Source organism: Nostoc sp. DedQUE12b, from assembly GCF_034530835.1.
In the GTDB taxonomy this organism is placed as follows: Bacteria; Cyanobacteriota; Cyanobacteriia; order Cyanobacteriales; family Nostocaceae; genus Nostoc.
Map to the genome: position 1 here is coordinate 1 of NZ_JAVRCI010000002.1, position 57,671 is coordinate 57,671.

Consider the following 57,671-nt stretch of genomic DNA (forward strand, 5'->3'; position numbering starts at 1 on the left):
GCTATCTGTCTCGCCCATCACTGCTTCTTAAATATTAGACCTGAATCCTTACAAATTCACGGTGTTCGGCAAGAACGAATCGAAACAATTTTACGGGATAGTTTTACCTCTGGGTTTCAACGGTGGGAACAACTTTTTACAAACTCGATGGGGCTTTCAGTGCGAGCAGTCACAAGTGAGGAAGTATGGTCAATTCTTTGGAGTCAATTTAACCGTAGCGATGCACCCAAAGTTCCCAATCCCCTCATATTAGATGAAGAAGGGCTTCGAGAAGTTCAAACCAGCGATTTCCATATTCGCCACCTGATGCTGGAGAATGAGAAATCTGTCCCGTTTCTCGATCGCAGCTGGGTAAGACTGCAAGACAAGTATATCGGCGTTCTTCAGTTTAGCGAAAAGCCCCAAGGGTGGGTAGACGAATACGCCCAGCTTCGATACCTCTGGGAGGTAATATCCAAAGAAAAAATCTCCGACACTGAGATTATCTGCCAGCTATCTAAAGCTAACCAGGGACTCGCCAAAACTGCCCTTCAACGGATTACCAAACAGTCAATTACTTCCAGCGCCATGTCTTCTGAGAAGGGATCAATTGACGTAAAAGCCAATATGAACATCGAGGAGGCAGTTAAGGCACAAGAAACTATCCTCAGAGGCAGTCTCCCGATCCATACTGCTGTTGTTTTTTGTGTTCATCGTCACAGTCGTCAAAAACTTGATGAGGCTTGCCAATACCTTTCTAGCTGTTTCTTACGACCTGCCGTAGTTGATAGAGAAATCGAGTATGCCTGGAAAACATGGTTACAATGTGTACCTGTTGTTTGGGAAAATCTACTTACAAGACCCTTTAACCGTCGCCTCCCCTATTTCTCATCAGAAGTTCCCGGACTCATGCCGATAGTTAGAACGGCTACCGGAGATAAATCTGGATTTGAGCTAATAGCTGAAGAGGGAGGAACTCCAGTACATCTCGACTTGTACAAGCAGCACAAAAATCTCGCCATTTTCGGTACTACCCGTGCTGGTAAATCTGTCTTAGTAGCAGGTCTATTAACACCTGCCTTGGCTCAAGACATTCCCGTAATTGCACTTGATTATCCCAAACCCGATGGTACTAGCACATTTACCGACTATACCAAATTTATGGGAGAAGAAGGGGCATATTTCGATATTAGTAAAGAATCGAACAATCTATTTGAATTACCTGATTTAAGGGGGTATGAACCTGAACTTATTAAGGAGAGGATGACCGATTTCAAGGAATTCTTGAAATCCACATTAATGATAATGGTACTTGGGACAAATCCTGTCGGGGTAAGTCCGACAATGATATCAAATATCGAGAGCATCATTACAATCACAATTGAAACTTTTTACAACGATGAGGATATAAAACTGCGGTACAAGCTAGCACTAGAAAATGGAGTAGGAACAAGTGAATGGGCAGATATTCCCACACTTAAAGATTTCTATAGTTATTGTTCGCCTGGGTTTATCAAACTTGATTCAATCACCAATAATAGTAAAGAAATTCTTGATGCTCTTGACCAAATCAGATTGCGATTAAAGTTTTGGCTGAACTCACGAGTTGGACAATCAATCGCCAATCCATCTAGCTTTAAAACTGATGCCCGACTACTGGTATTCGCACTGCGATCGCTTGGGAGTGAAGCTGATGCAGCAGTCCTTGCCCTTAGCGCCTATTCCGCAGCATTACGTAGAGCTTTATCATCCAAAGTATCAATATTTTTCTTAGATGAAGCGCCGATTTTATTTAGTTTTGACAGCATAGCCGAGCTAATTGGTAGACTCTGCGCCAACGGTGCAAAAGCAGGTATACGTGTAATTTTATCTGCTCAAGAACCAGAAAGTATTTTCCAAAGTAAGTCTGCTTCCAAGATATTTGCTAACATCACAACCCGCCTTATCGGTCGGATTCAAACATCAGCCGTTGACCCATTTGTTAACAGGTTTAAATATCCTTATGAAATCATCTCACGCAATAGTACCGAAGCATTCTTCCCAAAACGCGAAAGTATCTACTCACAGTGGTTACTTGACGATAATGGCAAGCTTACCTTCTGTAGATATTACCCTGCTTATTGTTTACTTGCAGCAGTAGCAAATAACCCGAACGAGCAAGAATTACGCACTCTATTTCTCAATAAATATGTCGATAATCCAATGCTGGGTATGGTGAGATTTTCAGAAAGCTACATACAGACACTTCGCGGAGATGAGTTAAGCCAAGAAGCACAACAATTACTGGATAACAATAACAATAAGCAATTAAAGCCGACATAAATTATATAAGAAAAGCTAAGAATAATCTGGATTTATAACAAGAAGAATCAATAAATCATAAAAAAGTGGCTTAACTTTATTTAATTGCCACATTAGTTATTTTATCCACCAAAAGTATGAAACCAAAGTTCAAGTTTAGTAAGAAAGGGGCAATAATCGGGTCAATCATTGGTCTGGTTACTTTACTCAGTACAGCACCCAGTTATGCCTTTTCAATTGAGGATTTCTTCAAGGTTTTAGGCAAATTCAATAACTATTTTGAGGAAACTAAAAACGAACTCACCGCAGCAGCTAATGAATGGGGTGGGATGAAAGGCGAAGCTAAAACAGCTATTAAGACTGGCAGTATGGATATGCCAGACCCAGTAAATTCAGCCGAAAAGCTCAAAGAGCAACTCAAGGGAAAGGGTAACTGGAATGAAAGTAACACAGTTGAAGGTGCTGTAGGTGCAGCTAACGAGCTGGAGAGAGAAACCACCCGCGCCACGATCGCAAGCGTCTTAGGGGAAGTCGGTCAGGAACGTACCAAAAATGAAATAGAAGCAACTGAACAAACTGTAGCTGAGGCCAAAGAACTTGCGGAATCTGCACAATCAATGGATGCTTCACAAAACATTCTTAAGGTAATTGCTGCCCAAAACTCGCAAATTGTCTCAATGTTGGGGCAATCCCGCACCGACGGACTGCAAGCGCGGCACGATGTCCAGCAAACTAACCTGATGCTATCTCAACTTGCCGAACAGGGGGCAAGCGATCGCCGTCGTCAAAACCTGATGATGGACGGTATTAGCGCCCAGTACATCGAAATCAGCGGGTTTAGTAGTCTCAAAACTACAGCAGGTGAATAATTCACCCTAATCAATTGGTCATCTCAATTGCAGAGATGACCACACCTTCACGCCTGTTAACCAAGTGCTATGTTAGAACACCTCATAATTGCAACCGACCCATTTTTTGGACAAGACATTTTAGAAAATGCCGCCGCTGGAGCGCAATTAGTAGCTGAAGGTTTCAATGAACTTTGGCAAGAAACCCTCAACGGTAGCTTGTATGGCTCGATGTGCAAAGTTGGTCAGTTTTTTGCGATCGCCACGCTCACCCTTTTTATGGTTGAGTTAGGCAAAAACTGGATAAATCAAGAGGATATGAAAGCTCTCTCCAGTTGGATATGGCCCATCCTGGTTATCGGGCTACTAGCTAACAATGGCACTTTACTCAGAAGTGGAACACTCGCCATACGAGGATACATTAATACTGTCAATAATGACATTCTTGAGTTTACTGCTGCCGGAGCCAACCTAGAAGTAGCATTCAACCGAGCAGTCGGCAATATTGCCCTCCAGCAGCAAGTAGGGGCGGCAATGGAAAGATGCCGCTCAATCCCTGGTAACACGCAAGATTCAATCACCTGCTTGCAACAAGCAGAAGCAGAACTCAAAACCTCTGCGCCCGATCTATTCAAAGGAGAAGCCCCCGATAGCGGGAGTTGGGAGTTTAACCCACTTCAGGCTTTATCTGATGCCAAAGATGCGCTTGACGACCTCTCCCCCGGTCAAATTGCCGAAAAGATTGGTAATTCTATCACCAGTACAATCGGCTCGATGATTACCGGATTTGTCGCAGTCATCCTCCTCGCCCTAAATAACGCTTACCAGTGGGGTATCGAATTCACGATGCTTTTAACTGCCTTACTTGGCCCGTTGGCAATAGGCGGTTCACTACTCCCCTTTGGCGCGAAACCTATTTTCGCTTGGCTAACGGGTTATTTCACCGTTGGAATGGCAAAACTTTGCTTCAACATGATTATTGGTTTGTGCGGACAACTTATTGCTAATTCCGAACAAAATCAACCGATGATATTTCTCCTTTTTGTCGGATTGGTTTCTCCTATCCTTTCATCTGCATTAGCCGCAGGTGGTGGAATAGCCGTTTGGACAGGATTAGGTAAAACAGTAGCATTTGGCTCTGAAATTGCAGCAGGAATCGCTACTGGTGGAGCAAGTACAACTGCAACGGTTGCTGTCAATGCCACCAAATTTGTTAGTTCCAAAATTAAAGTTAAAAAGTAATTACTCAGAATTCAGGAGTCAGAATTCAGGAGTCAGCCAAGACATTTCAATATTTGATATTTTGGCAAAAAACACATCATTTTGTTTTATTAGTATATCAATTTACTAGTAAGTTCCCTAAATCGGAAATATATGCTTAAAGCTAAGTCTAAATCTCAACCAGCCCGCCTTCTCAGTTATGGTCAATCTACCTCTACACCTATTGCAATGGCAATCACCATAACAGCAGGAGGAACTATCTTATCTATCCTATTGCAAATTGTAAATATTGGTATGAGTTCTAGTACAAATCGTCATGTCAAAGGCATGACGGTTGTTCAACTCCAAGATGGCTCTATTTCACCTGGTAAATTTGCTGCCCCCAACGAACGTGAAGACGAAACTATCAAACGCTTTATCTCAGATAGCATGATTAAAATGTTCGGTTGGAACGGAATAATCGAAGCAACAGAGAATGGCGAAAACGTTACCAAACCTGATAAAGGAATAGATGTCCAAACAACAAAAAATAGTAGAAAAAGAATTCCGACTAGAGCTTGGGAAGCTGCATTTGCACTATCTGAAAATCAAGATTTTCGGGCAAACTTCCTCAAAAAATTAGCAGAGATAGTTCCAAATGGCGTATTTAATGGTGAAGTTCAAGTCTCACTCGTCACCCGCCATATCTCTGAACCCAGAAAAATCAATGATGGAAAGTGGGAGGTTGATTATATCGGTACGCTCGTAAGCTTTGATAGAAATGAAAACCAAGGCAAAGGAATCGCCTTTAACAAAACAATTACTGTCGAAGCTATCAATACTCCCAAGTTACCAGCCAAGCCAACTGAACTTGATAAAAAAATTTATTTAGTACGAGAGCCAGGTTTAGAAATTACTCAAATTGTTGATTATAATCTCGGCAAAAAAGAAAATAATTAGTAATTAGATACCAAAATATGTTACAGCTACAAGATGAGGCTTCAAATAAGCATGAATTATCTTCCGTAGATAGTCTTTTACCAATTGAGAGTAAAGATATAAAACCTGTAGAAGATGAACTGGAGGGTTCACAATATGAGGTAGCTGAAGAATATGAACTGGAAGTAGAAGACCCCGCATTAATACAAACTAAACACGATTTTGTCACATCCCCCTGGTCAAGATTAGGAATTATTGGTGGTGCATTCGGTGCTGGGTTCCTAGTTATATTTGTTGTCCTCAACGGCATGATGAATGGGGGTGGTAAAAATGCAAAAAAACCAGAAGTAACCCCTACCCCCACTCCCACAGTTGCGGCATCTGAGAAAAAAGATGGGGATGTTTATGCCAAGCTTGCCCTTGCCAAGCAACAGGAAGAACTTGATGCACTAAATGGTAAAGGCAAGACGGAAGACAAAGAAGAGAAAAAGGAAGCTACTGAAGAAGAACAATCTAAAAACAAAGAGAAAACACGTTCTACTCGACAACGAAGGGTAGTCGCTCAACAAACTCCCCCTACTTCCAGAAGACGTGTATACCGAGAAGAAGCACCCGAAACTGTTAGACCAAGACGTAGAGAAGTCGCCTCACAGCCAATAGCACCCCTGCGTCCTAGCGCTCCTCTGCCAAAATTTGCCAAACAAATAGTTGCCAGCAACCAGAGTGTCGCCAAAGACCCAATAGCCGAACTCGAACGCCTACGTAGCCTGGGTTCGGTTGGTCGGGTTGATTATATGTTAGCCAGTACCACTGTAAGTGAACCTACAAACACAACAGTACAAGAAGTTACAGCTAAAACTGAAGAAACATTACGCCCAGCAGAACAAAATACCAGTCGCTCCCGTCGTCGCCGTAACCGCCGCAGCGAGAATACCGAAACAGTTGCCAACACTCCTAACCAAATTGAAGAACTGCGCCCGCGCTGGGAACCTGTGACCACAAACGACAGTACTCCAGAGTATAGCAATACTGGTGACGAAGAGAACAATCAAGCCGTACCAGTTATTTATAGCTTCTTGGTAGAAAAACCACAAACTAGCTCAGAACTTGGCAAAGAAAAAACCGTAGAATCCAGTTTTGCTGGTAATAAAGAAAACAATCTCCCTCGGCAAGTCGAACGGGTTGCAAATAACTACCTGCCAGAAGAAGCACAGATACTTCAAGAAACACAACCACAGTATCTAGTTGTCGGTTCGTTTGCAAGTGCAACCCTCGTAACTCCGCTCGTTATGCCCCAAATCAGCAATAACCGTCGTTCCCAGGAGCAGACAAATACGTTACGGTTTGTCGCCCGGTTGAACGAGCCGCTTTATAGCAATACTGGCGAAATAGCCATTCCAGCAGGAACACAGGTAACTATCGCCATGATTTCGGTTGATAGCACATCAGGCGTGCGTGCCGAAGTCACGGCCATCCTCAAAGACGGAACCGAATACCCCCTATCACCCGGAACGATATCAGTCCTGGGAGAAGCAGGTTCCCCCCTAGCCGCCAGACCCTACGACGACAAGGGATCTGAAATAGCCAAATACGATACCACTTTAGGAACAATAGCTGGTCTTGCCAAAGTAGGGGAAATTATCAACCAGCCAGATGAAGAAGTCACAGAAGATTTGCCTTTAGGTGGGACAAGAACCCGCAGCCGCAATAACAACCGCAACCTGGGAGCTGCTTTCCTTGAAGGTGCCTTTGGCAAACTTGGCGAAACAGTCAGCAAGCGGACAGAACGTGCTACTGACGAAATCAACCGCCGTCCCAATGTCTGGTATGTGCCTAAAGACACCAAAATTACAATCAAAGTCGATAGGTCAATCAAACTGTGAAATTTAGATATCTAGCCGACTTTAGTTTAATTATCCCTTGCGCGATCGCCTTTGGCGGGTGCCTTACCATCGCCTCTGTGCTTGCACCAAACCAACTTGTACTGGCAAATACTATCCGTCAAGTTGCAGCGTCCCAGGTGTCAGGGGAAAATGCCCAATTGCAGACAGTTAAGGTCTGGCCTGGACATGGGGTATCAATATCGTTCTACAACACCCGAGAAGTCATCAAGAAAATCTGGCTGGATGACCCATCTAGGTTTGTTTTTGATGTAGACGGATGTCTTGAAGGCTTGGGTAAGTGTTCTAGTAACAGTACGGGCGCTGGACTAATTCATATTCGCCGCATCGAGACAGTAAAAATCCCCGGTTTACCACAAGCTTCTTACGGGGCGCACATGACGGTGATTACCGAATCTGGGTCAACAAGGAAAAGCTATCACTTTCGGATTGTAACGGGCAGTGGCACACCAGAGTACAGCCAAATTGAAATTATTGGCGATACTCCCAGCAAACCTGAAGAAGTAAAACCAAAAGTCAGTTACACCGCATTATCTGATAGCAGACATATCGCTAAAGGAATGCAAGTTGCCCTAAAAAACCAGTGGGTTACTACAGATAGCAAGCTTTGGAAGCGTCTGAACCAACTTGTGGAGTTGCGATCGCAAGGAGAGGAACTTGTTGTCGCCGCCAGCACCACCGGAGTATCAATGCAGTTGGTTGAAAAACTCATGCTGCTAGGCGGAAAGCGCTTCTTAGAAATACCGCCACAGCGCAATAACCCTCCCATAACACCAAATACAGGTAAAACAAACTTTCTCTTAAATCATTAATTTTTAAAGAACCAGTGATGTATAACGAAAATCTGACCTCCAACAACCAAATTTTAGATATCACAGCAGAGGTAACTGCGATCGCCTACGGCGGGGCTTCGCCCATCGTACCAGTGAGAGCTGCAAGTCAGGAAACTACTCACAACAAAACCAACCGAGCGCTTGAGTATCGGATGGAAAAGTTTAATAATTTACGCTACCTGATGGTAGCAGGACTTATTGCAGGACTTGCCCTACACGGGTTAATCCGGTTTGGAGGTAGCTACAATATCGGCAGTCTCCTATTCGGTGAGAAAGCAGTAGCTCAAACAGTTCCATCGAAGTATTCAAATTTGAACACTTCGATAGATAAAACAAAACAAACCAAACAGCCACAGCCCGTTGCAACTAAATACGTCAACGGCGCACCTACTCCTGACTGGAGCAGTATCACGTTCAAAAATATGAAATTTGGCGGTGCTGGCAGCGTCGAATTTCCTAATATCAAAAACCCTGGTATGAAGGAGACGCGCACCTGGAGTACCGGACAAAGCCTTGCCGAAGTCATGGAATTAGGTGATTTTGAAGCAACTGAGTTCAATATTGAAGATTTCACGCTTGAAGATATCGCCAGCATCACAGGAATTAACCTCAAAAATCTCAAACTGTCAGATTTTGAGACACTCAATTGGCAAACACTCGAAGACCTCGCCGAAGCAATTCCCAAGCTTGAAGATTCAGAAGTCGGAGCCATCCCACCAATTCAAGAACTAGTGACCAAAGTTACAGGCAGCACCGCAAGCTACCAAACTGTTGGTGAAGTGCTGGACAATTATCCCGAACTGCGAGAAGTGGAACTTGGTAAGTATGTCAAACTTGATAAGTATAAACTAACCAGCATCCCCGACATTCAGGATGCACAGCTAAAGAACTTTACTAACTGGCAAAACACAACAATTAGTAAGGTTCCGGGATTAGCAGATGTACCGTTTGATCAGTTCCCCAGTGTTCCCATCCCCGATGTTAGCTTTATCGGCAAAGTAGACTTACCCCTCGGTTCGCTTGAAAGCGGACGCTGGAAGTCAATAAGCGGTAGCTATCAAGCTGGGTTTAATGTCCCGTGCGAGAAAAAGTGTGGTCATATCGAAGTTTCGGGTAGCGATATTGTGACTGGCGCACAGTGGATGTCCGGCAAAGACCAAAACGTTAAAGGCGGATTCGGCATCTTGGGCAGCCTCAACGGTGGGAAAGAACCCACAGGTCGTCATCCCTTTGGAAAATCATTTAAACAAGTCATCTGGGATATTAACGAAGCTGACGGCACTATCACCACCGCGATGTTCTTCCGTATTTGCAAGCGGGGATGGGTTGACTTGGGCTGCTCGCCCTACTTCATTGGCCCAGTTCCTTTCTTCACCTACCGCGAGATAGACCCAATTATCCTTGGTACACCCCTCACAGTCCCTAAAAAGTAAAAAGGCAATCATAGAAGAATTTATCCTCTTAAATTTTTGACTTGGAGAGGACATACCAGATAACTAATGAAGAAATATGCAACTTCACTTCATCGCATATTTCTTCGATTTCCTCATGCAAAATCAGCACAGATTAATATGAATAATTATCTGTTTGTAACTACTAAAACTAAGACAGTTAAAGAAGTAAAAACTACTCATAAAAATAGCAATCCTGACTTTAGTAAATATACAGATAAGCTCATGTCACCTCAAGGTTTGGCACTTGCGGGTGGAATTGGCTTAATGTTGCTTTTACAGCTTTTTAGTAATGGTAAAAAAGGCAAGCTTGCTACTAGCTATTGGGGTGGAGCAAAGGAAACCGCCCAAGCTAAGAAAAAAGCCTTGAAGCAAATCGTCGCTCCTAAATGTGATAGTGCCAGTTTATATATTGGAGTACACAAATACAAGGGTCAAAAATCACCCAAGAAGAGTGGGGGAGTACCAGTTTATGTACCCGATGTCCAACGCGGAACTGCTGTAATTGGCGCACCTGGTAGCGGTAAATCATTCTCGGCTATCAACCCGATGATTTATTCAGCAATTGACCAAGGCTTTGGTATAGTACTATACGACTTCAAGTATGCAAGTCTTGCCAAAATCGCCAGTTATGCCAAATCAAAGGGGTATGATGTACACGTCTTTGCACCGGGATTCCCCGAATCGGAGGTATGTAACCCAATCGATTTTTTACGCGACAGTAGCGATGCTGAAACCGCAAGGCAGTTAGCTACAGTAATTAACAAGAACTTCCGCTTGTTGGGTAATGCGTCTGAGGATGCATTCTTCGGCCCTGCGGGCGATCAGTTGACGCAGGCTATCTTAATGTTAACCAAAGAGTTTGGCGATCGCGCTGATATTATGACGGCTGCGGCAATACTTTCCAGCGAGAAGATGGTCGAACGCTTGATGGCAGCAGCACTAAACCCCTGGATTAAGATAGCTTTTGGTCAATTATTTAGTTCGGCTGGCTCCGAAAAAACCATAGCGGGTATCGCTGGTAGTGCTTCATTGATGTTCACCCGGTTCATGGCAAGGGGTACATTGGGATGCTTTGTCGGTAAAACAACCCTCCCCCTGGAGGTAAAACGCAAACAGATAATTATCTTCGGGTTAGACCGCGAGCGCCGCGATGCTGTCAGCCCCCTGATGACCAGCATTCTCCACATGGTAGTTTCCCGCAGTATCGCCAAAAAACGCAAGGAAGATGGCCCATTAGTAGTGTGTCTTGACGAGTTGCCAAGTATCTTCCTTCCAGATTTATTTAAATGGCTTAACGAATCTCGTTCCGAAGGATTCTGCGGTATCCTGGGTTGGCAAAATATGGGTCAGCTTGAAAAGATTTATGGTAGGCAAATCTCTAAAGCCATCCTCGGTGCGTGCGGCACAAAATTTGTTTTTAATCCTGGTGAAGAAGAATCTGCTAGATTATTTTCTGCATATTTAGGTGAAGAGGAAATTAAATATAAACAAAAATCTCGCTCAACTGGAGGGGGTAGGGCTAGCACATCTATCAGCGAACAAGAACGGACTCGGAAGCTGTTCGAGCCTGCCCAATTCCTCAAATTACCACCGGGGAAATGTCTATTTATTAACCCAGCTTATAGTAATAAAAATGAGGGTTCAGTACCAATATTAAAAAATATCAAAATCCCGAAATATATTATCGGACTCGAACAAGAAAACGATACTAAGTGGGATAAAGTCATTAAGGAGCTTGCTAGGAAAAGTACCCAGAAAAAGCCCACACAGGAAGATTTAGATTTGCGAGTCAAGGAAGTAGCTCGGAAGTTTCCTATCCCACAAGCACCCGTACAAGCAGGCAATGCACCGTTGCCTGTTGATGCATACAAGAGCTTTTTCTAAAAATGATACAATGTAGCGTCAAAGACGAAAATATCACTCAGACAAAAATAATTAAGCTAATAAATAATTATCACCAAAAAGGTCAATTAATTAGTTCACATCAAGTAAATAGCAAGAATGCACATTCAATTATTAGCTCTTTTGAGGAACAGTTTATCCTCCGACCAAGAGTGAAACTTCATGGGCTACATAGACAGATTGTAATCGATAAAATTGAAATTGAAATAAATGCTAACAACTATGGTGAATTAATCAAACATCATGTAAATTTAATTGGTTTTGAACAACAACAATATGTTGCATATCTACTTCCTTATCCAAGAGTAAACATACATATTATTTTCAACCGTGCCACAGGAAGCCAAGGAAACTTAATTGACATTAGTTTCCCTCAATATAGTATGTGGAATTCAGAATATAAAGTTAAACTCTCTTACGAGGCAATTATCAATGAATATTACAGAGCAGAAAAACAACAACTTGAGTATAGAAGAGATATTGAACGGAAAGTTAGACGACTTATTGAATATTCTGAAAAAGTCACAAACTACGACCTACAACTCGACAACGCTATTAATAGAATTAACCAAATTCTTAGAAAAATGGCATAAAACTTGTGAGGATATTAATGTACAGCACCAACAAATCAATCAAGAAATATTTATAGCAAAAGAAAAACTAACATCAATGGAAGTTAAAATATCCAGACTAGATGACAAGCTAGAAGCAATGTTAAAAATTATTGCTAACCAAAGCGAACAACTAAGCGAAATAAATCAAAATTTCAAAAATTGCCAAATAGAACTAAGTCAAAACAAACATCAAAATGGAAATTCAACCTCTCTATCACTTGAAGAGGTTAAATTTTTTATTTAATAAAACTACCTCAGCTTCAGTCTGATTTCATAGAAAATTACCCATTTCAAAGTAAGATATGTTTGACCCTAGACAAACTCAAATTAATGAATCATATTTAAATACAGCTGATACTGCAATTAAAACAAGTCGGGAATTAAGTAAAACGCTCATCAATGCACTTACTAAGATAACTAAAGTAATTCTCGAAAAACTCAAAGAAGCTCAAGAAGCAAGTAAAATTGCAGTTGAAGTTGGCAAAGACATTTACAATCTTGTATCTGATGAATCTACCCCTGGTGCATATAAATGGGAAAAGGTAGATTTAACCAGCCAAAGTATAAAAAGCAATCAAGAAACTAATATTGGGTTCATGCCAGATGTATTAATAGAAGGTCAATACACAATAGAAACTGAACCTTTTACAGACTATCAAGCACAAAGAATTGCTGCCAGATTAGTAGAAGATGTACCCAATTTAAATAGTGATTATCAGCAAACAGGTGAGATCGCTCTGAAAATTACAGCTTATCTGGAGTCAGAGGGTTCAGAAAAACAAATCGTTATCTATGAACAAGATAGCGAAGGTAAATGTACAACTAATCTCGTCACTGAAATACTTACCCCAGATGAAATAATAAATGTAGCAAGTGAACCACTGATTAAGCTACTACCTCCATCTGCTGAAATTATTGAAAATTCTGAAGATACAAAAGAGTTATTATCTGATAATGAAAATTTCACTGCTATAGAAGTAAATCCACTGTTAGATGAGAGTCAGCTGACTATAAATAAGTTACTACAAGATGAAAACAGCGAAAATAGTTCGCTTATAACTCAAGAAATAAACTCATCTGTTGAAATAGAAGCAGATGAAAGTTTTGGAGATGATGTGGTCAATAATCTTCAAGAAGAAATAGCACAGTCCAAAGAAACTCTTCAAATCAGAGAGATAGTTGTTAGTAACTACCAACCTCAAGATAAAACTGAAGGAGAGGTAAACGAAAATGCAACTCGCAATCAGTTTTTTGCACAAGAGCCAGAGGAGCTAAAAACTAATAATCGAAACAAATATACACCTGAATTTATCTATCAAGAAGTAGCTAACTCCCAAGGTGTAGAGTCAGCAGCGCAGCAGTGGGCGCGTCAAGTTGAAGTACCTATCTATCAAATTAATAATAAACAAGCGCGGGAGGAACGCTACAACGGGGAAAATAAAGACATTGCTGAAACCGCGATCGCAATGTTAAAAAAATACGGCACTCTTGAACAAGATGGGTCACGTATTTACCGTAGCGATACATTTGTGATTCGCCAAGAGGGAGACACTGTTAGCATTCACCGTCGCAGTGATGAACTCTTTGGGTGGGAAAACTCCTTAATAGATTTTAAACTCAACAAAAAAGAGGAACCCAAAATCACGAAAAAACCTACAGAGATGTTACCTGTTGAACGTCAGGAGTTTCTGATAGTGGCAGAGTACTTGGGCGACAATGGCAAGCTCCCTGACCTCAACAATGACGATATCCGTGATGTAGCAAATAGCTTGGGAAGTCTTGCACCCGCTGGCACGATTAAAACCCTGGAAGTATTTAAACAAAACGAGATGTTGCACACTCTCAATAATGTCCTCATCCAGGCTGATAAGGAAGAACTTACAGTAGGTGAATTTACCATCAAGCGTACTCGTGAACCCGAAAATAATCGAGCCAGCCTGCAATTATTTAAAACTACTCAAGAGAAAGGTACTCAGGAACTTGTCCGGTTTGACCTAACTAAAACCGAAGCTGGGATTACTAAAGAGGTCAGCAAGATGAACATCTCTGACTACGACATCAACCAAGTCAAGTTTATTGCCCAGAACGCCAGCAAACTCAACTTGGAACAAATCTTTGGTAACGAACAATCTACCCCCGCAGCCGCACCCAAAGAACGAGTCATACAAGCAGCTGGTGATATGCCTGTGAAAGTTCACCCATATATCGCTGAGGAATGGGCGAACATGGTCAAGTATGGTAGCCCTGACTGGGGAAAGGCAATGAACCAGGGTAATGAAGAGATTCTTCAACGGATAAATGAGAATGACGGCAAGTTACCAATTGCCGACCAGAGGGAAATGTACTTCAAGATTTTAAACCATAAGACAAATGAAGCTGAAAAGAAAGGAGAAACAGTCGTCGATTTTGTTCCCCTCAAAGACATTATGAGCGACTTACAACAATGGCGAGGGGAAGAAATTCGGCAGCAATATACCCCAACTGAACACATAGCCTCCCCTCAACGGCAAACTGTCACTGCTGCACCTAAAAACAAGTCGAGAGAAGTTGAATTGTAAATTACCCATCACCAAGTTTGCAAAGTCGCATTGAAAATATAAAAACTTGAATTGAGAATTTATCCAAATTTGTACGAGTTACGAAATTTAAAAAGCTTACTTTATAAACTTTTCACTGATTTTGAATAATTAGTCTCTTTACTTAAATCAGTAACGCGATTAAAACAAAAATTACTACGTAAAGCTCACGCAGATACTCAATGTAGTATCTCAAACAAAAAACTAAAAAGTGAGCTTAACATCCGAATTAAAAAATAGAAACTCACCTATCAGGAGATGGTTTGACTCTAGACTCAACAAGACAGTCATCAAGATGATTACTAACCATAACCAGCTATTAGAAAATCAAGAAATTATCAGACCGATTGATGGGGTAGATTTCCCCTTAGTAGGAAGTGCGATCGCCAAAGCACTTGCTAAGTATTTAGGAAGCATCTATGAAGATAAAACATGGTTTACTAATTGTCTTGCCCAGGTTGGAGCCAAAGCCCTCAAAATAGAATATGCCTTCGATTATTCCATTACAAATTCAAATTCACTTGAAGAAGAAGCTCTAAAGAGTATGCTACTGGGTGCATTAGAAAATTATGCTCGTAGCCGTAATATTCATGAGATTATTCAACCTTTTCTACAAGGAGAAAAATCCCTTCAGCTTGAAGCAGAATACTTCAAAAAATGGCTTCCTAGTATCCAAGATACATCTCAAATCATCGGTATTGTACCCCGTACCTGGCAAACAGTAGCTAATCAAGTAAGTGGGAATATTACCTGCAATGCTTCATACCCTTTAAGTCAATATCTTGGAGGTGCTGATTGCCAGATAATTGCTGGAAATACTCTCATCGATGTACGAACAACCGCCAAAAAGCGTCCCTTCTCTCTAGAAAATTTTTACCAACAAATTAGTTACGTCCTGCTTGATAGCAATGATACCTATAGTATCAATCAACTGGTCTGGTTTTACAGCCGCCAACAGTCGGTATTCTTCTATCCTACTGACAAAATATTCCGCAACTTGCAAGCAACAAGAGAAGAATTTAAGAAAATGATTCTTGATAACTATCACACAAATAGGCTAGCAGAACAAAACAAGTGTTTATATCTTCCCCAGTAAGGATAAAAATATGATTCAAGACTTTCAACTCAATCCTAGCTTCAATATCCACTTCGATGGTATGAAGTATCACGCCAAGATTCACTTTGATATACTTTTGAAACTGAAGCAGAAGAAATTCCAGCAAGTGATATTAGCACTCTTGCTACAAAAATATCTAACCGTTGGCAGCAGTATCTTCTGAATATTGCAAATAAATACAGACATCTACTAGTTAGCCTTCTCCAAGCAGAAGGTTAACTTAACGAATGTAAATAAACTTTTGCTCGTTTAAATACTATGAAATTAGGTTTCTATCCAGTATTGGGTAAGAGCGATTTTGTTAGAAGCAAGGGTAAAAAAATCCCAATCTGGCAGTTGCTTGAGTATCAGCCGGTGGGCTGGCTATACTCACTCGCAATTAAGGCAGAAATTGTTCCAGATAGTCCTATTATTCATGACTGTGGGGCATTTAACTACCGTGACCAAGATATCCCCACTCTAAACGGTAAATATGTTGATGCCCACTGGTCTATTCATAGATATCGAGAACGCTCAAAGGTCGGCGATATTATTGTTTGTCCCGACCATTTACTTGTTGGAGAAAATATCAGGGAACGGCAAGAATACAACCTTAAACAAGCAGAAACATTTATCCAACTTGCTAAAAGTTATCTTCCCAATAGAATACCCCTAGCAGTCATCCACGGGCAGTCTCTCAGTGAACGCCTCGAAGTAGCAAAATATCTTTTGGGACTGGGATACCGCCATCTCGGCATCGGTGGGCTTGTTTCCCAGGCGAGAGAGTATTCGATTAACTTACACATTATCAAAACAATCACTCAAGTTGTGCGATCGCTAATTAACTCGGAACGAGTATTGCCGAAAGCGGATGCAATGCCTGCGGCGGACGTAGCCATCGCACCATTGCACGAACCAAATGCTCACCTGCACGTTTTTGGATTATGCTCGCCCCAGTATGCCAAAGCTTTTATTCAGATGGGACTATCCTTTGATGGTTCAACTTTTATCCGGGAAGGACTAGGCGGTGGGATGTTCGTCAGCCACGAGGAAAAATTAATTCGGATACCACCAACCCACTGCGTACCAAAGTGCAACTGTCATGTTTGCAGGGTTCTCAACCGACATAGGATTGACCCTCGGCTGACAAACAAAGGACGGACGCATACTATGGGAAGAATCGCCCACAACCTCAATCTGGTGATCGGCACCTACAGAAAGTTCACTCCCAAGGAAAAAGTCTACCTGGTTGCTGGATGTGGCAAGCAGCTTACCTACCCTGCTGCCGCCAAAGACTTATATTATTCCCAGCACTTTCAAGCGTGCCGTCGCTACGTAGAAGAACAAGAGTCAAAATGGTATATCCTCTCACCTTTACATCAAGTTATTAACCCAGAAGCAATCATCAAGCCCTACGACAAATCCCCCTATTCCTTATCTCATCAGGAACGCATATTATGGGCGCGACAAGTAGCAGAAAGCCTCATACAAGTTGCGTCCCCGGAAATAGAGTTTGTATTCTTGACGGGCAAGCTTTACAGACAGGAGGTAACGCCCATTTTACAAGCAAACGGATACGAGACAAAAATACCAATGCAGCACCTAGCCATTGGACAGCAACTTGCCTGGATAAAGAAGGAACTGGAGCAAGAAAAACAGCTTGTTTTAGATATATAAACCAGCAGTAATAGCAGCAAAATGATTTATGGATACTACAAAACGAGTAATTAATATAAGTGAAAAATTCGGTAGCTGGATTGTACTAAATAAACAAGGAAAGCAAGTATTATGCCAGTGTGATTGTGGAACCCAAAAACTTGTCTACAGTCACACCCTTAGCAATGGTCGGTCAACTAATTGCGGTTGTAAAAAAAGAAAAGAATCCATCCCACTTGGGGCAAACTTTGGGAGACTTAAAGTTATATCAGATGTAGAAGTTAAGGGGAAAAGGGGTGAATTACTACTCCTTACCCTATGCAGCTGCGGAACCCAAAAGTATATCAGTAAAAATAGCCTAAAAAGGGGGCTTACACAAAGCTGCGGATGCTTGCAGCGCGAAACCCTCAAGAACGATAAAACTGTCCACGGTCACTGCAAAAGCCACGAGTATAACTCCTGGTTACACATCAAGCGCATCTGCTATAACAAGAACCATCATCAGTACAAGTATCATGGCGGGTGCGGAATTGAAGTTGATGCATCCTGGCGCGATAACTTTACCCAGTTCTTAAAAGATATGGGAGTAGCACCCGAAGGAACAGTCATAGCACGTATTGATCTAGAGAGTGACTTTGCTCCCGGAAATTGTCAATGGATACCTAGAAAAGAGCATTACCGTCAAATACATTTCTTAAGAAGAAAAGAATTCTTCATTTCTCAAACTTTACCCAAACCAGTTGTTACAAATTATGAGATTAATGTTTCACCAAATATTATTCGCGCAATTGTAAAAGCTCATGCAAATGGTGAAGCTAATATGAATAAACTTGCTACACAATATCAAATTAGCGCTCAAGACGCAATAAATATTATCCTTAACCACGCTTAATCATAATTTTTTTTAATAAAAGTGCGTCATCTTAATCGATAACGCACTTTTATTTTCAATAAATCATTGAATATTTTAAATAAAAATTAATCTGTTCATAGATTAATCACCACAGTTATTACACATCTTGTAAAGGTGGTTATTAGGAGTAATTCAGCAATCAATAAAATAAAATCCAAAGTATTTTACCTGAGCATGAAGTTGACTGCACATGGCTAAATAATGGCGATTTTTAACTAAGTGTTCATACAAATACGAATCATTCTCTAGCTAGAAAATGGAGCTAGATTTTCTACCACAGACGAAATTATCAACTAGCTAGGCAAGCAAAACCTCAAGTCAAAATCATAAAAATTGTACATGATAATACACAACGGCTCTTACATCTGGTTTCACGCAGGACAAACTGCAAGATGGGGAACTATAAATGCGATTAAAGCATTGCCATACCTAATGATTGCATACCAAATCGACGGACAGTGGTACAGTGACCCCGATTTTTTACCACCCAAAAATCTAGAAGTAAAACCAACAATTCCTATAAGTTCAGCAATTATTCACATACCAAAAACAATAGTTGAGCTACAACCAATTGTTCAATTATGTGCGGGATTTAGGAACAAAAAAATTCACAGTCTTTGGGTGGTTAATGCTCCAGAGCAGGTATTGAAACATATCTTAAAGTGCAAGCAATGGGACAGTATATCACCCAAGCAACTATTAGAAACTCTGTATGAATTAATTCTTTATGGCTACGAAGTCAAAATACTTCCCGCCAAAAAGGAAACCATATCCCCAATCGAATGGATGGAATAGTAATGACTAATAGCAACCAACAACTCACACTTTACTATCCTTGTGTAGTCCAAATTCTAGATCAGTTTGTACAGACAATATCAGTTGAGTTTTGGATACAGAATCCAATAAACGAAAAATGGAATTTAGTAGCATTGAAAGACGGTGATAGCAGCAGCATATCGGGTTATAAATATGCGACAGCACCACGGAAAATGGCATACCTCAATGAAGAATATCAATCAATAGAAGCCTTTTTGCAAGCCAAAAAAGAAGAAGGTGTAGACTATCCTATTCGACATAAAAGAACTTATCTGACAGTTAAGGGTGCTGCATCTCACAAACTATTCTGGACATGGACAAATCCTCAGACCAATAAAATTGAACGCATCCATTGGCATCCTTTAGCTATAAAAGCAAAGGCAAGTGAAGATGACCGAACTGATTACTCAAATATAACTCCAGTCAAGATTGTAAATGGCAAATTAATTACACTTGAAAAGGAGAATTTACCATCAAATAGAGCAGCTTTTTCGGAGTTTCTTGCAGACAGGGAAGAAAACCTCCGCCTTGCACTCGAAGCCCTAAAATCACCCAATCCTGATGCCGCACTCGAACTGCTAGCCATCATGGAAGAAATATCCAAAGACTGCTTCTATGCCAGTTGGATTATGGGCAATGGATACAATTTAGAATCAATTCTTAAATCATGGGATGGCACTAGCGACGTCAGCTACGGCGGTGGAGAAATCACACAGCAACAGTTAGCACTAATGCGCGTTCTTTCTGAACTATCCCAAGGCTGGTGGTTTTGGGATGAAGATCAGGACACTGGGGTAATTTTCCAAAGTTAAACTTACAGGGGAATCGCCTGATTATTTGGGCTGGGAGTATTGCGATCGCTGTACATAATCGGGAATGCGCTTACGATTAACAGTAGCGCATTTTTACACTCAGTATGTCGAAGGTTAATTTTGAGGAAAGATGGCGATGTTTGAGGAAGACCGTTGAGACACTTACTTCGAGCTAAGAGTAAGTGTCTACCCCTGTGTAGCAACTGGTTAATTTCTATTTTCAGTCGTTTTAGAGAATAACAATCTCATACCCACTACAGATGATTATTTAGTAGTGGGTTATACTTACAACTCCATATCGCAATTCCGAGTTGGAGAAAATTGATATTGCCTTTGTCTTGCAGCCGCTATTTCAAAAGAGGTATCAAATTCCGTAACCTTTGTTCCAAGTTTTAATTCCTCGTATAAAGGCACACCATCGCCGTCATTATCACTCTTGAGAATCTTAGTCATGATATGAGCAGGGGCAACTTGCGCGAGGCGGTTGACTATATTAGCAACAAACTCGTTAGATGCTTCGCAGCCATTAAGGTATCTAATCAAAGCATCAGCAATAGCCTCAGTCATCTTGGCTGGGTTTTTTACCCCCGCTTCCAGAATAAAGTCATCGTAAATAGCTTTCTCGCTATCAGTAAAATTTTCCTTGCAAGCTTGTTGGATAATTAATTCAGCCTGCTGTTGTTGATTTAAAATTGTCATAGTGGTTTTTAGATATTGTTAAAGGAATAACAGATATGACACATTATGTTTGCGATTTGTATGGCAATACAAACTGGAAGATTCCAGTAGAAGAAGTCGCCGCTAGAACATTCAATACAGAACAAGAAGCACAACAATGGTTCCAAGAGAAGTGTTCTGATAACAGTATTGAATTTAGTGGCTTCCATGACACTGAACGCTACGTCACTAACTGGGTTTCCTGCAACGGTCAAGAAGTTGGTGAAATCACCAAACGCCCTACCTAATTCCAACAAATCCTATTATAAATTCAGAAAATTGTTTGTACCAGACAATTTTCTTCATCAAATTTAACGCCATATTAAATGACGCTCATAGACGGACAGTTAATACGAGAACACATAAAGCAAGAATGTCAAAAATACAAATCCATATTTCAAGCATCTCAAAAAGAAGTAGCAATCATCAGATTTGAAGCTTCAGAAAATACCAGCAATGAATTAAGAGCTAGATAAGAAGCAGCCAGAATCTCAGCAGAACAAAAAGTAGCTATTTTCAACGCTATTGGCATTACTCCCAATTATATTGTGCTGTCACCCAATATCGCAGTAGAGCAATTTGACGGCATCGTTCAATCCATTAACGAAAACACTCAAGTCACTGCTGCTATTGTTCAATATCCAATTCCAGCTAAGTTTACAAGCTCAATTGGGCTATTAGAGCCACAAAAAGATATAGATATTTACCTCCACCATTACAACCTAAGATAACGGGGAACCGCCAATGGGCAATGTTTCTTTCTGTTTTGGGGAAATCTCACCACCAATATACAATTCATACGGTGTTAAATCTCGATAACTACACAGTTGAGGGTTATCGTTCTTTCATCACTCTGGTCAAAGAAAAATTTCAGCCAACTTCTAAACAAGGGACAGAAACTGGGTTGGGAGCTTTATCTCGGCTCAATGTCGATAAACATTAAAAATATACGATAAAGATTAGCGAATAGTAACGTTTTGTAAAATTTTGTATAGCAAGATTTATCTACAGCTTTGCATATCAGCAGATGAATAACGCTATGATTCCAGACGAGGTAATAGTTATAAATTTGGAGGAATAATTAGTGTTGAAAGCAGATATTTGTCTAGGAATAGTCATAGGTACTTTAGTCACCTGTATAGTCGTTCCTGACTTCAGATGTGACTTTCGTCTGGTAGCACCAGTTGCTATTAATGCAGTGGTGCTGCTGGCTAAATCTGATGATAATGACAAGAAACGACACCGCTACTAACAGTGTCGCTTCTGATTAACAATTAGGTTGTTTAAACTAGGTTCTTTTGCGAGAGGAACCTAGTTTGAAAATAGAATGTTTCAAATGAATGTTATCTCAGATAGTTGCGACGGTCAAGGTAATCCTGAAGACTTAATAACTAGTTATTGAACAAATCCAAATCTGTCACAGCACCAAGACTGCTAGAAGATACCAAAAAGGCATATTTCGCCAACACGCCTTTAGTGTAACGTGGAGCGGGAGGTTGCCAATTGACACGACGACGGGCCAATTCTGATTCAGATATATTCAACTGCAATAGACGAGCGGGTGCATCAATAGTAATACTATCGCCTTCTTCTACAAGCGCGATCGCACCACCAACTGCTGCTTCTGGGGCCACATGACCAACCACCATGCCATAAGTACCACCAGAAAAGCGCCCATCGGTAATTAATCCCACTGCATCACCCAAACCAGCCCCGATAATTGCTGAGGTGGGAGCCAACATTTCTCGCATTCCAGGGCCACCCTTGGGCCCTTCGTAGCGGATGACGAGAATATTACCAGCTTGAATTTTACCCGCCAAAATTGCATCTAAAGAAGCTTCTTCCGATTCAAATACTCGTGCAGGCCCGGTAATTACTGGTTTTTTCACGCCAGTAATTTTAGCGACAGCCCCTTCCGTTGCCAAATTACCTCTGAGAATGGCTAAGTGTCCTTGAGGATACATCGGGTTATTCCAAGTCCGAATCACATCTTGATTGGCAGATGGTTCTTCTGGTATATCTGCTAATATCTCTGCAATGGTTTGACCGCTGATGGTGAGGCTATCACCGTGTAATAAATCATGCACAAGTAGCATTTTCATTACTTGCGGAATGCCACCAGCTTTGTGCAAATCTGTAGCGACATATTTACCACTTGGTTTTAAATCACACAAAACGGGAACACGGGCGCGGATTGTTTCAAAGTCATCCAGGGTTAACTCTACATTAGCGGCGCGGGCGATCGCTAAGAAATGCAATACAGCATTGGTCGAACCACCCACTGCCATAATTACAGAAATGGCATTTTCTATAGATTTGCGGGTGATAATTTGGCTGGGTAAGATTTGTTTCCGAATGGCTTCGACTAACGCATAAGCCGATTTTTCCGTGCTGTCGCCTTTTTCGGCATCTTCGGCTGCCATTGTCGAAGAATAGGGTAAACTCATCCCCATCGCTTCAAATGCTGAAGACATGGTGTTAGCTGTGAACATTCCTCCACAGGAACCAGCCCCAGGACAAGCGCGACTTTCGACTTCTAATAATTCCTTGTCGTCAATTTTTCCAGCACTGTATTGACCAACGGCTTCAAATGAACTGACAACAGTTAAATCGCGTCCGTTGTAGTGACCGGGTTTAATTGTACCACCGTAAACGAATATTGCAGGGATATTCATCCGAGCGATCGCCAGCATTGCCCCAGGCATATTTTTATCACAACCGCCAATCGCTAGCACACCATCCATACTTTGTCCAGTACAGGCGGTTTCAATGGAATCTGCAATGACTTCCCGCGACACTAGGGAATATTTCATCCCTTCAGTTCCCATCGAAATCCCGTCGCTGATGGTAATTGTGCCAAACATTTGCGGCATCGCCCCAGCAGATTTAATCCCAATCTCTGCCCTTTGTGCCAGTTGATTTATCCCCATATTGCAGGGAGTAATCGTACTGTAACCGTTGGCAATGCCCACAATCGCTTTATTGAAATCTTCATCTTTAAAACCAACTGCCCGCAGCATAGCTCGATTTGGCGATCGCTGCACCCCTTGCGTCACAATTTGGCTTCTTAAATTCTCCGACATCGTTACATCATCCTCTGACTTCCATGTATGAGTATGATAGATAGCAATTTTTGAGATGTCCAATATATATTTATGAATATTTGAGACTTATAAAATATCAAAACTATGGAACTGCGACACCTGCGCTACTTCATTGCTGTAGCTGAGGAACTACACTTTAGTAAAGCCGCAGAGCGACTTCACATCGCTCAACCTCCCTTAAGCCAGCAAATTCAGCAGCTAGAAGCAGAATTAGGGGTAGAACTTTTTCAACGCAAAACCAAACGACAGGTGCAGCTAACGGAAGCCGGACAAGTATTTTTGCAAGAAGCTTATCAATTGTTCGCTCAACTGTCCAAGGCAATTGATCTGACTCAACGGACAGGTAGGGGTGAGAAAGGACAACTACGAGTAGGTTTCACCAGCTTGGTAACTTACGATTTGCTGCCTGTGATTTTGCGGCGGTTTCGAGAACAGTTTCTAGAGGTAGAGTTAGTATTGCAGGAATTAACGACAACTGAGCAAGAACAAGCGCTATTCAATCACCGCATCCATGTAGGTTTTGCCCATCCACCTTTAGAAGACAACACTTTCAATCAAGAATGCATTCAGCAAGAAGGACTAATTGTAGCTATGTTGGAAACTCATTTCTTAGCTAGACAAGAAAATATTTCAGTGCGATCGCTCTTGAACGAAAATTTTATTATGTTCCCCCGCCATTTGGGTCCCGGACTTTACGATCAAATCCTGAGTCTTTGCCAGCAAGGAAATTTCAGCCCAAAAGTGACTCAGGAAGCAATTCAAATGCAGACAATTATCGGGCTAGTGTCAGCGGGAATGGGGATTGCGATCGTACCGTCTTCTTTGCAAAATCTTCAAAGGGGTGGTGTAGTTTATCGCACTTTAGAAGAAAAAACACCATTAGTCGAAACGGCTGTAGTGTGGCGACAAGAGGATATGACACCTGTTTTACGGGAGTTTCTACAAATTGTGAGAAGTGTCTGTGGTTAATTAATCAGTTAAAAAGGCGATCGCCTCCATTAGCTAAATATGCTAGGTTCTAATACGCTTGGGTTAAGCATTTCTTTCTTCTCTTTGTATCCTACCCTGCGGCTACTCCTGCGGAGAACTCGTAAGAGTAGCCACTCCGTGTCTATGCGTTCTTCTGGTGCGTCCGCTTTGCGAATGCGGTAGCCTGCGGTAAGCCGCTTCTATACGAGACCTGCGCGTAGCAAGATCCCCTCAAGGTACGCCAACGCGTCTACGTTCAGAAAATTGACCTTGACAAAGAGTTTTAGCCTTAACCCAAGCGTATTGCACCATAACTTAGCAATACTCAAGTCGGGTTCTATAGCTAATATGGCAATAACAAAAACCACTACTTTTGACTAACGCCTACTTGCTAAAACAGCAAGTAGGTAACTTTTTATGACCCAGCTTGAATGGTTACAAGCAAATAAACAGGTTTATTCTAAAGAACATGGTGTTATCCATATCGCTGCTATCATCGAGAGAAATCTTTACTTCAAAAAGGGAAGTGTAAATCAAATTATTTTTGACTGGGAGCAGGAGGTAAATAGCGGTAATTTATTACCTCTTAATCAAGCACCAACAGGTAAAAGTATTCTTTACCAAGAGATAGCAGCTATTCTTGATGGCTCAGGAAAACTACAGAGTTGTGATATAATTCCTGCTCAAGAAGCTAAACTTTGTCCCATACCAGATGATATTCACTCTCTAGTTAAATATGCCCTGAGTCAGTCAGGAATTACGCAACTATACTCTCATCAAGTCGAGGCATGGGAGGCTTACAAAAAAGGGGAAGATATCATTCTCCAAACTCCTACCAGTAGTGGTAAAAGTATCTCCTTTTTAATTCCAATCATTCACGAGTGCCTAAAAGGTAAATCAGCTTTAGTATTTTTTAACTTGAAAGCACTTGCATTTGATCAGGTAGAGAAAATTCGCTCGTTTGTTAGCCACCTAGATGAAGAAATTCGCCCCCAAGTTCTCAATATTAATGGTGATATTCCTCCCCAGGAGCGCAAACAACTTTACAGTCATCAACCCTCGATTTTATGCGTGACACCCGATGTATGGAACCATGAACTGAACAACTATCAGTTTGACTCAAACTGGGGATTTAGAGAAACAATCAGAAAAATTTCAATCCTCGTCTGTGATGAAGCGCATTTCTATCAAGGCATCTTTGGCTCTCACTTTGCCCTACTTAATCGGCGAACTCAATTAATGATAGAATCTGCTGGCAATAATATTTCTAAATTACAGTACATCTTTGCTTCTGCAACAATTAGTAACAGCAGCGAAATTGCCCAGAAGATATCCAATCGAATAGAACAAAGCAACCTTGCTATTATCGACCAAAGTGGAGCAAAACGCTCGGAGATTACTTTCCTTAGCCTCAAAGCACGAAACAATACTCTTTACCAAACTGCCCAAGTTGCAGCGATGCTCGTAAGTAAAGGAATAGTCGGGATTTGTTTCTGCGATAGTAGAGAACTGGTAAAGGTTTTAACTAATGCCATTCGTAAAGCTTTAGTGGAGATGCAACTGCCCCACATGGGAGAAACCATCTCAGCATTTTATGGCAGCATGAAGGCAAATCAGCGGAACAAAATTATTGCAGATATACAAAGCGGGAAGGTCAAGTTCATTATATCCACGAGTGCTTTAGAAGCGGGTCTGGATATAGGGTCTATCGATGCAACTATCGTACATAGTTACCCAGGCTCAATTCTTGCCTTTCGCCAAAGGGCGGGGCGTGCAGGCAAGAAGCAGGGCTATTGGTGTTTATCCCGTCGAAAAGGTCGATTATGGATTCTTACTACGCCAATCACCCGGAACGTCTCTTATCTGATCCTCCAGAAATTATCAACTTTAACCACAATTATGAAACAATCTTGGAGCAGCACATTCTCGCCTGTTGCAAAGAAAGTAAACCGACACAAGCTCAAATTGCTCGACATTTTAGTACTTCTGGCGATGCGATCGCCCGACAGCTAATCGGTAATAATCAACTGATTTTCAGTTATAACCAAAGACTGACAACTAATCGAAACCTCGGTTATGTCCACTCAAAAATTAAATTCAGAGGCAACACTGACCAAAATATTAGTTATATCAACCAAGATAGCGCGGAAGAGTTTGAGGAAAGTTCGGCATCATCTGCGCTACGAGAAGTTTACCCTGGTGCTATATATCTTGCTCAAGACTTTGATGGCAACCCCGTACAGTATAAATCACAAGAGCTAAATTTAACCGAAGGTAAAGCAATTCTCAAGCCAATTGAGGCAACCAATCTATTTAGTCGTCCCGAAGGAAGCCTAAATTTCGAGGAAATTAAAATTGCAGGGGAAGCCAAAATTATCAATCTTTCCCAAGGCGCAGCTAGATTTACACCTGTTTCAGCCAAAATCAAAGAAGAAATTTACGGGTACAACTTGTACAGGCTGGAACAAAAATGGACTTGCACTAATAACAGATGTCGCAACTTCAATTTAAATTTACCCGGACACATACAAACTTGTCCTGCTTGCAATACCCAACTTATTGAACGAGAATTTGTCGAACTCTTGGAAGAAAATAAATACAAGGAAGCATTTGCTCTTAACTACAATACATTCTGCGTTAGGGTTGAAATTAACGCTGATGCGAGAAAATATTTTTCAGCCGTCGTCAAAAATCTCCGAAAAGAGATACTCAACAAACAGAAATATATTTCCAATGAAGAGAAACAACTATTTGAAAGCAATGAAACTCAGATTTGCGTTCATACTCTCGCGCACCAACTCATGCTCAGTTTACCACTTGTCGAACATGGAGCAAACAGTCGAGATATCGATTTCATGTTAATCGAAGTACCATCAAATTATAAGATAGTAGGCTATTTCTTCGATACATGCGAACACGGTACAGGTATGTGCGATACTCTCATCAAGTATTTAGAAACTGCTTTTATGAAGGCAAAGTTTCTAGGAGATAATTGCCCTTGCAAATACGGTTGCTCATCTTGTACAACAATTCAACGCTGCCCTGATGATAACAAAGCACTGTTTAAATCAGTTGGGCTATCTCTACTGGAGGAAATAATCAATCTTACAAAAACAAGAACCATTAATCAATAATTAAGATAATCCTACCCAAGATGGGTAGGATTATTTTTTCAGTAATTAAACCACATACATCGCTTACGCACAAGATTTATGAAAATTTGTGAGAATAAGCAATGTATATCGAACTATTAGCCGATTCAAGTCAAAACCCCAAACGGTTTCAAATTCTCCATGCACCAACATATCTCCTCCTAGAAACAGATTTTAAGTTAGGAGATTTTGTTGAGTCTAATAGCATCAATTTTATTATCACTCATGCTGTCAATCTAGGATATGAAGTAAAAATATCCCATCCCAAAGGGCAAGACAATGAAAAATATACTCTCCCTCAAATCAGTGACGAGCTTACTGATTTGATGATTAATTATCCATCAGACTTAAAATTACGAACTAATGGGATGGTTTTTGAACAAAGGGCATATTTAATGTCTAAAGTTTACGATGAAGTGTGCCAAAATCTCGAATCAAAAGCTCTCTTAAAAGAAGCCGAGTATTGGCTAATAAATTACGCACGAGAGGTAATTGCCAAACAATGCCATTACTTACCAGATATCCTGATTAAAGTAGATAACCCGGTTATTAGAGCAATGGCAATAGATACATTCATGCTCTGGCAGCCAGACTGGAAAAAGGCTATCTCCCAACATGCAGGAAGCAGATTTGAAGCTGGTAATAATGAGTTTGAGGTTATCAGCTACTACCACAATCAAGAAAAAAAGGGTAGGGACGGGATAATGGTACTGTGCAAGGTAACAAAAACCATGAATAATTATCTTGAATTTCCTACGTTCCCCTTCAATACAAACTGTACTATTGGGACTTATCAAGTCGAAAATGCCCTGAACCAAAGGTTGGCTTAAAACATAAATCATCAGATCAAATATTATTCATGAGCAACCAAGAAATCAATTATTTAATAACAGGCATTTGTACGTTTCATTGGAATACTGACTTTCATAAATTCTGTGAAGTCTGCAACTTTGATCCCAATCATGCTTACTCAAAGGAGAAATGGCAGCAGTGGCAACAATTTGTATCCAGTATCAAAGCGTTTGACCAAAATACCCTTGCCAAGCTAGTTGAAGCAGGCCATCAGTTAGCACCGTAATCATAATATCAAACCACCACAGTCACTAACGCACCCGTGCATGAATTATCGAAATAATTAGCCACATGAATTCATGCACGCCCAAATCCGTCATTTGGTATCTTCGCTTGACAACTTACCCGAAGAATGGCGAATCGTCCCTACCTTTGGTAAACGTCCTCTAGGGAAAGAATGGGAAAAAAATACCTACTCTCCCAGAGAACTACAAGCCGAACTCGTCCGCCGCCGCCTAAAAGTTTGGACAAATAACAGATTGATCACCCCCACTGGTGTAGCCTTGGTATGCGGTTCCAATCATCCTCAAGGGTACTTAGTAGCTATTGACTGCGACGGGGAAACCTCTTGGCGACAAATTATCCAAATTAACGAACATACAGAACCAGAAGAACTCAACCAGATAATACCCGCCGAAGCAACCGATGTTCCTATGGAGTCGTTACACGATACTCCTACGGAGTCGTTACACGAACGCGCTCAAAAATACCTTCCTCCCACAATTGCATTTACCTCTGGAAGGAAATATCGGAGCCAGCGCTTATACCTCATCCCAAATTCAAAAGCTTGGGAAGTAAAATCTCGCAAAATCAAAACTGGGAAGGACGAACACCTGGAGTTTCGAGGCAAAAACCTAGCCTCGATCCTTCCCCCCTCCTTTCACCCAGAGGGCAGAAATTACAGATGGCTTCCTGGCTGTAGTCCATCTGAGCGCCAAATAGAAATAGCCCCCGACTGGGTAATTGCTCAGATGCTTGCCAAGCAGGAGAAAGCAAGAAAGTTTAACCTACCCCAAGAAAAATATAACCGCAGATATGGGGTAGACAGATACGCTCATTTAATTCCCTCAATCGAGACAAATATCCAGACTGCACTTGTACTACTTGAAGTCATACACCCTCGATTTGCAGATGATTACCACTCGTGGATTCAAGTCGGGATGGCACTTCATAGTGTTAGTCCCATTTTATTTAAAGCATGGGACACTTGGAGCCAACTTTCTCCTAAGTACAAATCAGGCGAATGCGCCTACAAATGGCAGTCTTTTAACAAGACAGGTATTACTATCCGCACCTTATTTAGATTAGCCAATCTCTCTTAATCATGAGCAGTCAAATATCACCTGACGAAAATGTAACTAACCTTGAAGACAGTTATAGCAGTAGAGATTTTAATCCTGATATTCAGGAGAATAGCGATTTAGAAGAAACATTAGATGAATTAGTAAACACTGAAGTTATAAACCAAGATTCATCTACCGAGATAGATTTAGGCAATTCTGACACAAAAACCACCTTAATAACCATTCAACTAATACCAAACTCTGAAACAGTAATTGTCTCAATTGGAATCAAAGGCGCACCTCCAATTATCAAGACGATGAACCTTGCTGAGATAACATCTCATCCTGTCATAAATAACTTGCTACAGGATTTAGAAAAATCTCTCCCAGAGATGTTAGATATCTGCAAGCAAAGGATGGAAAAGCAGACTATACATCAGAATCGACAGGAACAATCAAAACAAGTACAAAAGCGTAACCTGTCTGAAGATAAAGACAAAACACCCGCGCCTAACAACCAACTGTCACTATTTTAATTACCATGAAGTACATTGCGATTATCGAAGGACAAGAAATTCCTCTTGATGAGGCGATCGCCCAAGATGACAACACTCTCAAAACAGCCATTAGCGTCTACTTTCCAGAATATGCTAATGCCGAAATTGAACGACAAACAACTGATGATACAGTTTCAATTCGTTTGGTAAAAAAAGCAGGTACTAAGGGAAGTCAATTCAGAGAATTGAAAAATAGTTCTGAAGAAATAAATCCTGCACTAAAGTTAGGGTGGCAGATAAAGCTTCTGGAGATAAAAAATCAAATTAGTCTCGAAAATTTAATTACCCTACAACCTGAGATAGAAAAAGCTATCAAGCTCGGTCATAATTGGGAAACTTACATCGAAAAAGTAACTCGAAGCCTTAAGCATCAATCTGCTGCCACGAGTAAATATCCCGTACTGTAATAACAAATTTATAGCCGCTAAAAGTTATAGCGGCTGATTAATTATGCTTGCGAACATACAATCATTCAAAATACCCATTACTTGTTTAGCAGCAATTATCTACCTAGAAAATCTCTCCGAACGAGTAAATCTCTTAAGCCTGTATCAAAAAATATTCCCAGAACAATGGTTAGAATCAACCATTCATATTGATAAACAATCACATCCAACAAGTGCTTACATGGATAGAGAAATTGAATTTATTCAACTGGTGAATGATAATCTATTCCCGATAGAATATATCGATGAGATTGAGTTTAGTCCTGAACATAATAGTATTCCTGTATCACCACAAAAAGTTGAATGGTGGTATGAAGATTTCGAGGAACTAGAATACTCAGAAAAGTTCCTGCTGTCGTTGATGGGGCAAGGGTACAATATAAGCCAATGGGAAGTAAATTTTGGTTTTACTCCTGATTACATTGCTCTAGCAGAAGAAATTTACTTCGAGACACTTGTCAAGCTATGCCGTCGTTACAAAAGTCCTCTTCAATATTTAGATACAGGCATACGAATTATAGATTACTCGACTGAAAATATCTGGCTAGATGTTACGTGTGAAACAAGCGATTGGCTGGAATGGACTTATGAAAATATCATGTTTCTCAGTCAAAAGTGGAAAGAAGCCGTCTCGATGATGGAAAAATCAAATAAGCTTACGCACTTGCTAGAAACATCTCTTCCTGCTCGGAAAGCAGCAGTCAAAATTTGGAATAGAGCATCAAAATCATGAATGTAGATACAAACATATTACCAATAATTAACTTAGAACATATCTCTCAAATTCTGCTTGGGAATATTCCCCAAGATGATTTAATAGCACAGTTAATTATCCTCAAAGGACAATTTATTTTAGTCGAAAACGAAGGCAAAAAATCTAAGTACAAATTTCTTTCCCCTGAAGCAGTAGAGAAAGCCTTCACAAGTAAAACTGCCGCATCTGGATGGCTTTCTAGCAACACGATTTGGTGGGGTAAAAATCCAGAGGGAGAGGCAATTATTCAGTTTTACTCTCCCCAAAAATATCAAATTCAAATTATGGGACAGGAAACTAAAGTAATTACTGTCCCCATGCCTGCATTCCTCTTTGCTGGATGCGGTAGTAGATATTACCTCTGGGCAGTTAAAGGGAGGGTATTTAAACCAGACGCGCAACTGTACAAGCCACCTCTACCTAACGTCTGGGACGACTCTAGTATTTGCTTTGGGGGAAATTCTCCCGGTATGTGCAGTGCTGCAACTATAAACCAAACTTGGGAGTTGTTCTGGAAATCACCCTTTAATAAGGACTTGTCCCAAGGCAAATCAAAAACTCATCCCGACAATATCTGCAACCAGCTAATCAAATTGCACGAGTCTAAACCCAAATCCTACCCTTCAAGTGACCTTGTTTCCGTTCATAGCTGGAAAGTCACAACCCCAGAAGACATTATCAATCATTTGTTCAATTAGCCATGAATCCCTTTATCGGTTATCACTTCGCTACAAGTAATAATTTTCCTCCCTACAGCCAAAAACTTCAGGAATATTGGCTGGCAGCAAATGGGCTTTTCTTGCGATCGCACCGCCGCGAGTTAGAGGTTTGTTTGCAAGTGACTCAAACTCAAGTTGCTGGACTCCAACCCCTTGAACCCTACTTTCGCCTGAAAGTCCCAAAAGTCCCAAGCCTTGTAATTGCTGATATTATCAATGCTGCCAGCATCAACCCCCAACAGGAAATCCTATTCTACTTGGGAGTGACAAACAACCAATGGTGGTGTCACACGCCACTGCAAACTGCGTCTTCTACTCACGTCCTATCTTTAGAAAGCGCACTCGATAAAAGCTATACAGATGGGGTAGTGGAAATACACAGTCATGGAACTCTAGCTGCTTACCCTTCAAGTGCGGACAATCTAGAAGAAAAAGGCAAATTTCGAGTGTTCGCTATCATCGGCACACTGAATACAATTCCCACAATCTATACCCGCATCGGGATATACAATCACTTTTTCGACATCAACCCCAATCAAATATTTGAACTGCCGCCACAGGTAAAATGCTCGAATTAACTGCTTACCAACAAGCTTTACCCGTCTTACCTCGCAATCATACCCGTATCAACTTCGTCTTAGTGGGAGCAGGAGGAACAGGGGGGTTTCTTGCAGAAGACTTATGTCGAATTATCCTGCAACTCCAGCGCACGGGGAAAGAAATCAACTTTACGATCGTCGATGGCGATACTGTCGAGCTTAAGAATATCACCCGCCAAAATTATCAACAAGCTGAAATTGGGCTACCAAAGGTACAAACACTGGCTGCAAGATGCAGCGCCAAGTATGGAATTGAGATTACAGCCATTTGCGACTGGTTTGAAGAAGACATGATTCGCACCACCAATTCATGGAACACCCTAACAGTAATTATTGGTTGTGTGGATAACAGCGCCGCCAGGAGCAAAATTCACTCAGTTCTCAAACTGAACAGTGCAAATGAGCCAGCATCGCTATTTTGGCTGGATTGTGGAAACAGCAACCACTCCGGCCAAGTAGTAGTTGGAACGCACTCTAATTTTGATATAGTTCAAGCTGCCAATAACCCAGACAAACCTAAATTCTGGTTGCATCTTCCCTCTCCGGCGCTGGTTCACCCGGAATTGTTAGTTCCTCAACTGGAAGAACTCACTGACAACAACCTCTCATGTGCAGAAATTCAAGCACGAAATTATCAGTCGCTATTTGTCAATAAAATGACGAGTGCGATCGCAGCCCAGTACTTACTAGAATTAACCCTCACTGGGGGGTTGAAAAAGTTTGCCAGTTATTTTGACCTCAAAGCAATGTCAACTCGAAGTTTATACGCAAGTATCGACAATCTGAAAAAATACTATATGCCGTAGACAAATCACCACAACTAGCTCACGCATATTTATCCCAAAAATCAAATTTGGGATAGATTTTTATGAATCGATTCAATCACAAAACACTTGAGTTAGCCGAACATCATCCAGAGTGTTTATCGACGAAAAATTATTCTAATCTCACTGTAAAAAGTGAATCCGAAGTTGCTGGAGGTCAGTTTCACCTCGTCATGCAACAAATTGGGTTAGGGCTACCAGTCGAACCTTTCTTAAAGGAATATCCCCAAATTAATAACTGGGTTGATAAGGTAAAACCTTTTATAAACATCCTTGGAAACAAACAATGGAGCGCTCAAATTCAATATTTATATCACGATATCCTTCTCTATAGCGAGTGTGACCTTATTATCTATGGTGAAAATCAAGTAGTTGGGTTTGACTGGACAATTCAAAAACCTCTTAAATTTGAAATTCTTGAGAGCAAGTGGCAAACCCAATTGAGATTATTTCTCCTTCACGAACAAACTGGAATGCCATTAGAACAAATAAGCCTAGTTTACTTGTTCATAAATACTGATAGTATCTACCAGTTTAGTTACTCTGATAAAAAACATTTGGCTTTCAAAGAACGGTTAGAAGAAACACTGGCTCCTTTTATAGGAGACAACAATAAAAAGAAACATTTAGCCGATAAAATAACTCCTCAAGAAGCACATGATAAATGGCTGGCAAGAGAAATATCAACTACGGAATATTTAGCAGCAATTCCTGAAGTGGAATTATGAATCCAACAGAATTAAATATCACTAAAATCGAACTCACTTCTAACGGTGCTTGGACGCTCAATATTCTCTCACGTCGGGTAGCAACTATTACTGATCCCTTGGGAAACCGGAAAACCAGCTATTTCGGGTTCGATAACAAAGAACAAGCCGAAAAATTTAGAGATTGGCTTGTAAGAAAAAACAAATGTAGTAGTGCAGTGATCCGTCACTCCGAACGATTAGCTACTGAATGGGAGGTAAAAACTTGGAATGTACCAACCTCCCTAATTCTTAAATGCGCCGTTAAAGATTTAAAGGAATCTAGCAATGCAACTATCTCTACTAAATCTGTCCTACAACGAGGATAACTCATCACTAGATATTTTCAATATTCCTAACTTAGAAAAAGCAGAATCTCTCCGCAAACTAGCTGCCTCAATGCAGTCAAGAATTGACCAAAAGAAAAATCCTACTATTGGGAATCAAAGGGCAACCAAGCGCCGTAAAACTATAGCTCAAGGGATAATCCAAGAAGGAATTGAACTTGAGATTATCCAGTCTTGGTTATTTGCGATCGCACAAATGTGGGAAGTAGGAAATATCCCACCAATACTACGCGGTATATCTCGTAAATCACAGGTGGAAGTACTATTTAGGATTTCTCAAAGTGGAGAAACTAGCCAGAAAGTCCAAGAAATACTAGAAGGCGAATATTACCAAGACTGGGTAAAATCTCTCAGTCGCGCGGGGTTAAATACATTAGGCGAAATCATATCAGCAATAACAGAAATTCAACAGGTAGTAAAACCTGAAGCAATTGATACTACCAAGCAACAACTTAATAAGCTTGAGTTAGAAATCATTGGCATGAAATCTGGAGATTTCTTTCCTACTCCCAAACCAGTCTGTCAACGACTTGTTCAACTGGCAGATATTGAACCAAATTGGCGAATTTTAGAGCCTAGCGCTGGTAGCGGAAATATTGCTGAGTATATCACTCAAACTTACCCAAATGTTCAAGTAGAGGTAGTTGAGGTGAATTACAACCTACGACAAATTTTAGAACTCAAAGGATTTAATCTCGTAGGGAAAAACTTTCTGGAGTTTAACCCCAGTCATTTATACAATGCCTGTATCATGAATCCTCCATTTTGCGAACTTGTCGAGCATATCTATCAAGCTTGGAAGTTAATTAGATCAGGTGGTGTATTAGTTTCAGTCGTACCTGAGTCGGTTTTCTTCAACCGGAAGTATCAAAGCTTCAAAGAGTGGCTACAGAGCAATAAAAGCTATGTCGAGTTGGTAGATAAAGATGCCTTTTTGAGTTCAAATAACCCTACAAATGTAGCCACTAGAATCGTCAAAATAATTAAACCATAGTGTACTACAAACGTATGGCGTACTGCCAAATTGATGAAACTAGGTATGTCACGTACATCTTCCCTAAATGGGGAAAGTATACGAGATACAAAACCCTTACACAGCAGGAATTAGAACTAGCAGTTACTAAGTGCAAGCTTGCTGGGTGGAAAGTCAGTAATGTCACCAAACTTACTAATAAAATGCTTGAAATTAAACCCCAACGAACAAGGAGATAAATATGGCAATTGAAACTATTGCTTCCTACAGATTTATTCCTGGTAAAGATAGTCATATAACAACTTATGGCGCTCCTGAAGAACAAACAGTTGCAATTCACAATTCAAGCACAACATCTGTGTCACTAACTTTCACAACTGAAAATACATCTGTTCTTAGACAAATCATCATCAATCTTCAGCAAATATACCAGACACTTTTAAACACAAAAACTGAAATTCTTCAGGAAGACACTTACATGAAGAACTTTACCGAATTAAAGAGAGAGTGCATTGCAAACAGCACTGTGAGAGGGTTTAGCTCCACAAGTGATTGCGAGGTTTCCTCCATTGGAGATTCCCAATTTTAAATGATGAAAAGTTAACCGAAATAAAGAAAAATTAATAAATCTTTCAAGTCGTCTTTATAACAGACGATTTTTATTTTTTACAACTGCTTTTGCTTGACGCATTAAAGATTGATTTGAATTAATTAAAATTATGCCAAGAAATCAAACAAAGCCTACTAATTCTGCTAATGAAGAAAGCACAGTCTCAGAGTCTGAAACCCCTCAACAAGATGTTCAGAATGGGGCAAATATACAAAAGCGTAAATCAGCTATTTCTAAATTTGCTAATCCTGAGTACAATGCGCCGATAAGCAACATCTGCATCTGCCAAGTCATCAACCACATGGAAGCAGAAAAAGTTGGGTTGTTTATAAAAGATAAGTATTTAGCAGCAATTAACTGGCAAGGACAAGAACCTACACACAAGCACACCTTCTCCAGTGGTACGCCAGAAATGGGAGTGTTGTTGCAATCGCCTAGAATGCACATTCTTGATGTTTCTCCCAGATATATTGAACAGCGCGATGATGGCAAAATTGTGGGGGTGTACGAATCACCTGATGGGTACGAAATGTACCAAGCACTCGGCAAAGATGCCGCAGTATTGAGACGATTCTACTTGTTGCAACTTGTCGATGAAAATAATAACAACCTACACTCAGTACCAATTGTTTTATCAATCAAAGGCGTTGCATCATCAAAATTTGGCGAGGCTTACAAGCAATTTCAACGCGAACTAGAGGTTGCATTCGCCCGATTTACTGATACAACTGTCGCTGAAAAACGTGCAGAGTTTCATCGCCTTGCTGCATTTCAACCCACCTTCACACCATCCCTTGAACCGAAAGAAGCAGTTAACCAAAGAGATAAATCCTGGGTAGCAGTTGTCACTTCCTACAAATCACCAAACCCCGATGGCAGCGATTTTCTCGAATTCTTCTCAGAAGGCAAAGAAATCGATATTCAAACAACAATGCAGGCAAATCCCGAATTCTCTCACCGCATCGGTAAAACATCAACCGTTGTAGCAGAACATAACCGCTTGATAGGTGCAGCCGATATGCCAATAGCAGCACTTCCTCCTAGTACAGCAGGTCATGACTATACAGCATACAGTACTGAGATGGAACAACTGCCTTACTAAAACAAACTACCTCATTTAACTAAAGAGGGTGCTAGAAATAGCGCCCGTCAAGGAATCATCCACTAAAAACCAAGTAACAAATGAAACTAACAATTGAACAATCTAAACTCGCAGAAATTCTAGAAACCGCTTATCTTGCAATCAGTTCTAAACCCACTGACCCAATTTTAGGAAATATCTTACTGATTGCAGATGAAGACGGGATAGTATCAGCAACAGGCACAAACCTTAACCTCACAATTCATACTACAACCACCGCTAATGTCGAAATTTCAGGTCAGGTAGCACTTCCTGCCAAACTACTAACTGATACTGTTAGTAATGTCAGAGGCGAAATTACCCTAGAAGTAGAAAATCAAGCCTGCATAATTACTCACAATAGCGGTAAGTGCCGACTAATTGGCGGAAAATCTGAGGAGTTCCCAACACTTCCAAAGGCAGAAAATCCAACAGAGATAAACTTAAGTGCCAAGAAGCTCCAAGCTGCACTTGAAGGGACACTCTATTGCGCTAGCAGCGACGAAACAAAGTTGGTTTTAACTGGTGTCAACTTCAAAATTGATACCAACAAGTGGCAAGCTGCTAGTACAAATAGTCACAAATTAGCACTAGTAACAGGAACACTCGATAATGAATATTCTGACCCAATCAACTTCACTGTTCCAGGTAAGTCACTTGGCGAGTTAAACAAAATTCTCTCTCAAAGCGCCGATACGAGCGTGTGCAATATTCTTTTATCAGATAGAACTATCGAGTTTAGCCTTCCTAATACAAAGCTCATTTCCCGGCTTCTGGAGGGAGAATATCCCAAAATCAATAGCTTGATTCCCCGGTCGTTTGAGTATGAATTTACATTAGAGCGCAAGGGATTTGAGAGCGCACTCAAGCGGGTAAGTTATCTAGCCGAACGCAAGCAAAAGGTTGTCAAAATCCTCTGGGAATTGGAAGCTACACAGGCAACACTATACACTGAAGCTACTGATATTGGCGATGCAGTTGACTCGGTACTGATGAAATCAGTAACTAGCAATTTAGAAAACATCAGTATTGGATTAAACATCGACTACCTTATCGAAGGATTAAAGCATATCAGTACCGATGAAATCGTGGTGCGGTGCAACAAACCCACGCAACCAGTCATTGTCTGCCCAATGGGAGGACTGCTCAATCAGTTGTATCTGGTAATGCCTGTAGAAATCAAGCAGGGGTTTGGAAAGGTAAATAGCCAAAGTACAAAGGCAAAAGTCAGTACTCAAAGTGAGTCTGGCACTGAAGAAGTAACAGAGGTTAGCACTCAAACTGAGTCTGGCACTGAAGAAGTAACAAATGTGCCACAGGCAACAGACGATAGTGAAACTTCTCAAATAGAAACGCCATCTGTGGTAGCTAAAAATACTACCAAGAGTAAGTCAACCTTACGATCGCCACGAACGAAAAAAGAAGCGGCGACTGCCTAAAAAATCAAACTTCCTACCAACCACACTGGTAGGGAGTAAATAAAACACTCGTTTATCATCAAAATTATGTACCAACCACTACATCTCAAGTACCGTCCCCAGACCCTTAATGAAGTTATCGGGCAGGAACATATCGTCCGCACTCTCATAAATGCGATACTCCCAGGAGGAAGTCACTCCGCGATCGCACTCCAGAAGATTGCACCCGCCTACCTATTTAATGGCCCCAAAGGCACAGGCAAGACTAGCACCGCCCGCATCATGGCTAAATCCCTCAACTGCCAGTCAACCGATGAGCCGACAACCAAGCCCTGCGGAGAATGCAATTCATGTAAGGGAATTACAGCCTCTTCTTCCCTGGATGTAACTGAGTTAGATGCTGCCAGCAATAGTGGGGTAGAAACAATCCGCGAGTTAATTTCCACTACCCAGTTTGCACCAGTTGAGGGAAGGTACAAAATTTTCATTATTGATGAATGCCATGCCCTAAGCAGTCAATCGTGGCAAGCACTCCTCAAGACTATTGAAAATCCACCCCGTCATGTAGTTTTCATCTTCTGCACAACTGAAATACACAAGGTTCCTGAAACTATCATCTCGCGCTGTCAAAAGTTTGATTTTAGGAGAGTAGGACTAGAAACACTTGTTCAGTATTTATCAAAAGTTGCCCAGAATGAAAACATCAACATTAACGCACCTGGTATTTGGGCGATCGTCAAGTCTTGTGGAGGCTTTATTCGCAATTGTCTTGTATTGCTCGATCAATTGAGCAACCTGGGAGTAGATGAAATCACACAAAACTGGGTTTGGGAATTATCAGGTGTCGTTCCCGAATACGACCTACTTACTCTAACCGAAAACCTTGCGAAAGGGGAGGTAACAGCTAACTTACAAATCCTCCAAGACTTAATCGAGTATGGCAAAAACCCATTCGTCATATACTCAAGTTTAACTGGGTTTCTCAAAGACCTGCTAGTGGCTAAAACTGCTCCTGATAATAGACAAATTACTCAACTGGAGGAAGACACTTGGCAGGAACTCGTTACTATTTCTCAGATGTGGGAACTAACCCAGATTCAGGCAAGTATTGCCCTATTAATGTCAAGACAACAGTTAATGCGTGACTCGGAAGCAGCTAAACTTTGGTTGGAAGCGACACTCATTGAGTTAAGCAATATCAAAGAAGAAAAACAACCTTGGACTAATTGGAAAACAATCCAAGATGCTATCAATTGGGGTAAGGAACAACTCCCACATTTATCCCAATCTGAACTCGAAAGGCATTGGAACAATCTTACTCCCATTAAAGGTAAAAAAGCACCCGCATGGGTACAACTGGTACAAGAGCTTCAGATGAAGTCTCAATTACAAACTGCCTAATTCAAATGTTCGTCACTTTGTAAAAACACTTACTTTCCCCAATAAAAACTTTGGGGAAAGATTTTTCAGGCTTATTCAAAAATTACATTAAATATAATACACTTGCATCGGCAGCAATATCTACCTTGTGCAGTAAGCCTCAATATTAATAAAGACTGCCCTGACTGGGAAGCAAAAAATTAAGATATCAAGTAATACCACAACAAAATTTAACAACTGGCATTCTGGAAGTATCTGATTAAAATTATGCCAGTTGCAGCAATTAGCCTTCGTACAGGACTTGAATTACCAGCAGCGATCGCAGATTTCGATACGTATATTGACGAATTACCGCGATGCTCCAAATGTTTTGGCGAATTATGCCTTGCCAAAGGTGAAAAAATGCCACCTTACTGGAGGCATTTTCCAGGCGTAGGAAATGAATGTCCCGATAAATCAGAAATTAGCGGAGTTATCTATTCCCATCCTAAAACCTTAGATCGTAAACAAACCCTTGCACTATTTAAAAAACGTTTTCTCGAAATTTTAGATATAGCCATTAATGGCACACTTACTATCGATGGACTATTCGCCACCAGACAGCTATCAGAACAGATCAAGGGAAGTTCAGTTCAATGCAGTAATGGAATAGCGCATTTTAACGACTGCCTACTAGAGATTGACAGACTTAGAAAAAACCTTGACTGTATTTTAGCGGTTGCCTCTAGCTGTGCCAAAAATTTATACAGTAATGACTCAATTAATGAATGGAAAGTACCAGAAGCAGAAAAAATCCAAATGCTAGAAATAACAATTGCTTACAAACAAACTCATGAGCGGTGTGTAGATGAAGCGTGCAAATATATATACAGCAATGGTAGGCAAGACCTTCTCAAAGAATTAGTAGCATTTGCATGGCTGGAATACAATTCAAAGCTTAAAAACACTTACAACAAATTAAAAGTACGCGAATTTCCAGTATGGCTGCTTACAGCAACAACATCAATATTAGCAGCAGTACCCTGGTACAGGATTATGACCGCACTATTAGAAGAAAAAGAACCACATACGCAGCCGCTTTCAATATTCGCATTTCCTAATAATCTAGACATCATTTTTGAAGCGTTTTTATCGTCAAATAAACGACCAAATAAACCACAAGGATTCATAGCAAAAAAGAGTAATTAATTTTGGATATTATGAATTATAACCACCGAGATTTTATTACCAAATCTGGTAATAAAATCATCGTTGATGAGGAAAGACTCGACATATTCTGGTCAGATACTACCCCAATACCTGAGTGGCATCCCACAGTAAATATTCCGACCTACGGAACGCTCAAAACTCTGGTAGTCGATATTGAGACGGCAGGGATAAACCCAAGAGAAAATCGTATCTACGCAATTGGCTGTATGAGGGAGATAGGGGAGATTGCCATCTTTATGGATCAAGCCGAAAGCAAAATCCTCCTGGAGTTTTTCAAACACCTAGAAGCAAGCAAAGCAGAAGTAATTTACACCTACAATGGAACAGAATTTGACCTACCGTTTCTCATCACCCGGTGCGAGTTACATGGCATTTCTCATCCATTTAGAATTGCATCTAAGAAGCGCACTATCCGAACTGCCCAAGTACGCGGCGAGCCACTGGAAATTCGAGAGGTATTCATCCGCAACTGCCTGCATGTAGATATCTTTATCTGCGTTCTCAGGTGGGATTTTGTCGCCAAGGAACTTACTAACGGGCGATCGCTTAAACAGGTGGTACTGGAAATGGGATTGCGTAAGCAAGCGCGACTGGTTCTCCCCTATGAAGAAATTCTCACCTGCTGGAAAGCCGGTTCTGGTAGTAGGGGATGGCAGAAAATCAAGGATTACCTTATTTACGACTTGGAAGATACGCAACTCATAGCTAACAGACTTGTACCCTCATACCACTATGAAGCACTGGTTGTACCGGGGATGAACCTCCAGCAATTGGCCCTCGCTGGTAACGGCACCAAGTGGAAGCAAATATTCTTGCATCACTACCCAGGATACAAACCCAAACCCGACCGTAAGTATAAATTTCAAGGGGGGATAGCCTACTCTATTCCAGGACTGTATAAAAAGGTTGGATACATCGATATCAGTTCTATGTACCCCAAAACCATATTGTCGAAAGGGATTGTCTCTCGTAAGGATACAAAGCGAATCGGCTTGAGCATCTTGCAATATTTGGTAAATGAGAAATCAAGGTTGGAACAAGTTGCCAGCACCGGAGACATTGTTGCCAAGGAAAAAAGAGAATCCACCAAAGTTTTAGCTAATTCTCAGTTTGGGTTCTTCGGAACATCGGAACTCGCCTTCAACGATATGGAAGCAGCCGCTTTAGTAACAGCTTACGGTCGGCGCATCCTACAATTCATGATTGAGGTAATCAATCAAGCTGGTGCAACCCCTGTAGAAGTTGATACTGATGGGGTGTTCTTTACTCACCCCAATCCAGAAAAAGTGTATGCCACACTTCAGTCTCAATTACCCAAAGGGATAACCGTCAAATTAGAGTTTATTGCCAATGCGATGTTTATTCCGCAAAGGGGAACTAAGAACTATCTGTTATGGCTGAAAGATAACTGGATTATCCGCAAAGGTAGTTGGAGAAGCCGTTCTCGCTCAAAACTAGAGAAAGAGTTCCCTGTTGAATATCTAACCTACTTAATCCAAAACCAATCCACGGCAGAGGAATATTTCAGAGAAGTAAAATCACAGATTTTATCAGGAAAATACCCGATAGAAAAACTCTGCATTATTCGCAAAATTCGTGTTGGGGAAAAAGAACTTCTTAAATTAGGAAAGCCTGGTGATGTAGTAATTTACTATTACGGAATCAGAGGTATTACTAATACCAGCACAAATGAGAGCTATTCACGTCAATACTATCTTGACCTAATTGAAAAAAGACGAGAAGAAATCCTCAAAATAGCCGCTCCTGAAATACTAGAAGGTGATAAACGTCAGTTATCCCTTTTCTAGATGAACAAACTTGATATTTAACGTAACCAATGAAAATAATAAATATCAAGTCTTTTTTCAACTCATGAATTATCAATAATTTGTAAATAATGACAAATGCTTACAATGAAATCGGTTTTCATAAAGTATTTTCAATCCTTCATACAAACAAAAAGTTATCGCTAAAAGTCAGATTAGTAAAAACAGTATCAGTCATTAACTAACTGATTAAATTCCTTAATTTATTGATGTCTTAATGGAGATATAATTCTTAAATTGGAAAAGTAACTAATGAAAAATAAATCCTCATATCGAAAGCCCAGGCTTAATAAAAAACAAAGGGCTTGGGTGAACTCATTCCTTGCATCTCATCCTAATGCCAAAGTTAGAAATATCTATGAATTAGATGGCGATCGCGTAGTTGAAATTGAGTGGTGGGAAAATACAAACCGAATAATATTAGACCCAAAAACCTACATTCAAGGAATTATCAGCTACAAGATACGGGTCAAACTAAGGAAATTTGGCGATGCGAGAAAAACAGCAGAGTTCTTTTACCGCATCACCCCACCAGAAAAACGAAGTGCTTTATGGCACTTAACAGGTCAACTCTCTCTAGAACTTCCCCAGTGCTACGAAGTTGCAGAACCAAACAACCCAGTTATCGTTAAACCAAAAAGGAGGAATACTAAAACCAAGAAAGTTAAAAAATTAATTCAGCATACTCTTCCTCTATCAGGAATTAGTGCCCAACTTCATACTATGAATATCGAAGATGGTGGTGTTCCTTTATCGGAACAAGAACTATTACTAGAAAGCGTATCGCACCTAAATCTAGATACTGGTAAAGAGAATAAACTTCCAGGAGCTATAGTCAAAATTCTTTCCAAGAAAAAAGCTAGCTTAAAAGAGTGGGAAACAGCTATTGCGCTATATGAGGTAACTGGTTCTAGTGGAGTAATAGAGTATCTCCAACAATTGGATTCTTGGCGTAAATATTTGGGTACTCAATCAGTAGAAAACACTGTTGAGAAAGTCTCAAATCAGAAGTCAGTACAGTCAGTACAAAATTAAGTGCAAGTATTTGCTGATCGCTATATTTTGCTAGCGGCTATATAACAAATACTAAGGATATGGAAAGAGTTACTACTAACTCTTATTTTTTATTAAACCACCGCTTACGACTAACGCCTGATCAATAAATGTTTATCTAATCTATCATGACTGTATATCTGTACTACGGCGAAGATAGCTACTCACTCAATCAAAAAATTGATTATTTAGTGAATCAAAATGTTCATGCGGAATGGAAAGCTTTCAATTACGTCAAGCTATCTGTAAATGAAAAAAATATTGCTGCCAAAGTCTTTACCGAGGTTATGACTTTGCCCTTTGGAGAGGGTAATAAAATTATTCATACAGACAGCGACTCTCTAATTGGAAGTTTATCAAATGAAGATAATAACCAAGAACTTGAAAATCACCTTTCCCGAATACCTTCAAGCAACATTCTACTAATTACTGGTAATAAAAAGCCAGATTCGCGCAGGACAGTAGTAAAAACTATCCTAAAATATGCCCAGCAAGAAGAGTTTCCTCTCGTCCCTAGTTGGGATAAAAAGGGGATAGTTAACTTGATAGGAAATTATGCAGCCATCCATGAAGTTAAACTCACTCCAGATGTCACTGATTACCTAGCTGAAGCAATTGGCAATAACGCTGCACGAGCCAATAGCGAATTCGCTAAACTTGCTGTTTATGCAAGTGGAAAAATAATCTCTGTTGAGGAAGTAAAACAGCTCGTTGGTAATCATAAGACTGACTACCTAAAGCTTACTATTGCTATGTTAAGAAACCATCCAAGTTTAGCAATAGTGCAGGTATCTAAACTACTAGATAATAATGAACACCCGCTCAAAATAGTAGCAACACTTACCTCTATTTTCCGCACTTGGCTAATAACTAAAGCTGGGGTAGAAGCTAAACTATCTGATACTAAGATTGCAGAAATAGCCGAACTGAAAAACCCCAAAAGATTGTATTACCTCAAAGAGGAAGTCAAGTTTGTAGGCGTTCAAAAGCTTAAAAACAGCCTTACTTTACTTGTACAACTCGAAACCGAACTCAAAAGCGGAGTTGACAACCTAACCAGTCGAATTGCTGAAATTTCTACGATATGAAAAACAACCCATTTACAGAAATCACCGGACAGCATACCGCCAAACTTCTCCTGACTGAAGCAATCGAACAGAATAAAATTGCTCCTGCATACCTATTTAGCAGTCAAGTTGAGGGAGTAGGGAAAGGAAAAACTGCTCTGGCGATCGCAAATGCCATACTCCCAAGAGAGAGTCGCTCTGCGATCGCAGGAGAAAATAACCATCTAGACATCTTACAAATCAAACCAACCCATCTCGAAAACGCCTCCCAGCAGAAAGGTATACCTGCTATTCGAGTAGAACAGGTGCGCGAGGTAATCGAATTTCTTTCAACTAGTGCAGTCAAGGCCAAGCAAAAGGTGGTGATTATCCACGAAGCAGATATGCTCAACCCTACCGCCGCCAACAAACTTCTCAAGACGCTGGAAGAACCGAAAACTGGAACATTTATCCTGATATCGTCCTATCCTCAAAAGCTATTACCCACTATCAAGAGTAGGTGTCAAATCATACCTTTCCAAAGGTTAACTGATGAGGAGGTTATTTCTGTCCTCAAAGACCAACAAATCGAGGTAACAGAAAAAATACTAGCTATAAGTTCAGGTAGTCCTGGTCAAGCGATCGCCAACATCACAATGTTAGCTTCCATCTCAAAAGAAATCACAAGTCAACTGGAAGTGCCTCCCGACGATATTCTCAACGCACTCAGTTTAAGTAACTCCATCTCAAGCTGGAATCACGAGACACAATTATGGCTGCTTACCTACCTGCAACACAACTGGTGGCAGAAATTAAAAAACACTCAATTGCTAGCTAAATTTACTCAAGCAAGGAAGCAATTGCTGCATCACGTTACTCCTAAAAGCGTTTGGGATAACCTACTTCTGCCATAGCAAAACACACCCATTGTCAAAAAGCACTGCCAGTTAGAAGTACTTCTAGCTGGCAGTATTTATTTACACATAAAGAATATGAACCAGCAGCAAAGCTTATTCGATGTCGAAGAAACCATCCGTAACAGCAAAAGCCAAAAAGCTAGCGAAATTCTTACTCCTAGCACTAGAAAGATACTTCAGCTACTAACCAGCCAACGGATTAACAAAGTTGTAACAGCCAGTCTACTTGATCTAGCAGGAGCAAGTCATGAAATTGTTCAATACATAGTCGGGCCAATTGTGACTCAGCAGAACGGCTGGCAACAGTCAATTCCGTCTTGGGTAGGAAAAGCGATCACAGTCGATAGATTAGATGCAGCGTTAGAAGAGATAGACAAGGGAGAAGTAGGTAAACTCGCCTCTAGCAGCGAAGTTGTTGCACTTATGATGCCAATTGCTTTTGAAGTGCCGCTTTCATCTGAATGGACGGATGTTTACCTTTGGGCAAGTTATGATGCCCTCGTAAGGCACAGACCTTTTGAGAATTTTAACTACGAAAACCTCTGGGAGACGATTGGTACAACTCCGGTTTCGTATGACAAAATCCGCTCTGATTATGAAACCCTGGCTACTGATATCCGCTCCCGTGTAGTCAAACACGCGGCGAAAGAAGGATGGGGTAAAAAGTCGTCAAATAAGAACAAACACCCTGTTACAGCAACTTCAACTGAAAGTAATACTAAGATGGAGCAATTGTCACTGTTCTCGTAACTAATTGTTAGTACTTTTTTCAACACTCTTTTCAAAGTCCTTCCTCTCCTTCTCTGTGAGAGGAGGTAGTTCTTCTTTATAATAAAAGTTACCTAATTTCTGACACTGATTGACATAAATTCGTCTTGCTGAATCACTCGCCCTCAAGTCCTGACGTAAAAGTAATTTAAACGATTTTTCACGTTCTTTCAATTCCTTCACTGCCACAAGGATTTCTTGTGATACAGCAGGATTTTCATAAGTAGAAGAAAGTTCCTCACTTGATGAATAAACCTTTAGTTTATTGCCAGCAGGTTGAGTTAGAAGTCGCTGAGTATTATACGAACGCCACAGACCCAACTTTTCGCGTCGTAGTGACTCAATTTCAACCTCACCAACTCGGTCTGGAGTACTGCGCCGCACGTAGACAAAACAAGCTTTATCAGCCGCTACAGTCAAACTCACTTTCACACCATTACCATCAAAATAGAACGAGTCAATTAAATCGTTTTCTGCACTAACTTCTCCAAGCTTCTCTTTATTTGATAAATCAGGCAACGTTTCTGGATTTAGTGACGGCGTAGCATTATTAACAGTAGCTGAGGATAATGATGGCGTAGCTGAAGAATTCGATTCTATAGCCGAGATTTTATCTTCTTTTTCTGGAGATGAACATCCAATTAGTAAGAGTAACAATCCTATAAATAAGTATTTTTTCATAAGTAAAAATTTATATTTATAAACTAACAATAAAATATTAATTATTGCTTCCCACTCAACCGACCTGTTTGATAAAACTCACGCAGGCTAGGGAAAGCTTTTTCTAAAAGCCAGTTGCACCCAACTTCTGATTCAGGAATATTTGAAGCAGCCATGTAATAACCACTTCTGTAAGCAGCTACACCCAAACAAGCTTGTAAGCTGGATATGGCCCGCGAAGAAGCTGGAATAGCCATCAAATCTTGCAGATGACTGGGATGATAATTTTTTCCTACCAGCATGAAATAAACCAAAGTATGAACCAACCGTGATAAAACAACTGTTCGGTCTTGCCAACGTTCTAAATGAGACTCGATACAGAAGTAATCAGGTAAATCAGCCGTCTGAGATTCATTATCAAGGAATAAATCGCTCTGGCTTTCGATAAAACTGGAATCCAGACCTATAAACTGTTTCAGAAAAACAAGCGTTTTCCCCCAACGTTCCTGTCCCTCAGTTTTAACAGAAAACGCACCTTCTGAATACTGTGAACCGTACTTCTCTTGCAGTTCGGCAACAGCCTCTTGATTGATATCACCCTGCCAATCAGATTCAGTAAAAAACTCTTTTAAAATCTCTTGTATATATATGGGTGAAAACTCATTAATATCTGGAGATTCATCATCAAAGTCGTCTTCATAAGTGTCAATAATAAATTTATCTAACTCTATTTCTAGCTCTTGCTTTCTATTAGCTGGCAGTAATGATTTAGCATCTTCTAACGATAGAGGAAAATCTAAATAAGGATGACCTTTGGCTAAGTAAGAATCACCTAAATCCGCTAAACTTTCAAGCGCGATAGTCCGGGCAAAATACTCATCTTGTGGATGCACGCATACTCGGTCTAGTTCCTTATCCACTAGCATCATTGTAATTGCCAGTAGGGCAAACCATGACGCATCATGCAAACAAGTCGGTAAATCAGCAATTAAATCTACTAATTTCAGTTCTAGAATTTCTCCCCAAACACCTATCCTACTTGTATTGGAAACATCACAAAAATGCTCTACATCTTCTCCAACAGATGTTTCTCCTAACCAGGTAAGATTTTCTACCTGCAAAAAAGATGAGTAGTCAGAAGTCAGCTGGTTTTGGCTATCCTCATCCGACTGTATCCACATCAAAGCCAAAAGCATCAGCTTACAAATACTTTCTCGCTTCAGGAGAAGATATTCAAGCATAAGTCATTACTTATAATTTTTAGATACAGACCACGCTAATTGCGATACCACCATAGCACAGGGTAACTTGTCGTTCCCTAGTAAAAACCACAATTTTACGAGAAACAAGGACAAAAAATAACTCATAAGTATGAATAAAAAAGAATGTGGTTTAAATAAAACAACTCGTCAAAATAATAAATCCTGAAAGAACTAATGCTGACGCAGCAATAAGAGAAATATATAAATCCTCGCGTTATGAACTATATCAACAAAGTCATGCTGGTTGGCAGATGCGGACAAGAACCGGAACTCAAATATTTCGAGTCTGGCGCAGTTAAGGCTTCAATCTCTATTGCAGTAAGACCACCCTACAGAAGTGAACAAGCCCTTTGGTTTGATTTAGTCGCCTGGGGAAATCAAGCAGAAGTGATTGGAAATTACGTTCGTAAAGGAACCCAGATTGCAATTACTGGCGAGTTTGGATTTGATCGTTGGGCAGATAAAAATTCTGGCACTATGCGGCAAAAACCCGTAATTACAATTAACGCCATTGAATTGTTAGGTTCACCCCGTAAGGAAGAATCTACATCCACTTCTGCACCAAACGAAACACAGACTGTAGCTAACGCAAATTTCTAGGAAATTAAAAATCGCCTATGTACTATAAATCGTAGGCGATAAACCATCTAATCAATCTACAAATAAAACGAACATGATTCATAATACTGCAACTATCAATCTTAAGTCAGTGAACACTACCCACGACAAAGAAGGTTCCTTGATTGCCTTTGGGATCGCCGAATTCTACTACCGTTCTAAGGAAGGAGTAGTTGCTGACGAGATGCCATTCCGTTCCAAGGGCGCACCCGCCGTCGTTATTAACGAACAAGGGGAAGGCGTACACGGCACAGCAGAAGGATATCTCGATTTGCTAGTTGATAACAGAGGTGATTACAAAGAAAAGATTGCCACATTCGTAATCAGAAACTTTATATCAGCACAGCCCATCAACGAACTCACCCAGGTTAGTAAAACCCCTCACTCGCCTGAAACTCCCGATTTTGCCAAAGAACTACTCGAAAATAACGTTACTTCGACAGATGAAGACCTAGATCAAGAACCTCCGTTCTAGACCCAATTAACTAAATAATGCTAGTACATACAGGGTTACTTGTTAGTACTGGCATTATTTTTTTATAGAAATCCAGAATAAAAATCTACTGTTTGGTAAAATCGCTGACATCAACTCATCTTATATAGTACATAAATCCTAAAATACTTACACAAGAGCTAGATTTCAAACTTTTTTGACATAATTACCCCTACGGGTTGGGAATTACCGTTGCCAACTTCATCTGACGGTTATAATTCAAAATCAAGACTGAATGTTTCGCCATCAGGATCTTCTAGTTTTTGGTCTGTAGATGGTTGGGGAATTGGCTGCTGGAGTCTATTTTCGTTAGTAGTAAGCGGCGTGAAAGCTACTTGTTGTGTGGCTAATCCAGCCTTTATGAAAACAAAATAGCAATCAATAATAAAATAAAGCGTCTCCAGGTAACTTTTACCTAGTTGTTGGGACTCTGCAAATATGCGTTCTCGGTAGTTTTCTTTGAGCCGAATTTTTACCGGAGCTAAGTCTTGTTTATCTGTCATTGTTATAACTTCACTTCCCAGATGTGTTTGGTGAATTCTTGCTCGTAATGGTTTTTGCCATTTCTAGAAGCCCAAAAACATTAGCTTCTACCGGATTATCCAGAATTTTGAAACCGTTCTTCTCTAATAGCTTCTTAAATCCTGGTAACAGGCAGCCTCCACCTATCGCCCAGATTTCATCCCCTTGGTGCTTGGCATCAAGTGTCATATTCACCACTTTCTTCAAGTATTTTTCATACCAATCTTTCAAACTTGCGCTGTAGACATCTTTTATATCGATGTCACGACTGTACTTGGTATGTCCCATTTCCAGGCAAAATCGGATTTTGGATGGGTCTCCGATTTTTCCGCCATTTAAATGTTTCATTTTTTGGGAAATATCATCAATGAGAACTTCTACACCGATGGGGTAGGCGGTGTGAACTTCTCGTTGACCCCGGTTGTAACGAGAATACAGGGTTGTTCCATTGCCAAAGTCTAAAATGGTTAATTTTTTGGGTAGTGGATGCCCAAACAATGCACCCATACCCTCTAGTACAACTTTCAGCACTTCTACTTTTACTTCTGATTGCTTGCCAGCAAGTATTGGCTGATATTCTCCATTGAGTACTTTTTGTAATTCGTTAGCCAGACCAACATCATGTAAGCTGACAACTAATTTTAAGTGCCAAGCCTTACGGTGTGGGAGATGTGCCAATGCACCCAATAATGTCAACAACGCATTATTGACTTTATTTTCATTATTGTCTGTGTTCCGGTCAAAATGATAACCTGTACGGAAAGCTGATTCTCCAACTGTATAGGCACTACCGTTAAAAACTACCCTCCCTGGTACATCTTCCATGTCGGCTGTGGAAATATAGCTGGGGACACGAACAACTTCAAACCCTTCGACTAAAAGTTTGAGACTTCCGTAACCGTTATCAAAGCCAGCAGGAAAAATTTTTTGCAAGGCGTGAATGTTTGACATAGGGATCAAGTCAATACGTTTTGATTTTTGAAAGTTATCTGTTCAGATTATCTAGGGGAGCAGGAAAGCAGGGGAGAGAAGAATAACTTGCTATGAGTCTTTCTCCAGAACTCTGCCCCTTCCTTCTCTAACCTCAAGAGCTTATCATAACTTCTTGGGGGCTAAGTGGGGTACATTTGCTTAAATAACATTTTATACCCCACTTAGCACCTATTTAGCCCCCATATAGGTGTCAAATTTTCATCGAAGTTCTAATCTATTCTTGGGGTACATATAGCCCCCATATAGCCCCCATGAGCAATTTTTGAAATCTTTATCTATCAACGCAGTAGAAATTAACTTACAAGAAAAATAGAGAAGAAGGAATAAAAAACTTTAGTTGTGGATCTAAAGCCCACTTAAAAAAATATTTATTTCGAGACGCATAGCGCGAAATACAAAGCGTCCTTGCTTCAATCCCGCGTTTCAAAACGTTGGTTCCCTACATCCTCTAAAATGGTTGACTGTTTGATTTATACTCTCCTGTCAATGTCTTTGTTATTAAATTAGCTTCCCGTAAGATGTCTAGCCCTATATCTGATACAGCTGGAATTTATCTACGAGAAATTGGTCGCTTTCCAAGGCTATTACCAGAGTAAAAGATTATCTACACAAGACTTGTAAGGTCAATGCAAAACTTGATAAGCAAAACGATTCTCAAGTGCAACGACTAGAGCGTTCCCCAACTAGGGCTGAACTAGCTGCCGAGGTAAATAAAACAGAAGCACAGTTAACCCAAATCCAAAAGCTTGGTCAGCTGGCTAAACAAAAAATGATTACCGCCAACCTCCGATTAGTGGTTGCGGTAGCTAAAAAATGTCGCTGGAGTAACCTGGAATTTCTGGATCTGATTGAAGAGGAGTCATTCCAAGGTACGCTCTGCTCATGGACAAGGAATGAAAGCTTTACGAGGTGAGCAAGACCAGATTAAAGATTATTTGGTTTCTTGAAAACTTATTTATGTCCAAGGAGAAGGAATCGCTATTGTAGAAAGCACTTCTCCCGTACTCACTCTAATAGCAGTTTGCTCAGAGTTGGGGCATTGAACTTTAACTTGGATGATTGAAGTCCGTCCATTATATTCTCCAACTACAGGCTCACCCGTAAACTCACAAAGTATCTCCTGTTGGCAGTACCAGCACTCAAATATAATTCGGATCACTGCTTTGTCGCAGTCTAGAAATCTCACATGCTGAAACCGTTCCGCTGATAATTCTGGTTTGACTCTGCGAGATTCAGGCGAAAGCCATTTGGGTAGTTTAGATAGGCACTCACAGATTACATGGACATCTCCGATTCAGGGAACTAAGTCGGACGAGATAGTATTAGTCCAACTTTTTCCGAATCTCTTTTGCCTTAGCTTCTAATACAGCCAATAAATCTGTCAGTTGCTCTTTCTGGATATCTTCGATCTTAGTTGCTGAGACATCTCGAATTAGAGAACTGATTTGGTGACTTGGTTTAGGTTTTGTTTCAGGAGCATGTTCAGCAATAGTTTGGGCAACTAAAAAACGAGTTTGAGCGACTGTTAGCCTTTCTTGCAAAACTTGTGATGTAGCATCTTGTCGGATTTTAAGAGCTTTAGTTTCTTCAACTTTTAAATTTTTAGAATTTAGTTTTTGGAGTGAACGGGCATGGTTTGCACCAAGTCCTGATTGTCTAATCGCAATTTTTAAGTCTTCTGAAAGCCGTAAACAAGGAAAGACATTTGCATCTACTGATGCTGGATTTTGTTGAAAACGTAGTAACAACAGAAGAATACTTTGTTCTATTTCGTCTAAATTAAATTCTTTAATGCCTTCTGACTGCTCTTTTCTAGTTAAAATAACCAATTCAGTTAATTGGGGCAAAAGTTTTTTTGCGTTTAATCTAGCTATTGCTCTCCTAAGTGCTCTAACTACTTCTTCCTGTTCAAATTCCAAAGCTAACTTAGCCTGTTGAATCAAACCTTCGGCTAAATCTAGCTCATTCAAGCCTTCTCGGTGAAGACTAGTTAATAAAGTGCGTGCATGTAATTCCTCTTCAGAAAGTTCTTTGAGAAGCATCACTGCATCCAGTGTTTCAATTTCTGGCTGTAACTCTTCTGCAACTGATCTCCATCTCCGTTCTCCATCAAAAATGAGATTTCCCGGTAGTAAGATAATCGGCTGTTGTTGCCCTTCCTCTCTAATTGAAACAGCCATACTCCGAATACTATCCGAAGTAAATGTTTGCCTTGCTTGTTTCGGATTGGGTTTTATTTCACTATAGTGAATTTTAAAAATTCCAGATGCTTTCAAATGTTCTCGTAGGTCTTCAATAGTTTGATTGAGAACTGTACGTTCTTCTTCAGCAAGCTTTCCCTGTGCTTCTTCATCTTTTAATCTTGTAATCTCTGCCTGTAAATCTTCTACTCGTTCTTCAAGCTCAAATATCTGTTGTGAATCAGCAGCAGAAGCAAACATTCCAAGTACACTCGGTTTGTTTAATTTTGTCATCGATCAACCTCTTATTAGCTTAAGTTCTTGAACTAGTGCATCAACAATTGGCAGAAAATCTCCTCTTGCCTCTTTGCCGGGTCTGTAAATTCCCAGAGGTAGCCCTCTACCAGAAGCATTAAGAATATCCGCTGATTCTCGAATTGGGCTAAAATACTGAATTCCCAAATTCTTACAGACTAGGGGAAGTTCCTCAACAATACTTCTATGCGCTCCCCAATCACTTTTCCAACGAGTAGGAACTATACCTAATATTTTCGGAGTCGGTTTCAATCTCAGCCGCTTGCAGTTGAAATAGTACCACTCAATCATCGCCGCAGCACTTTGAGAAGCTTTGTATTCAGGTTGAATTGGAATTAACACGTGGCTAGAAGCTGCAAGAGCAGTCAGTGGTAAAGGCTCCAATGTTGCAGGACAATCGATAATTACAAAATCGTGAGATAAGGGGTAATCACTCAACCGATCTGCAAGAGTATAAGCTCCACGCAGATCCTTTGAAACTTCCCGAATTGTTTCGTGTAATTCTTTTCCGCCTTTACAAACTTGAATTTTGTCAATCTTACCTTGCCAAGCTGTAACTAAAGGCCAGTTCCCATTGAAGTCTGGATGGTAAACATTAGCCATTGTTCCCTGTGTTTTAAATTCTCCCAATCCGCAAAATAATGTCAATGATTCGTTAGGATCGATGTCTAATAGTGCCACTGAATAGCCACGAACACCCAATTCATACGCAAGATTGTATGAAATAGTACTTTTTGCCACTCCTCCAGCGTTTGTTTCAATCGAAAGGGTCAAATTGGCAGGCATAATTTTTTCTCTTTCTTGATTACTATATTTCCGACTCCAGTCATGAGATAACGTTATATCAGTTTGTGCGAAGAATTTTGAGATAATGTTATATCATTTTTCTGATTTCTCTAACAAGGATTGCTATCAACACAGAGGTTGACTGCAAGTACTATCGACCTAGCTACACAGATTGCCTATTGTGGAATTGTACACAAAAAGAAATATACCCCGTCCAAGAGATATTCACTCAGCACTTGCTCAATCTAATAGTTCCGTAGGAAAGCATTATTGCCTTTGTGCAAGCTGGTTATTGAGTATAAAAACCAACGGCATAATTCTAATGTGATTTCAACCTTTAAAGCTGTGTCAACCAGCAGCTATTAATGCGACTTTTTTGAGCTTATTGAGAAGAAAAATCTTCTGTTGACATAATATAACCACCTTGCCATGAAGATTCTACGCTGAACAACAGTCTTTGTTCAAAGTGTACTCGATTGAAGCGGGATAACAATATTCTCTATCTACCTGATGTCATTATAGAAAGGGGCGCTGCCAACAAGGAATTATTTTCAATCCCCCTAGAACTAGCTATTCTCACCTAACCACGAGTAATCGGCTCATTCATGCAGTGGTTATTGAGAAGTTACGTAAAAAGCATCCCAGAAGTGTAGTTGCAGTTCTTGTAACTACACTACTTTTTCTGAGCTAATCAAACATTCTCGTTCACAGCAATAAAGGTACTAGGTCGCTCACAAGGCGTAAAATTATACTTACGTTTAACTTCTTCATCTGCATTATTTGTACTATCTTCAGCGGATTTAGTTAGCACTACAACCTCAAAGCGGGTATAACCAGTCAACTCATCAAACTGAATAATCATATACTGGTAGAGCGCCCAGACATCCGCCATCCGATTGCCAATACCGGAAGATATCTCATCAGGTATAAAAATATTACCGTGCCAGGATACCTTAATTCCCTCTTTCTGGAAGTAAGCATCTATTTCTGGACGAATGTAATCCGCAGTCCCTCCGCAAAACACCAGTTCTTCAATATCCTCATCCATCTTCGAGCGCAACCACCTGACGATCGCACGCCAATATTCATCTCTAGCAAGCAATAAAGCCTTGGACATCAACTCGCCATCAAGTTGAATTTCATCACTTTTGCGCTTGCGTGAGAGTTTCTGCATCACCTGGGAGTCACAACTAACTCCAGCTTCTACCAACACATCGATAATATTGGGATTATCAGGGCTTAGTCCCGATGTCTTGGAAGTAAAATTATTCACTAGCCAAGACATACCAAAATTGCTGGTTATTCCCGCACCAATTGAACCACTGCGAAAGGTGAAAATACTTGCGTTGCGATAACCAAGCATTACATACATAGAAGCAGGCATATTATTGCCAAGCGATCGCCTACGGTGAAAAAATATCCCACTACCCTCAGAAGCTGCATCATAACGAAGCATTTTTACCCGCATCTTACCTGCTGGTGTATCAAATCCTCGAAACGCATCTTTCAACCGCACTTGTAACTGTTCTTTGTCTTGCACTTCACCGGGCGGTAGCAGAATGCTCAAGTAAGCTGCAACATCATTACCCAGGTTCAACTTCTCCTTAGCCAGCCAAAATGCACCACAAATTTTAGGGACTGCTAGTTCGTACTTTAGCTCCTTCAGCTGCGATATACCCCCAAATCGACGACGGGCAAGCTCTCCCAAGGCGCAATACTCATCACCTATTCCTACCCAAATACGAGATTCAGGACTACCTTCTTGTTGAACGCTCTCAATCGAAGCTTTAGCAATATCTGCTACTTCTGAGTCGAAAAGTAAAACAACAGGCTTTCCCTCTGGATACTCCTGAGCGATCGCCTTGGTTTTACTTGCACCCATGTCAATCGTAATTACTACCTTTTTTACGTCTGTTTTCTCCTTAGTTTTGGGCATATCTTTATCTTTTATTACCTTTTACTATCGTTCCCAATTTAACCGAAATGGGAAAAATACTGTGGTGTAAAACACTTTCTTTACAGGGTTTAACAGCTTTTTTACATACAAAGTGCGTAGAGAAAAAACTATTACGGCGATGTTCTTCGATTGCGCTACAGCATTCATACTCAACTCCATTGAGCAGAAAGTCCACTGCAAACTGCCAGCAACCAAGTTCAAATTGCCACGGGGCTAACTGAAGTACCTCCATAGCACTAATACCAAATCAAAACCGTAAATCCTAAGTATATCAAAGTAACTAATATTACTTTAATACCCGTTGATCAAAACACCTCCTAAATTATGACTAAATTACCCCAATCACACCCAAATTCTGTATCAACTAAAAGTTGAATTATTAAACAAAATTAGCTTTTTGCCTGTAATTCAAACAATGCGATTGTCATCATCACACCCCGTATTACCTCAACCATCCCCACAATTACCCCACTAAAAAGTATCGCAATTGTGCAGTCTTGTACGATAACAAGGTATGTCAAATGGGGTTAATTACACATTTGCTTTGCTGTCAAATTTTTGATCGCAGCTTTTACAGATGAAATATATGAAGTGATTATTCTAGGCGATCGCACTTCTAAAACTAGAATGCGATCGCCTTTCCAGTTCGGTCAAAT

At 40.5% G+C, this 57,671-nt stretch carries 59 protein-coding genes (1 of these 59 running past the window's edge); 49 read left to right on the forward strand and 10 right to left on the reverse strand.

Annotation, left to right across the window (positions count from 1 at the left end):
- The 16 genes from RMY16_RS00960 to RMY16_RS01035 all read left to right on the forward strand — a co-directional run.
- A partial coding sequence (locus RMY16_RS00960; RefSeq protein ID WP_322734778.1) for a hypothetical protein occupies nt 1–2,301 on the forward strand: 2,301 nt, incomplete at its 5' end.
- 116 nt (nt 2,302–2,417) lie between these two features.
- Nucleotides 2,418–3,149, forward strand: coding sequence for a hypothetical protein (locus RMY16_RS00965; RefSeq protein WP_322734779.1), 732 nt, complete (start codon nt 2,418–2,420; stop codon nt 3,147–3,149).
- A 69-nt stretch (nt 3,150–3,218) separates the two neighbouring features.
- Complete coding sequence (locus RMY16_RS00970; RefSeq protein ID WP_322641955.1) at nt 3,219–4,370, forward strand: hypothetical protein; 1,152 nt, start codon at nt 3,219–3,221, stop codon at nt 4,368–4,370.
- A 132-nt stretch (nt 4,371–4,502) separates the two neighbouring features.
- Complete coding sequence (locus RMY16_RS00975) at nt 4,503–5,288, forward strand: hypothetical protein (protein WP_322734780.1); 786 nt, start codon at nt 4,503–4,505, stop codon at nt 5,286–5,288.
- Nucleotides 5,289–5,305: 17 nt separating this feature from the next.
- Complete coding sequence (locus tag RMY16_RS00980; RefSeq protein ID WP_322734781.1) at nt 5,306–7,150, forward strand: TrbI/VirB10 family protein; 1,845 nt, start codon at nt 5,306–5,308, stop codon at nt 7,148–7,150.
- The gene (locus RMY16_RS00985; protein WP_322734782.1) at nt 7,147–7,980 is read left to right on the forward strand and encodes a hypothetical protein; all 834 of its coding nucleotides are present in this window, start codon (nt 7,147–7,149) and stop codon (nt 7,978–7,980) included. The genes RMY16_RS00980 and RMY16_RS00985 overlap by 4 nt, the downstream gene beginning before the upstream one ends.
- A 17-nt stretch (nt 7,981–7,997) precedes the next feature.
- Entirely contained in the window at nt 7,998–9,434 is a 1,437-nt protein-coding gene (locus RMY16_RS00990; protein ID WP_322734783.1) for a hypothetical protein, read from the forward strand.
- A 138-nt stretch (nt 9,435–9,572) separates the two neighbouring features.
- Entirely contained in the window at nt 9,573–11,339 is a 1,767-nt protein-coding gene (locus RMY16_RS00995) for a type IV secretory system conjugative DNA transfer family protein (RefSeq protein ID WP_322734784.1), read from the forward strand.
- A 450-nt stretch (nt 11,340–11,789) separates the two neighbouring features.
- Nucleotides 11,790–12,215 carry a hypothetical protein gene (locus RMY16_RS01000; RefSeq protein ID WP_322734785.1) on the forward strand — a complete coding sequence of 142 codons (426 nt, stop codon included), beginning with the start codon at nt 11,790–11,792 and terminating at the stop codon, nt 12,213–12,215.
- Between the two features lie 58 nt (nt 12,216–12,273).
- Nucleotides 12,274–14,529: a hypothetical protein gene (locus RMY16_RS01005; RefSeq protein ID WP_322734786.1), complete on the forward strand. Its 2,256-nt coding sequence runs from the start codon at nt 12,274–12,276 to the stop codon at nt 14,527–14,529.
- A gap of 313 nt (nt 14,530–14,842) precedes the next feature.
- Nucleotides 14,843–15,643 (forward strand): hypothetical protein, encoded by an 801-nt coding sequence (locus RMY16_RS01010; protein ID WP_322734787.1) that lies wholly within the window; start codon nt 14,843–14,845, stop codon nt 15,641–15,643.
- Between the two features lie 10 nt (nt 15,644–15,653).
- Nucleotides 15,654–15,827, forward strand: a complete 174-nt coding sequence (locus tag RMY16_RS01015) for a hypothetical protein (RefSeq protein ID WP_322734788.1) — start codon at nt 15,654–15,656, stop codon at nt 15,825–15,827.
- A gap of 95 nt (nt 15,828–15,922) precedes the next feature.
- A complete protein-coding gene (locus RMY16_RS01020; RefSeq protein WP_322734789.1) occupies nt 15,923–17,320 on the forward strand; it encodes a DUF6884 domain-containing protein in 1,398 nt (465 codons plus the stop codon).
- A gap of 28 nt (nt 17,321–17,348) precedes the next feature.
- Nucleotides 17,349–18,191, forward strand: coding sequence for a hypothetical protein (locus RMY16_RS01025; protein ID WP_322734790.1), 843 nt, complete (start codon nt 17,349–17,351; stop codon nt 18,189–18,191).
- A 360-nt stretch (nt 18,192–18,551) separates the two neighbouring features.
- A complete protein-coding gene (locus RMY16_RS01030; protein ID WP_322734791.1) occupies nt 18,552–19,007 on the forward strand; it encodes a hypothetical protein in 456 nt (151 codons plus the stop codon).
- Between the two features lie 2 nt (nt 19,008–19,009).
- A complete protein-coding gene (locus tag RMY16_RS01035; RefSeq protein WP_322734792.1) occupies nt 19,010–19,840 on the forward strand; it encodes a hypothetical protein in 831 nt (276 codons plus the stop codon).
- A gap of 285 nt (nt 19,841–20,125) precedes the next feature.
- On the opposite strand, the gene RMY16_RS01040 is transcribed toward RMY16_RS01035, so the two are convergent.
- Nucleotides 20,126–20,539, reverse strand: a complete 414-nt coding sequence (locus RMY16_RS01040; RefSeq protein WP_322734793.1) for a hypothetical protein — start codon at nt 20,537–20,539, stop codon at nt 20,126–20,128.
- A 35-nt stretch (nt 20,540–20,574) separates the two neighbouring features.
- Here RMY16_RS01040 and RMY16_RS01045 point away from each other — a divergent pair, with 35 nt between their 5' ends.
- From RMY16_RS01045 to RMY16_RS01060, 4 genes are all read left to right on the forward strand, one after another.
- The gene (locus RMY16_RS01045; RefSeq protein ID WP_069072316.1) at nt 20,575–20,805 is read left to right on the forward strand and encodes a hypothetical protein; all 231 of its coding nucleotides are present in this window, start codon (nt 20,575–20,577) and stop codon (nt 20,803–20,805) included.
- A 300-nt stretch (nt 20,806–21,105) separates the two neighbouring features.
- On the forward strand, nt 21,106–21,288 hold the full coding sequence (locus tag RMY16_RS01050; RefSeq protein WP_416211637.1) for a hypothetical protein: 183 nt from the start codon (nt 21,106–21,108) through the stop codon (nt 21,286–21,288).
- Nucleotides 21,289–21,308: 20 nt separating this feature from the next.
- Nucleotides 21,309–21,500, forward strand: a complete 192-nt coding sequence (locus RMY16_RS01055) for a hypothetical protein (RefSeq protein ID WP_322734794.1) — start codon at nt 21,309–21,311, stop codon at nt 21,498–21,500.
- 141 nt (nt 21,501–21,641) lie between these two features.
- Nucleotides 21,642–21,809, forward strand: a complete 168-nt coding sequence (locus RMY16_RS01060; RefSeq protein ID WP_322734795.1) for a hypothetical protein — start codon at nt 21,642–21,644, stop codon at nt 21,807–21,809.
- A gap of 139 nt (nt 21,810–21,948) precedes the next feature.
- Here the strand turns inward: RMY16_RS01060 and ilvD are convergent, their stop codons facing one another.
- Nucleotides 21,949–23,640, reverse strand: a complete 1,692-nt coding sequence (gene ilvD, locus RMY16_RS01065; protein ID WP_322734796.1) for a dihydroxy-acid dehydratase — start codon at nt 23,638–23,640, stop codon at nt 21,949–21,951.
- A gap of 105 nt (nt 23,641–23,745) precedes the next feature.
- Between ilvD and RMY16_RS01070 the strand changes: the two genes are divergently transcribed.
- The 25 genes from RMY16_RS01070 to RMY16_RS01190 all read left to right on the forward strand — a co-directional run bounded on the left by RMY16_RS01070 (nt 23,746) and on the right by RMY16_RS01190 (nt 47,211).
- Nucleotides 23,746–24,630: a LysR family transcriptional regulator gene (locus tag RMY16_RS01070; protein ID WP_322734797.1), complete on the forward strand. Its 885-nt coding sequence runs from the start codon at nt 23,746–23,748 to the stop codon at nt 24,628–24,630.
- Between the two features lie 417 nt (nt 24,631–25,047).
- Nucleotides 25,048–26,643 carry a DEAD/DEAH box helicase gene (locus RMY16_RS01075; protein WP_322734798.1) on the forward strand — a complete coding sequence of 532 codons (1,596 nt, stop codon included), beginning with the start codon at nt 25,048–25,050 and terminating at the stop codon, nt 26,641–26,643.
- Nucleotides 26,541–27,764: a Zn-binding domain-containing protein gene (locus tag RMY16_RS01080; RefSeq protein ID WP_322734799.1), complete on the forward strand. Its 1,224-nt coding sequence runs from the start codon at nt 26,541–26,543 to the stop codon at nt 27,762–27,764. Before RMY16_RS01075 ends, RMY16_RS01080 begins: the two co-directional genes overlap by 103 nt.
- Before the next feature lie 101 nt (nt 27,765–27,865).
- Entirely contained in the window at nt 27,866–28,612 is a 747-nt protein-coding gene (locus tag RMY16_RS01085) for a hypothetical protein (protein WP_322734800.1), read from the forward strand.
- A 29-nt stretch (nt 28,613–28,641) separates the two neighbouring features.
- On the forward strand, nt 28,642–28,860 hold the full coding sequence (locus RMY16_RS01090; protein ID WP_322734801.1) for a hypothetical protein: 219 nt from the start codon (nt 28,642–28,644) through the stop codon (nt 28,858–28,860).
- A gap of 73 nt (nt 28,861–28,933) precedes the next feature.
- Entirely contained in the window at nt 28,934–29,956 is a 1,023-nt protein-coding gene (locus RMY16_RS01095; RefSeq protein ID WP_322734802.1) for a bifunctional DNA primase/polymerase, read from the forward strand.
- A 2-nt stretch (nt 29,957–29,958) separates the two neighbouring features.
- Nucleotides 29,959–30,453, forward strand: a complete 495-nt coding sequence (locus RMY16_RS01100; protein ID WP_322734803.1) for a hypothetical protein — start codon at nt 29,959–29,961, stop codon at nt 30,451–30,453.
- 5 nt (nt 30,454–30,458) lie between these two features.
- On the forward strand, nt 30,459–30,881 hold the full coding sequence (locus RMY16_RS01105) for a hypothetical protein (RefSeq protein WP_322734804.1): 423 nt from the start codon (nt 30,459–30,461) through the stop codon (nt 30,879–30,881).
- Between the two features lie 43 nt (nt 30,882–30,924).
- Nucleotides 30,925–31,653 carry a hypothetical protein gene (locus RMY16_RS01110; protein ID WP_322734805.1) on the forward strand — a complete coding sequence of 243 codons (729 nt, stop codon included), beginning with the start codon at nt 30,925–30,927 and terminating at the stop codon, nt 31,651–31,653.
- Nucleotides 31,650–32,372 (forward strand): hypothetical protein, encoded by a 723-nt coding sequence (locus RMY16_RS01115; RefSeq protein ID WP_322734806.1) that lies wholly within the window; start codon nt 31,650–31,652, stop codon nt 32,370–32,372. Before RMY16_RS01110 ends, RMY16_RS01115 begins: the two co-directional genes overlap by 4 nt.
- Nucleotides 32,373–32,374: 2 nt before the next feature.
- Complete coding sequence (locus tag RMY16_RS01120) at nt 32,375–32,971, forward strand: Mov34/MPN/PAD-1 family protein (RefSeq protein ID WP_322734807.1); 597 nt, start codon at nt 32,375–32,377, stop codon at nt 32,969–32,971.
- Nucleotides 32,959–33,798, forward strand: a complete 840-nt coding sequence (locus RMY16_RS01125) for a ThiF family adenylyltransferase (RefSeq protein ID WP_322734808.1) — start codon at nt 32,959–32,961, stop codon at nt 33,796–33,798. The genes RMY16_RS01120 and RMY16_RS01125 overlap by 13 nt, the downstream gene beginning before the upstream one ends.
- Before the next feature lie 62 nt (nt 33,799–33,860).
- Complete coding sequence (locus RMY16_RS01130) at nt 33,861–34,544, forward strand: hypothetical protein (RefSeq protein ID WP_322734809.1); 684 nt, start codon at nt 33,861–33,863, stop codon at nt 34,542–34,544.
- Nucleotides 34,541–34,891, forward strand: a complete 351-nt coding sequence (locus RMY16_RS01135; RefSeq protein ID WP_322734810.1) for a hypothetical protein — start codon at nt 34,541–34,543, stop codon at nt 34,889–34,891. The genes RMY16_RS01130 and RMY16_RS01135 overlap by 4 nt, the downstream gene beginning before the upstream one ends.
- Entirely contained in the window at nt 34,851–35,903 is a 1,053-nt protein-coding gene (locus RMY16_RS01140) for an SAM-dependent DNA methyltransferase (RefSeq protein WP_322734811.1), read from the forward strand. Before RMY16_RS01135 ends, RMY16_RS01140 begins: the two co-directional genes overlap by 41 nt.
- Before the next feature lie 220 nt (nt 35,904–36,123).
- Nucleotides 36,124–36,471, forward strand: a complete 348-nt coding sequence (locus RMY16_RS01145; protein ID WP_322734812.1) for a hypothetical protein — start codon at nt 36,124–36,126, stop codon at nt 36,469–36,471.
- A 130-nt stretch (nt 36,472–36,601) separates the two neighbouring features.
- Entirely contained in the window at nt 36,602–37,594 is a 993-nt protein-coding gene (locus RMY16_RS01150; RefSeq protein WP_322734813.1) for a DUF5895 domain-containing protein, read from the forward strand.
- Nucleotides 37,595–37,674: 80 nt separating this feature from the next.
- The gene (gene dnaN / locus RMY16_RS01155) at nt 37,675–39,051 is read left to right on the forward strand and encodes a DNA polymerase III subunit beta (protein WP_322734814.1); all 1,377 of its coding nucleotides are present in this window, start codon (nt 37,675–37,677) and stop codon (nt 39,049–39,051) included.
- A gap of 66 nt (nt 39,052–39,117) precedes the next feature.
- Nucleotides 39,118–40,431, forward strand: coding sequence for a DNA polymerase III subunit gamma/tau (dnaX, locus tag RMY16_RS01160; protein ID WP_322734815.1), 1,314 nt, complete (start codon nt 39,118–39,120; stop codon nt 40,429–40,431).
- Nucleotides 40,432–40,677: 246 nt separating this feature from the next.
- The gene (locus RMY16_RS01165) at nt 40,678–41,598 is read left to right on the forward strand and encodes a hypothetical protein (protein WP_322734816.1); all 921 of its coding nucleotides are present in this window, start codon (nt 40,678–40,680) and stop codon (nt 41,596–41,598) included.
- A gap of 11 nt (nt 41,599–41,609) precedes the next feature.
- Nucleotides 41,610–43,427: a 3'-5' exonuclease gene (locus RMY16_RS01170; protein WP_322734817.1), complete on the forward strand. Its 1,818-nt coding sequence runs from the start codon at nt 41,610–41,612 to the stop codon at nt 43,425–43,427.
- A 327-nt stretch (nt 43,428–43,754) separates the two neighbouring features.
- Nucleotides 43,755–44,480 (forward strand): hypothetical protein, encoded by a 726-nt coding sequence (locus tag RMY16_RS01175; RefSeq protein WP_322734818.1) that lies wholly within the window; start codon nt 43,755–43,757, stop codon nt 44,478–44,480.
- Nucleotides 44,481–44,626: 146 nt separating this feature from the next.
- Nucleotides 44,627–45,586: a DNA polymerase III subunit delta gene (gene holA, locus RMY16_RS01180; RefSeq protein ID WP_322734819.1), complete on the forward strand. Its 960-nt coding sequence runs from the start codon at nt 44,627–44,629 to the stop codon at nt 45,584–45,586.
- Entirely contained in the window at nt 45,583–46,458 is an 876-nt protein-coding gene (locus RMY16_RS01185) for an AAA family ATPase (protein WP_322734820.1), read from the forward strand. The genes holA and RMY16_RS01185 overlap by 4 nt, the downstream gene beginning before the upstream one ends.
- Nucleotides 46,459–46,536: 78 nt before the next feature.
- Complete coding sequence (locus tag RMY16_RS01190; protein WP_322734821.1) at nt 46,537–47,211, forward strand: hypothetical protein; 675 nt, start codon at nt 46,537–46,539, stop codon at nt 47,209–47,211.
- On the opposite strand, the gene RMY16_RS01195 is transcribed toward RMY16_RS01190, so the two are convergent.
- Nucleotides 47,212–47,910, reverse strand: a complete 699-nt coding sequence (locus RMY16_RS01195; RefSeq protein ID WP_322734822.1) for a hypothetical protein — start codon at nt 47,908–47,910, stop codon at nt 47,212–47,214.
- 41 nt (nt 47,911–47,951) lie between these two features.
- Entirely contained in the window at nt 47,952–49,130 is a 1,179-nt protein-coding gene (locus RMY16_RS01200) for a hypothetical protein (RefSeq protein ID WP_322734823.1), read from the reverse strand.
- Between the two features lie 237 nt (nt 49,131–49,367).
- Between RMY16_RS01200 and ssb the strand changes: the two genes are divergently transcribed.
- Nucleotides 49,368–49,751 carry a single-stranded DNA-binding protein gene (gene ssb / locus RMY16_RS01205; RefSeq protein WP_029631537.1) on the forward strand — a complete coding sequence of 128 codons (384 nt, stop codon included), beginning with the start codon at nt 49,368–49,370 and terminating at the stop codon, nt 49,749–49,751.
- 73 nt (nt 49,752–49,824) lie between these two features.
- The gene (locus tag RMY16_RS01210) at nt 49,825–50,244 is read left to right on the forward strand and encodes a hypothetical protein (RefSeq protein WP_322734824.1); all 420 of its coding nucleotides are present in this window, start codon (nt 49,825–49,827) and stop codon (nt 50,242–50,244) included.
- A 230-nt stretch (nt 50,245–50,474) separates the two neighbouring features.
- Here RMY16_RS01210 and RMY16_RS01215 read toward each other — a convergent pair whose 3' ends face one another.
- Complete coding sequence (locus RMY16_RS01215; protein WP_029631541.1) at nt 50,475–50,765, reverse strand: hypothetical protein; 291 nt, start codon at nt 50,763–50,765, stop codon at nt 50,475–50,477.
- 10 nt (nt 50,766–50,775) lie between these two features.
- Nucleotides 50,776–51,735, reverse strand: coding sequence for a hypothetical protein (locus tag RMY16_RS01220; RefSeq protein WP_322734825.1), 960 nt, complete (start codon nt 51,733–51,735; stop codon nt 50,776–50,778).
- A gap of 700 nt (nt 51,736–52,435) precedes the next feature.
- On the opposite strand from RMY16_RS01220, the gene RMY16_RS01225 reads away from it, so the two are divergent.
- Nucleotides 52,436–52,690 carry a hypothetical protein gene (locus RMY16_RS01225; RefSeq protein WP_322734826.1) on the forward strand — a complete coding sequence of 85 codons (255 nt, stop codon included), beginning with the start codon at nt 52,436–52,438 and terminating at the stop codon, nt 52,688–52,690.
- 42 nt (nt 52,691–52,732) lie between these two features.
- On the opposite strand, the gene RMY16_RS01230 is transcribed toward RMY16_RS01225, so the two are convergent.
- The 4 genes from RMY16_RS01230 to RMY16_RS01245 form a co-directional block, all read right to left on the reverse strand.
- Complete coding sequence (locus tag RMY16_RS01230) at nt 52,733–52,936, reverse strand: hypothetical protein (RefSeq protein ID WP_322734827.1); 204 nt, start codon at nt 52,934–52,936, stop codon at nt 52,733–52,735.
- Nucleotides 52,937–53,099: 163 nt separating this feature from the next.
- Nucleotides 53,100–54,251, reverse strand: a complete 1,152-nt coding sequence (locus RMY16_RS01235; RefSeq protein WP_322734828.1) for a ParB/RepB/Spo0J family partition protein — start codon at nt 54,249–54,251, stop codon at nt 53,100–53,102.
- A 3-nt stretch (nt 54,252–54,254) separates the two neighbouring features.
- Nucleotides 54,255–55,058, reverse strand: coding sequence for a ParA family protein (locus RMY16_RS01240; protein WP_104901806.1), 804 nt, complete (start codon nt 55,056–55,058; stop codon nt 54,255–54,257).
- A 691-nt stretch (nt 55,059–55,749) separates the two neighbouring features.
- Nucleotides 55,750–56,994, reverse strand: a complete 1,245-nt coding sequence (locus RMY16_RS01245) for a ParM/StbA family protein (protein WP_322734829.1) — start codon at nt 56,992–56,994, stop codon at nt 55,750–55,752.
- A 579-nt stretch (nt 56,995–57,573) separates the two neighbouring features.
- Between RMY16_RS01245 and RMY16_RS01250 the strand changes: the two genes are divergently transcribed.
- On the forward strand, nt 57,574–57,671 hold the 5' portion of the coding sequence (locus tag RMY16_RS01250; protein ID WP_322734830.1) for a hypothetical protein. The gene runs 64 nt beyond the window's last position; 98 of the gene's 162 nt are visible here — the first part of the coding sequence; it begins with the start codon at nt 57,574–57,576; its stop codon lies off the right edge, out of view.

Coding starts and splice junctions, on each gene's coding strand:
- dnaX (WP_322734815.1), top strand. CDS start 39,118: ATGTACCAACCACTACATCTCAAGTACCGTCCCCAGACCCTTAATGAA.
- RMY16_RS01075 (WP_322734798.1), top strand. CDS start 25,048: ATGACCCAGCTTGAATGGTTACAAGCAAATAAACAGGTTTATTCTAAA.
- RMY16_RS01170 (WP_322734817.1), top strand. CDS start 41,610: ATGAATTATAACCACCGAGATTTTATTACCAAATCTGGTAATAAAATC.
- RMY16_RS01235 (WP_322734828.1), bottom strand. CDS start 54,251: ATGACAAAATTAAACAAACCGAGTGTACTTGGAATGTTTGCTTCTGCT.
- RMY16_RS01190 (WP_322734821.1), top strand. CDS start 46,537: ATGAACCAGCAGCAAAGCTTATTCGATGTCGAAGAAACCATCCGTAAC.
- RMY16_RS01055 (WP_322734794.1), top strand. CDS start 21,309: ATGTTTCTTTCTGTTTTGGGGAAATCTCACCACCAATATACAATTCAT.
- RMY16_RS01215 (WP_029631541.1), bottom strand. CDS start 50,765: ATGACAGATAAACAAGACTTAGCTCCGGTAAAAATTCGGCTCAAAGAA.
- RMY16_RS01045 (WP_069072316.1), top strand. CDS start 20,575: ATGACACATTATGTTTGCGATTTGTATGGCAATACAAACTGGAAGATT.
- RMY16_RS01085 (WP_322734800.1), top strand. CDS start 27,866: ATGTATATCGAACTATTAGCCGATTCAAGTCAAAACCCCAAACGGTTT.
- RMY16_RS01195 (WP_322734822.1), bottom strand. CDS start 47,910: ATGAAAAAATACTTATTTATAGGATTGTTACTCTTACTAATTGGATGT.
- RMY16_RS01070 (WP_322734797.1), top strand. CDS start 23,746: ATGGAACTGCGACACCTGCGCTACTTCATTGCTGTAGCTGAGGAACTA.
- RMY16_RS01185 (WP_322734820.1), top strand. CDS start 45,583: ATGAAAAACAACCCATTTACAGAAATCACCGGACAGCATACCGCCAAA.
- RMY16_RS01040 (WP_322734793.1), bottom strand. CDS start 20,539: ATGACAATTTTAAATCAACAACAGCAGGCTGAATTAATTATCCAACAA.
- RMY16_RS01240 (WP_104901806.1), bottom strand. CDS start 55,058: ATGCCTGCCAATTTGACCCTTTCGATTGAAACAAACGCTGGAGGAGTG.
- RMY16_RS01120 (WP_322734807.1), top strand. CDS start 32,375: ATGAATCCCTTTATCGGTTATCACTTCGCTACAAGTAATAATTTTCCT.
- RMY16_RS01110 (WP_322734805.1), top strand. CDS start 30,925: ATGCTTGCGAACATACAATCATTCAAAATACCCATTACTTGTTTAGCA.
- RMY16_RS01135 (WP_322734810.1), top strand. CDS start 34,541: ATGAATCCAACAGAATTAAATATCACTAAAATCGAACTCACTTCTAAC.
- RMY16_RS01145 (WP_322734812.1), top strand. CDS start 36,124: ATGGCAATTGAAACTATTGCTTCCTACAGATTTATTCCTGGTAAAGAT.
- RMY16_RS01000 (WP_322734785.1), top strand. CDS start 11,790: ATGAATATTACAGAGCAGAAAAACAACAACTTGAGTATAGAAGAGATA.
- RMY16_RS00965 (WP_322734779.1), top strand. CDS start 2,418: ATGAAACCAAAGTTCAAGTTTAGTAAGAAAGGGGCAATAATCGGGTCA.
- RMY16_RS01220 (WP_322734825.1), bottom strand. CDS start 51,735: ATGTCAAACATTCACGCCTTGCAAAAAATTTTTCCTGCTGGCTTTGAT.
- RMY16_RS01015 (WP_322734788.1), top strand. CDS start 15,654: ATGATTCAAGACTTTCAACTCAATCCTAGCTTCAATATCCACTTCGAT.
- RMY16_RS00995 (WP_322734784.1), top strand. CDS start 9,573: ATGAATAATTATCTGTTTGTAACTACTAAAACTAAGACAGTTAAAGAA.
- ilvD (WP_322734796.1), bottom strand. CDS start 23,640: ATGTCGGAGAATTTAAGAAGCCAAATTGTGACGCAAGGGGTGCAGCGA.
- RMY16_RS01035 (WP_322734792.1), top strand. CDS start 19,010: ATGACTAATAGCAACCAACAACTCACACTTTACTATCCTTGTGTAGTC.
- RMY16_RS01165 (WP_322734816.1), top strand. CDS start 40,678: ATGCCAGTTGCAGCAATTAGCCTTCGTACAGGACTTGAATTACCAGCA.
- RMY16_RS01020 (WP_322734789.1), top strand. CDS start 15,923: ATGAAATTAGGTTTCTATCCAGTATTGGGTAAGAGCGATTTTGTTAGA.
- RMY16_RS01125 (WP_322734808.1), top strand. CDS start 32,959: ATGCTCGAATTAACTGCTTACCAACAAGCTTTACCCGTCTTACCTCGC.
- RMY16_RS00970 (WP_322641955.1), top strand. CDS start 3,219: ATGTTAGAACACCTCATAATTGCAACCGACCCATTTTTTGGACAAGAC.
- RMY16_RS01100 (WP_322734803.1), top strand. CDS start 29,959: ATGAGCAGTCAAATATCACCTGACGAAAATGTAACTAACCTTGAAGAC.
- RMY16_RS01115 (WP_322734806.1), top strand. CDS start 31,650: ATGAATGTAGATACAAACATATTACCAATAATTAACTTAGAACATATC.
- holA (WP_322734819.1), top strand. CDS start 44,627: ATGACTGTATATCTGTACTACGGCGAAGATAGCTACTCACTCAATCAA.
- RMY16_RS01140 (WP_322734811.1), top strand. CDS start 34,851: ATGCAACTATCTCTACTAAATCTGTCCTACAACGAGGATAACTCATCA.
- RMY16_RS01245 (WP_322734829.1), bottom strand. CDS start 56,994: ATGCCCAAAACTAAGGAGAAAACAGACGTAAAAAAGGTAGTAATTACG.
- RMY16_RS01025 (WP_322734790.1), top strand. CDS start 17,349: ATGGATACTACAAAACGAGTAATTAATATAAGTGAAAAATTCGGTAGC.
- RMY16_RS01030 (WP_322734791.1), top strand. CDS start 18,552: ATGATAATACACAACGGCTCTTACATCTGGTTTCACGCAGGACAAACT.
- RMY16_RS00990 (WP_322734783.1), top strand. CDS start 7,998: ATGTATAACGAAAATCTGACCTCCAACAACCAAATTTTAGATATCACA.
- RMY16_RS01090 (WP_322734801.1), top strand. CDS start 28,642: ATGAGCAACCAAGAAATCAATTATTTAATAACAGGCATTTGTACGTTT.
- RMY16_RS00980 (WP_322734781.1), top strand. CDS start 5,306: ATGTTACAGCTACAAGATGAGGCTTCAAATAAGCATGAATTATCTTCC.
- RMY16_RS01200 (WP_322734823.1), bottom strand. CDS start 49,130: ATGCTTGAATATCTTCTCCTGAAGCGAGAAAGTATTTGTAAGCTGATG.
- dnaN (WP_322734814.1), top strand. CDS start 37,675: ATGAAACTAACAATTGAACAATCTAAACTCGCAGAAATTCTAGAAACC.
- RMY16_RS00975 (WP_322734780.1), top strand. CDS start 4,503: ATGCTTAAAGCTAAGTCTAAATCTCAACCAGCCCGCCTTCTCAGTTAT.
- ssb (WP_029631537.1), top strand. CDS start 49,368: ATGAACTATATCAACAAAGTCATGCTGGTTGGCAGATGCGGACAAGAA.
- RMY16_RS01210 (WP_322734824.1), top strand. CDS start 49,825: ATGATTCATAATACTGCAACTATCAATCTTAAGTCAGTGAACACTACC.
- RMY16_RS01105 (WP_322734804.1), top strand. CDS start 30,459: ATGAAGTACATTGCGATTATCGAAGGACAAGAAATTCCTCTTGATGAG.
- RMY16_RS01005 (WP_322734786.1), top strand. CDS start 12,274: ATGTTTGACCCTAGACAAACTCAAATTAATGAATCATATTTAAATACA.
- RMY16_RS01130 (WP_322734809.1), top strand. CDS start 33,861: ATGAATCGATTCAATCACAAAACACTTGAGTTAGCCGAACATCATCCA.
- RMY16_RS01095 (WP_322734802.1), top strand. CDS start 28,934: ATGCACGCCCAAATCCGTCATTTGGTATCTTCGCTTGACAACTTACCC.
- RMY16_RS01150 (WP_322734813.1), top strand. CDS start 36,602: ATGCCAAGAAATCAAACAAAGCCTACTAATTCTGCTAATGAAGAAAGC.
- RMY16_RS01010 (WP_322734787.1), top strand. CDS start 14,843: ATGATTACTAACCATAACCAGCTATTAGAAAATCAAGAAATTATCAGA.